The sequence below is a fragment of the Cytobacillus gottheilii genome, assembly GCF_018582665.1.
Lineage (GTDB): Bacteria > Bacillota > Bacilli > Bacillales > Cytobacillaceae > Cytobacillus > Cytobacillus gottheilii.
In genome coordinates, this window is the sequence record NZ_CP071709.1 from 693,015 (window position 1) to 750,685 (window position 57,671).

A 57,671-nucleotide genomic window follows, 5' to 3' on the forward strand; every position below is an offset into this window, starting at 1 on the left:
GATCGTGCCAAGCAGCGAACCTGCAAGGACATCTGTAGGGTAATGCAGACCTAAATAGATTCTCGAGATTCCAACTATACAAGCCAACGGAATTAGAATAATACCGATATACGGAATTAAGAGAGTAAAAGGAATAATGATAGCAAAAATAGCTGTCGTATGACCAGATGGAAAAGAGTGATCCTTCAATGGATTATCGGGACTGAATGAATCGGCCAGCGTCAGATATGGTCTTTTGCGCGGATAAAATCTTTTGGCAATATGCACCGGCAAATGGCTGATCAGCAAGGATAATGCACTTGAAAAAGCGGCTATTCTTAAAGGTGCAGCAAGCATGAGCAAGAGTGTAATAGCGATTGTGAAACGTGCTCCGCCTAGGTGTGTAATGATGCGGAAAAATGGGTTTAATATTTTGTTTTCAAAATGGCGGTTTACCGTCTGAAAAACTCTGCAATCTATTCCATATAAAGCATGTAAAATTTTCATATCTATAAGTCCTTTCTGGATATCTTTACACCTTTGCTATGGCAGATTGTGCATATGGCGATCTACCGACTGAAATATAAGTGATTGAATGACGTTCTATATCACTGAGAGAGTAACAGTTGCGCCCATCAATGATTAGAGGTGTTTTCATTAATTCCTCATATTGAACAAGCGGAAATTGGATAATTTGATCCCATTCTGTGGCAATAATGGCGAGATCGGCATCTTTTAAGGCTTCATTTATGTTTTCGGTATACTGAATTTCATTTCCGAATATGCTTTGTATATTTAAGACAGCTGCAGGGTCATATGCAATCACATCAGCATTTTCCTCAATTAGCATTTTTAAGATTGTTAGAGAAGGTGCTTCCCTAATATCATCGGTATTCGGCTTGAACGCCAGCCCCAGCAGTGCAATTCTTTTGCCTGCGAGTTCGCCGGCTGCTTCTTTGGCTTTTGCGACAGCTAATGTATGCTGGCGATTGTTGACGCCGATGACTGCTTCAAGTAATTCAAATGGATGATCAACATGACCAGCGAGCTGGACAAGTGCTTTTGTGTCTTTTGGAAAGCAGGATCCTCCATAGCCAATACCAGCTTTTAAAAACGATGAACCAATTCGTTTATCCTTGCCGATTCCATCTGCGACCTGACTGATATCAGCTCCAACCTTTTCACAAATAGCAGCAATTTCATTAATGAAGCTGATTTTGGTTGCCAGAAAAGCATTTGATGCATATTTAATCATTTCTGCACTGCGGGTATCTGTCACCATGATTTCCGTGTTAAGCGGAGCATAAAGCTCCTGCAGGACTGCAGCTGCTTTCTCGTCCTCTGTTCCGATAACGATTCGGTCTCCAAGGAAAAAGTCATTAATAGCAGATCCTTCACGCAGAAATTCAGGATTAGAAACGATGCTGACATTCAAATGAGTTGGTGTCATATCTTTAATCATTTCGGCTATTTTTTCATTTGTACCAACGGGAACAGTGCTTTTTGTACAGATGATGACATCTTTTTCAATATGTGAAGCAATCGCATAAACTGCTTCCTGAAGATATTCTAAATTTGCTGTGCCATCGGGATTTTCCGGAGTTCCAACTGCAATAAAAATGAGGTCTGTTTGTGCATAGGCAATCCTTGGATCAATGGTGAAAAAGAGTCTGCGTTCTTTTAGATTGTTCTCCAGCAGCTGCTGTAATCCGGGTTCGTAAATAACAGAGCGGCCGTTCTTCAGCTGAGCGATTCTTTTGTCATCAATATCAATATTCGTGACAGCATGGCCCATTTCACACAAACAAATACTCGTTATTAATCCGACATAACCTGTTCCTACCACAGTAATCCTCAACCTCATCCCTCCAGCCATTAAGTTCTACTATTATTGTATTAGACCACTTTGAAAAATTTCTTGAGGAAGTGTAAAGATCATGTAAAAAATATGTATGATCCATCACAGAGCTTGTCTCACCTAGTTTTGCTGCTGAATAAAAGGGGTGAATCCGCGAATCATTACACTATCAAAATGCAGCAGCATATAATTTTAAGGCGAGTAATTCTCGACAAAATTCGAGGAATTCCGGGGCGTCACAGTGACAGCCAAAAAATTCTATTGACATGTCCCCCTCAATTCTTATACATTACATAAGTATGTTTGATGAGATTGTTATTTATTGAACATGTATATGTGTGAATATATAGGAGGATTTTATGGGGATTCAGAATCAAACAGAAGTAAAGATTACAACAGCAGATCCGTCAGCATTAGGTCTGTTCGGTTTAGCGATGGTCACTTTTGTAGCCTCATCGCAGAAGCTTGAGTTAACAGAGGGGCTTTCTCTCATTTTGCCATGGGCATTTTTTCTTGGCGGATTAGCACAGTTATTTGCGGCAGTGCTAGATGCAAAGCATAATAATATTTTTGGAATGACAGCGTTTGGCGCATTTGGTTTGTTCTGGTTTGGTGTTGGAATGACCTGGCTGATTCAGCTTGGAGCTTTCGGTGAACAATTAGCTGCAGCAGCAGATCCGCATCAGCTTGGCATGGCATTTGTTGGTTATCTGATTTTTAGCCTGTTCATGACTGTCGGTGCAATGGAAACACATAAAGTATTATTCTTTATTTTTGTTCTTATAGATTTTTTATTTATTGGTCTATCATTAAGCAGCTTCGGAATCATGGAAGAAGCTACACATATGCTGGCAGCACTAGCTGAAATGGGAATTGCCTTATTATCGTTTTACGGTTCAGCAGCTGTGGTCTTAAACACGCATTTTGGCAGAGTTGTTTTGCCGGTAGGAAAAGCATTTGGGATATTCAAAAAATAATAAGCACAGCAAAGCAAGAGCGTTGTTAAATCAATGACTCTTGCTTTTTTTATTTATTCCTACATAGTGACATCAATCGACAAAACCCGGGGCGTCACAGTGACACAACAATAAAAAAGGGTATTCTTATTTATCCCAACATTCTGTAAAATAATATAAAAAAGAGGGCTGGAGAGGTTTTTATGCTGAAGGGTGATCCGGAATTAGATTTTACGGAAGGTGTTAGCTGTAATGAAGTGCTTGATTTGTTTCTTGCGAGCAGCGCAGATGGAATAGCGATCTTTGATATGCAGGATTGTTTTAGAAGGATTAATCCGACGTTTACATGTATTTTTGGATATACAGAAGAGGAAGTGCTTGGAAGAAATATTGCAGAAATGCCGAACCCTGTATCCGTTATTGATATCATTAGAGAAGTAAAAACAGGGAAGGTTTACAGCAATTTAAACACGATCCGTTATCATAAAGATGGCAGGCTATTGGATATTGCTGTCTCTTATTCACCTTTTCGCGATTCAAATGGAAAAGTAATGGGGATTATCGCGGTTTTACGGGATATCACGGAACTAAAAGAAATGGAAAGAGAATTAATCCAGATCAAAAAGCTGTACAACTTAATTACTGAAAATACTACCGATATGATTAAAATCTATACAAAGGATTATGAAGTATTGTATGCGTCCCCTTCACACCATACTGAGCTGGGCGTTTCTCCTGAAACACTGAAAGGGCAGAAGCTGGAAACGCTAATTCAGCCAATAAATGATGAACCGGTAGATGAACTGCTGCAGAGAATCGCGAAGAATGGAAAATCTGAAATCATCCAAGCAAAAACCAGAACCAAGCAAAATGAATTTATGCATATCGAATCAAATATCTCACCTATATATAACGAAGCGAATGAGATAGACCTCTTTTTAAAAATCAGCAGAAATATAGATGACCGCATTAAAAATGATGAAGTACTGCGGAATTTGGACCGCTTATCAATTATAGGACAGATGGCCGCAAGTGTTGCACATGAAATAAAAAACCCGCTTACAGCTCTTAAAGGGTTCTCGAAACTGCTTCAATATAGTGACGAAAAGGAACGGCAAGCAGAATATTTAACAATCATTATGGATGAATTAAAAAATATTGATAAAAGTGTAAACGAATTCTTAGCCTTAGCAAAACCCCAGGCCGTAGAATTAAAAAGCAGCAGTCTATTCTCCATTATCAATAGTTCGATAAAAATGCTTCGTTCTGATACTTACATACATAATGTGAAAATCATTCACTCTATCAAGGAAGACCAATACTTTCTTAAGTGCAATCCAGATCAATTGCAGCAGGCTTTTATGAATTTCTTTAAGAACGCCATAGAAGCCATGTCGGAAGGAGGTCTTATCCATTGCTGTATCAGTGAGGCAGAGGAAGACATGGTTGAAGTTCAGATTTCTGATTCGGGTATGGGAATTGAGCCGGAAATCCTGCATTATTTGGGCACTCCTTTTTATACGACAAAAGATAAGGGTATAGGTCTTGGTCTTACTGTCAGCAATAAGATTATTCAAGAACATAATGGAACCATGCAAATTGACAGCACACCAGGTCATGGAACAATCGTTACAGTTCAATTGCCAAAATCTACACAGCAATAAAGGCATGCTCGCAAATTACACCGTGTTTTTTTCCTTTGCTGCAAAAGGTTTTAAATATCAAACGCTATCAAACTAATTAAAATATCTCAGATCAGCACCTGCCATATCTCGATCGGATTCAATGATCTAATAAGAGGGAATTCTTTTTATGAGATAGAATAATCTGCGCAAATTGACAAACGCACAAGCCCTAAGCCTTAAGTCTTAGAATATAATCGGATTGTGGTCTATGGAGACTTGTTGAATTTTCGTGTATCGTAGAAGGTAAGAAAACTGCCTCACATGAAAAATTTGGTGTTTGTCTGTTGAAACCTTCAATGTTCATATTTCGTATATAAATAAAGGGTTAGGATAGGAGCGATCAATGATGAATTCGTTTTTAGCGTTTATATTAAGATCTTTAATTGCAGCTCCAACAGCTGTTTCAGTCTGGCTCGTTGCATTTTTTGCTTTTGATCAAACATTCCCGCTTTCTGGTGTAATAGGGGTCAGTGCCGGCATTATCACATTTTGGCTATCAGGTGCAGTAATGAAATCCAGATTTTTAAAGCGTCATGGTCTTTCCAGAAAGGAATATGCGTATATTGAAAAAAATCTGGATGAAGCAAAAGGAAAGCTGGCAAGGCTTCATAAAGCATTAATGTCGATTCGGCATATGCCGTCCTTAAAAGAACGGGTGCAGTTTATCCGGGTTACTCGAAAAATTTACCGCCTGACGAAAAAAGAACCAAAGCGATTTTATCTTGCTGAACGGTTTTATTTTTCACATCTTGACTCAGCTGTGGAATTAGCGGAGAAGTATGTCTTTTTATCCTCTCAGCCAAAAATGACCATGGAGCTTGAACATTCTTTAAGAGATACAAGAAAAACGTTGCAGGAATTAACTGCTTTTGTGGAGAAGGACTTATATGACGTGATTGCAGAAGATATTGATCAGCTGCACTTTGAAATAGATGTTGCAAAACATTCCATTAAAACATTGCAGGAATCCCGTAAAAATGCAGATGAAAGCAGGCGTATAAAATGAATGAACAAAATTCCCCTCTGTTAAAAAAGACAAACGATGCCAATCTGCTCGATGACTTGCTGGCAAATCCATTTGGAGAAGAAAGTCCCCAAATGCCAGCCTATGAGGACACTGGGGCAAAGAAACAGCCTCGACTCATTGATGTCATTCCAGAGGAAAATAGGGCAAAAGCATACCAGCTTGCCGAACAAATAGATCCGAAAAATCACCAGGCGATGATTTCGTATGGAACACCAGCGCAATCAAAGCTGCTTTCCTTTTCACATACCATGCTTGAACATGTACAGAAAAAGGACGTTGGTGAAATAGGCGAGATTATTGGCGATTTAATGAAAAAGTTTAATGAAGTAAATCCTGATGAGTTAAAGCCGGAAAAAGCAGGCTTCTTTTCAAGGATGTTTGGAAGACTGTCGGGATCTATTCAAGAAGTATTGTCCAAATATCAGAAAACAGGGGCTCAAATTGACCGGATCAGTGTAAAGCTTGATCGCAGCAAAAATCTTTTATTAACAGATATTGTTATGCTGGAAAAGCTTTATGAAAGCAATAAAGAGTATTTTCATGCCTTAAACGTTTATATCGCTGCTGGAGAGTTAAAGCTGGAGGAACTTCATGAGAAAACAATTCCTGCCTTAAAGCAGGAAGCCGAAAAATCTAATGATCAAATGAAGTTCCAAGAAGTAAATGATATGATTCAATTTGCAGATCGTTTAGATAAGCGGTTATATGATTTAAAACTAAGCAGAGAAATAACGATTCAAAGTGCTCCGCAAATCCGCCTTATTCAAAATACGAACCAGGCGCTTGTTGAAAAAATTCAATCGTCCATCATGACAGCTATTCCATTGTGGAAAAATCAAGTGGCGATTGCATTGACACTTATTCGCCAGCGGTCAGCTGTTGAAGCGCAAAAACAAGTTTCGAAAACAACAAATGACTTGCTCTTAAAAAATGCTGAAATGCTGAAAACGAATACGATTGAAACAGCAAAAGAAAATGAGCGTGGCTTAGTAGATATTGAAACGCTTAAGAAAACACAGGAAAATTTAATTTCTACACTAGAAGAGACATTAAGGATTCAAGAGGAAGGCAGAACAAAACGCAGACAAGCCGAGCAGGACCTTGCTAATATGGAAAATGATCTTCGCGTAAAGCTTCTTGAAATCAAAGGTGAATAATAAAAAGAAAAGCCGTTGCCTCGGAATGAGTCAACGGCTTTTTGATGAGATATTTTTCACGTATGAGCGTGAGATTCAGTTTTTTCTGGATGGAAGCTCTTCATCTGGGGAGCCTGCCGATCTTTTTTTAAAGCTAGTCCTGCTTTATACGTTAGGAAACTAACTCACCTATTAGCTCCATTTACGAGCACTTACTGGGCTGAGCGGGTCAGAGGGAGTCGAATCAAAACCTCTGTCCCTTCATTTACTTTGCTGTTAAAGGACATTGCTCCTTTATGCAGCTGTACAATTCGATAACTGACGGTTAAACCTAAGCCTGTTCCCGTTTCTTTTGATGAATAAAATGGCTGGCCAAGCTTCTTTAATGCTTCTTCAGATATGCCGATGCCAGAATCTTTTATTGACACAACTGCTTCGTTTTGCTCGATATGAAATGAAACAGTAACTTTTCCGCCGCTGATTGAGGCTTCAACCGCGTTCTTTATAATATTAATAAACAACTGCTTCAGCTGATTCGGTTCACACTCGATTTCGGCAGGGAACTTTGCTCTTTTTAAATCAATAGAGACATTAAACAAAGTAGCTTCTGTTTTCAAAAGAGACGTCACATTAAATAGGATGGTTTGAATATCAGCCTTCACAAATCTTACTTCCTGCGGTTTTGCCAGTAAAAGAAGCTCGCTCACAATGTAATTAATTCGGTCCAATTCTTCCTGCATAATGCGGTAATAAAAATGATGCTTTTCATTTTCGCGTTCCAGCAGCTGCACAAAGCCTTTAAGTGAAGTAAGTGGATTCCTGATTTCATGAGCGATACTGGCAGATAGTTCACCAACGGCTGAAAGCTTCTCGGATAAGCGAAGCTTCTCTTCTGTCATCCGCAATTTTGTTATATCTTTTCCTTGTACAATCATTCCTGCCGTTTTCCCATTAATAACAATCGGAAGGATGTTACATTCCAGCATGATCTTTTCGCCGTTTTTTGTCGTTAATTCAAGTTCACTTATCTTTGGCAGGGGATCAGCATCCATTTCATTGATTTTCTCAAGAATAGCGGAATGCTGCTCTCCTTCAATAAAACTCGAGAGGGATTTTCCATGTACTTCATTTTCAGTAAACTGAGTAGACTCTATAAACTGCGGGTTAACTTGAGTAATTAGACCTTTTAGATCTGTCATCATAATAATGCCTGTATTATATTCAAAAAGCGATTTATATTGCTGTTTCGTTTCCTCTAATAACTGCTCCACAGCAATTCGATCAGTAATATCACGCCCGATAATGACAAGCCCCTGACGGCTCCCGTTTTTATTGAATAGAGGAACTTTAATGGTGTCAAAGGTTTTTGAGCTGCCATCCCTCATTGGAATGACTTCTTCCACGCGGCTGATGGTGCCATGCTGCCAGGCAGCCTCATCTGACACTTCACAATAGATTAAGGCTTCACGATAAAACTCCGTGTACTGTGCAAGTTCAGAATCCTTTTTTCCTTTATAATCGACATGTTCTAAGTCAAAGAGCTTCAAGCCAAATTCATTTGCTTCAATCCATCTGCCTTGTCCATCTTTAAAGTTGACGAAATCAACCATGGAATTAATTAGCGTAGAAAGCCGCTGTTCCTCTTCACGTGATTTATTGAGCTCTTCTGTTTTTTTGATAAAATAATAAAACAGTAATCCTGTCAGAACAATATATAAAACCTCTTTACTGCTGGTAATAAACTGCAATAAAGGAGAAGGCTCAAATTGCTCCAGTAAATAATTCGTGCCAAATATCCAGATCAGGCCCGCTATGCAATACAAACCGATTATCTTTTTTTTATTCATGCTTTTAGCTTTGCTCCTTTTTGCGTACGTTCCGAAATATGAATGAATCTTTATAACATGTTCCTTTCAGTAACATTCAGATTAAAGTTATATTAGAAAAATGTTTAAGTCCAACCGCTTTATTGTCTTATTTTTAGTATAATATGAGTTAGTATTCAAAAGATGAATCTTTGTACCTAGTTCATTTTAAATGAAGTACCTATTTTTAGCTAGTCGCAGGAAATGGAAACGATGAATGAAGGATGGATGTAAATCATGTATTTAACCGTTAAGGAAACAGCAGAACTTTTGACATGTTCAGAATCTCAAGTGAAAAAGCTAATCCTAGGCAATAAGATTCGTGCTCTCTATGATGGACAGGAGTATTTAATTAATGAAGATCAATTTCAATCACACTTCAAGCAAGTTGAAAAGTATAAGCAATTCATTGAAGAGATTTTAAATGAACCAATTCCAGAAGATATAGATGTTAAGGATGAAGACTAAACTTGCTAGTTTAAGAGCAAGCCTTAATCTTACGTTTTCCTAATAATAACAGATTCAAACAAGACTTCGGCTAAGCAGACAATGATTTCGTTTGCTTAGCTTTTTTTATTGCAAAAACGACAATTCGAATATTGACTTCATAAAGTGATTGGAGTAAACTTCATAAGTACTTTGTTTAAAGTAGTTTGAAAAAAGCACTTTGAGAAAAGCTATTAATTAGATTTTGTATATAAAGGAGATAGAAAAATGAAATTTACTCAGTTTCTAAAAACAAAAGGGGCAATTGCAACCATCTTTATGGGTGTATTCTATGCTGTTGCTATGCTGGGAATATTTTTACCGGGTTACTCATCGATTCCGGGGAATATTGATCAATTGCCAATTGCGATCATAAATGAGGATGCTGGGGATTATGGGGCCACGATCGCAGATCAGCTGAAAGAGAATCTGCCTTTTAAGAAAATTGAAACGGACTTAACGAATAAACAAGCATTAAATGATTTAGAACATAATGATTTAGCATTAGTTGTGCATATTCCGAAGAACTTTTCTGATGATCTCCAAAAAGGAGAAGTTTCATCCAGTATTGATTTCACAATCAATGAAGCAGGTGCAACAACAGTCTCTTCTACAATGAATTCAGTGGTTACACAGATAAACAGCCAGCTGAGTGCACAGTTCTCAGAGCAAACGGCCAAGGGAGTAATCATGAATTTTAATGTGCCCGAAGAGCAAGCGGAACAGTTAGCGAATATAATTGAAACAGCTTATGTTGGCAATGTCGTCACAATCAATGAAGTTCCAGATGGGATGCATCATAATATGCTTCCGATGTTTTTAACAATGGCGGGTTATACCGGTGCCATGATTGGTGCCATGCAATTAGTAAGTGCCTATAGAGCAAGCCGGGGGAAAGCAAGTAAGAAACGGTTATTCACTTATGTGCAATTAACGGCTTTATTGGTTGCAGTTGTATCATCTTTATTTGCGTTAGGCATTACGTACCTCATTAATAAACCTAGTGGAGACCTATTCTTAGAATTATTTGGACACCAGGTCTTAAATTATATCGTTTGTTTTAACTTTACAGCTGTTTTCGTCTTTTTAGTTGGTGAAGCCGGAATGGTATTAAATTTACCGATTTTATTAATTCAAACATTAGCAAATGGTGTTACGGTTACTCGTGATATGATGTATCTGCCATATGAATGGATGAGCCACATTTCTCCAATGTATTATTCTGTTCAGGCATACTTTGCGAGCCTTTATGGAAGCATCAGCCCTGCACCATTTATTTGGTCAATGGCTGCTATTGGCGCAGCTGCATTGCTGCTGAACATTCTAATAGTTGCATTCGTTCATAAAACAGAGCCTGTTGAAAACACAGAAGATGCCCTTGAATCAGAAGGATTACAGAATACAACTGAAGTCACTGCTTAGTTTTTGCTATAATAAAGAGATCATTTTTCTTGAAGGAGCAAAAATCATGTCCGTTCAAATTTTTATTTTGAGCAAGCTAATGAAAGAAAACACCTATCCATATAAATTAAAAAAACAGCTCTCGGAACCAATTCCCCTGGATCAGCTTGGCGGACTAACAGAGAGTAAGCTATATTACCATTTTGATTCTTTAGCCAAAAAAGGTTTAATTGAGACTGTTGAGATCATCAAAGAAGAAAATCGTCCTGATAAGCATGTATTTTCCATTACAGCTAAAGGCCGTGAAGAGCTGCCTAAATTAATTTACAGTCTATTTAAAAACGCTGATGATATTAAAGGCATGACGGTAGGCTTAGTCAACTTAAAATATGTTGAGCGAGATGAAGTCGTAAACATTCTCAAAAAAAGATTAGAAAAGGTTAAAGGGCATTGGGAAGAAATTAAAGGAATTGAAGCACAGCTGCAGGTCAGCAAAGAGAATGAATGGTTCGTTGATTTTATGAGCAACTATATTTCATCTCAAAATGAGTCCAGCATCCATTGGCTTGAAAAACTGATTAACACAATAAAACGAGATGAGAATTAAAAAGGAGGCGAGCTTCATTGAAAAGTGAAGCTCGCCTTCTTTGTGTTATAAAGGGCAGTATTTCGAGACAGCGGGTAATCTTGATTTTTCTGTGAACAAATTTCTTTGAATGTCCAAAATAAAGCTTCTGGTTAAGTCTTTCAATTTTACAAAGGAAATTATTTTTAATATTCTTTAAATATAGAAGATAAGGAGGAGATACAATGTATGAAATTTTAATTGTTGGTGCTGGCCCATCTGGTGCAAGTGCTGCAATTTTTGCAGCGAAGGCAGGAAAAAAGGTACTTGTGATTGACGATGACAAAGGTGTTACAAAGCGTGCCTGGGTTGAAAATCATTACGGTGTATCTGAAATCTCCGGACCAGATCTTGTACAGCAGGGGAAGAAGCAGGCAGAAAAGTTTGGTGCGGAGTTTGTTCAGGGAACTGTTGAGTCTATTAATGGCGGAGACTCTGGATTCGTAGTTAAAACAGATCAAGCTTTATATGAGGCAAAACATATCATCCTTGCAACAGGCTTTATGGCCGATTTAGCAGAGGAAGCAGGCATCACAACAAAGGAAGGTACAGAGCCGCGCGTAAAAACCATCATTAATACAGATGAAGCTGGGAAAACAAATGTTAGAGGCATTTGGGCTGCCGGAACAGTTGCTGGTGTCAGTGTACATACCATTGTGACTGCAGGGGATGGAGCAAAAGTGGCAATTAACGTAATCAGCGAACTAAATGGTGAACGCTATGTAGATCATGATGTATTGAAGGGATAAGATATTTAGGAAAAGCAGCTGGAGAGCTGAGCATTTTAAGCGCAGCCTCCAGCTGTTTTTTGTGTGAAAATCAAGCTATATGCTTTGCTCTTGTGTGCTGTAAATCTCTTTGGACTCCTTCCACAATACTTTTTGTAAAAGAAGAGCAGCTAATCCCACAAAAGTACAAATTACTCCAATGATTAAAAAGATCGTGCCAGGTCCCCATTTCTGCACGAGCATGCCGCCAATTAACGGTGCAATCACCACGGTCATGCTTGATATGGAGTTGCTGATGCCAGATACCCGGCCAATGCTCTTTTCCGTCGTATGTTTTTGAATAATGTACTGAAACCCGATGGAGTAGAGACCTACACCGAGACCGATGAAAATTCCTAATAATACAGGCAGCCACATAGCAAAACCTTCTGTTAAGAAACCAAATCCGCCAAATCCAGCTCCGATAAATAAGATACTGCCTCCAAGAAGGGTTCCATAGGAACGGAAATGCTCGAACCGATTTAAAAACAACATCATCATCAATGCGCCAAAACCGGAAGAAGCGAAGATCCAGCCGATAAGCTCTGGCCGTTCCGGTGCGTAAACCCGGAGCCAGGTTGTAAACTGGACATCAATCATTTGGATAAAGCTTAGTCCGATAAACGATAGTAAAAAGCTGACTTTGAGAATGCGGCTTCTAAAAATAAAACCCCATCCTTCCTTCCAAGACTGCCAGAAGGAAGCCGGAAGTGCGGAAGCATCATCTGTTTCATTATGGTCTGCAGATGTATGAGTAATTTTCTTGTTTTTTACAAGTGTCATTAATATGACGCTGGAGATAAAAAAGGCAATTGCGTTTAAAAGAATACAAACCTGCGGGGAGGTAGCACCAGCCAATATTCCGCCCAGAAGTGGAGCGATGATCTTAGAAAGCTGCATAACCATCCCGTTTAAAGATACAGCTTTAATCAGCTGCTGTTCTGGGACAACATGCTTTATCAGGCTTTGCTGTGCTGGAAAGTGAACGACGTTAACCGTAGAGCGCAGGCTGATTAAAAGTAAGGCAATCCATGGACTTGCAGCCCATAACAATAAAAGGGTCAGCAATGCTGTTAATAAATCAGAAACAAGCATGAGTTTCACTTTGTTCATTTTATCCGCAAGGACACCTGTAAATTGGCTTAATATAGCTTGAGGCAAGGCAACCGCGACAGGAATAAATGCGATTACGATTGGTTCTGCCTGCCAAAGGTAGCCAAACATGATCATAAGTGCTACCGAATCAAAGTAGTTGCCCATAATGGATACGGAATAAGAAGCGAAAATTCTCATGAAAATCGAATTGCGCCATATACTGTTATTTGTTTTGTTTTTCTCTGACATCTTATCACCTTTTCTCATTGAGATTTCTATCTCAACTATAGAGGCGGTATGTCAGAGGAGTATCATCGATCTCCGATTTTCTTATCAAGAATTTCTTTTAAGACTGCAACAGCTTCTTCTGCCTGCTGCTCTGGAATAAGCATAGAACGCATAGTCAAAATTTGTATATAGAGCATCGGATCATCCACGAAATTATTAAGAAGGAATAGCGAAATATCTGTTGCATAGTAAAGATGTGAGGTGAAATGACTCTGCTTAATAATGTCAAATCCATTTTCGACTTTTAAACGGCCCTTCTCTATATGTCCAGATTTAATTAGATAGCTGCCCTCCAGAATGTTGAAAATGCCCATTTCTCTTTTATACGGCCGATCCTCAAAAAAACGCTTCAGGATAGAAATCAATCTCTTAATATCTTGTTTGTTATCTTCACAAATAGCGATCGTTAATTGCATGGTCATGAGAAAAGGAAAATACCCATGCTCTGGATCCATAATCTTTGGTTCAATCCCAGGAATTTTTTCTATATGAAGTTTGGCTGCTGTAAAGTCTTTGCTCATGATATAAGCAGTGAGCAGGCCAAGAGTTTTCGCTTCAAGCATGGTGCTGCCTGAGAACATATTTTTTTGAATAGCAGTTTTATTATAATGCAGTGTTCTTTGGTAATCATGGGATAATGTTTGAAATATATTGATAAGAAAATAAAGGTTATCGTCTATGTTTGAATGATCATCAATAAGGCTCCAAATGTCGCCCTTCATAAAAGCAATAATTTTATGAAAATGTGATGGGATGGCAATTCCCAGTTCTGATTGCTGAATGATTTTTTCAATTGCTTCTCCATGTCCGTATAAGTGATATATACTTAGCAGCCGCTGAGATAACATTTGAAAATCCTCATCATTGCTTAGAGCAAAGGTTTTTTCAGCTTTTTTACAATTGAGCTGGTAGCCAAAGCCTTTTATCGTTTCGATTTTCAGATCATTTTCCCAAGGCTTTATTTTTTTTCGCAGGCGATAGATATGATCATCCACCGTCCTGTCAGAAGGCATTTCCATCGGCCATACAGCATCGAGCAGCTGTTCTCTTGTAAAAGGCTGATTGGCATGGTCATATAAAAATTGTAATAAATAAAATTCCTTGCGCAGCAAGTGTATGTGCTGATTTTCCTTTTTAACACAATAATTTGATAACTGAAACTGTAACTGTATCATGTTAAAACTCCGTTTCTAGTATTTCTTTTACAATACCTCTATCTGTTCTGTACGGCAACGGGTTTCGATTGAAAATTAGATTGCTCAACTGGTTCTGCACTATGTTAAGATAAGAAGTAAATTTATAGGAGAGAAGGATTATAGTTGAAGAACTTGTCAACGTTTTTGTTGCTAACAGGTGTGATGGCGATATGGGGATTTAACGTTTCCATTATAAAAGTATTGGTGGGCAGCTTTTCGCCAATTACAATTACGTCATTAAGGATTTTAACAGCAGGCATTACTGTGTTTTTGATTTTGTTTCTGTTAAAAAAACTGAGAGGCCCAAGTGGAAAAGAATTGGTCTACATACTGTTTGCTGGCCTGTTAAATGTTGTTGCCCATCATGCTTTTTTATCGATCGGTTTAACAGAAACTTCTGCTACTAATGGAGGTCTTATTTTAGGAGCAGGTCCATTATTGACGGCTATATTTTCAACGGTCATATTAAAAAATCGTCCCACCTTTATCCAAGTGTGCGGATTTTTGCTTGGAGGCACTGGCGTAACATTTATTGTTCTGTCAGGCGGTGAAGGAATCTCCAGTTTATCAATCGGTGACTTCTATGTGTTTCTGTCTATTTTGGCACAGGCATTCAGTTTTATATTAATAAGCAAGGCATCAAAGACCATGGATGCCCGTCTTTTGACAGGTTATATGCTTGTGTGGGGAGCCATTATTTTATTTGTCATCAGTCTTATTGTCGAGCCAAGAGGACTTTCTGAAATTTCCTCTGCTCCAGGATATGTTTGGCTATTATTCTTTATTTCTGCCATTCTTGCTACCGGTGTTGGTCATATGGTTTATAACTCGGCGATCAGCAGGGTTGGACCAGCGGAAGCATCCATTTTCTTAAACTTAAATACTTTCTTTGCGCTTGCAGGATCTGCTTTATTTTTAGGTGAGGTGATTACAATATCTCATCTCCTGGGCCTAGTTTTAATTGTCAGCGGTGTGCTCTTTGGATCAGGGGCTTTAGAACAGATTCTTTCTAAGCGAAAGCATAAGACACAAACGATGTAGAAGCCAAAAAACGAGATACCTTATATGGGAATCTCGTTTTTTATTATCAAGATAAAATGGTTTAATACCCTTTTTTATAGTCAACTAAGTTAATAGACGGATCCTCGCCAGCAAGGTATTGCTTTAAATTTGGCAGAAAAATATCCCTGATTAGGCGCTGATCATAATGTTCCGTTGAGCCGGCTGTATGTGGTGTAATAATGACATTATCCAGCTCCCATAAGGGGCTGTTTTCGTCTAAAGGTTCCTTTTCAAATACATCCAGGCCAGCTCCAGCAATTTTCTTATCCCTTAGTGCTTCAATGAGGGCCTGTTCGTCAGCGATTTCTCCACGACCGATATTAATAAAGAAGGATGAAGGTTTCATCAGCGAGAATTGCTTAGCACCAAAAAGGTGCTTTGTCTCGTCGGTAAGAGGCAAAGTAACGGCTATGTAGTCACATTTGGGCAGAATTTCATCTATTTCTTGAGCAGTATACATTTCATCTGCATACGGATCTGATTTGCCGGAGAAACGGACACCAATGACATGCATGCCGAATGCTTTCGCAATTTTGGCTGTTTCCTTTCCGATTGCTCCAAATCCAAAAATACCAATCGTTTTGCCATGGATTTCAAGGTTAATATCAGCATGATGCCATTTTTTTTGCTGCTGATTTTTTACATACTGATCAATTTTTCGAGTGAGAGCAAGCATAAGGGCAAAAATGGTTTCAGAAATAGGATAAGCGTGCACGCCAGCAGCACTTGTCAGTTTAATATTATGGGAAGAAAGGACAGAGAGAGGCATATAATTAACGCCAGCGCTCCATGATTGGATCCACTTGAGCTTAAGATTGTCACCCTCCAGTAATTCTGCAATCCCCTTTTTCCAGCCTGCAATTATTTCGGCGTCCTGTAAATGGTCCTGCCAAATTTGAGGTTCTTTTCCAACGATTAATTCCCAGTCAGGTACAGCTTCCTGTATGTCTTGGATATATGATTCATGTATAGAATGTGTAATGATCATTTTTCTTTTCGTCATTGAAAAAACCTCCTGTGCTTTTTCTTATAATCATAGCAAACTTTCGAGATGAACAAAAATTCAAAGTTTTAAGGCAATAGGTTTAGAAGAGAAGAGCAAAAGAAAAAACGGAAAAATAATTTCCGTTTGAACGTGCACTTACTTTATTTCAAATCCTATTAATCTTGCCTGCTTATCTGCTCCTAAGGAAGCATCATTCGGAAAGGTAATGACTGAACTAACATATTCCCAGCGGATTAATAGGTTTGTTGTGCATTCCTCTTCTTTTTGCTTTTCTTTTGGTATATCTGTTCCATCTTCTTCCTTGATCTTTGTACGTTTGTAACAAGGATTTTCAACCCAAATCCCCATGCTCTCTGTTTTCACGAGTTTGACCAAGTACCATTCATCTGGTTCATAAATGCCTGTGACAGGTCCTGTTAAATAGTCAGGCAAGTTTTTAAATTTCACTTGGACCTTTTGGTTAATAAATCCATCTAAAAACATAAAGGAACCTCTCCTAACAATGATGTTTGTATTACTGTTCCTTTTTTGAATAAAGATAAACTTTTTCGTTATTAAAAAATGGCTGGACAAACTATAATAAGATTTCAAATATACAAATGTCATAGTGTTGGCTGTTTAAACAAGCCCGTTGCATTGCGCTGCGGACCCTGTTTTTTCGTGGGATCACAAGCTGGGTCTCCTCGTTGCAGGCTCCTGCGGGGCCTCACCCTTTCCTCTATTGCCCACAGGAGTCGAGGGTCCTCCGCTCCATTTCACTCAAGTTTATAAAAAAATAAAAAAACAGGATGATTAAAAAAGTCACTTTCTAATCATTCTGTTCTATGGTGTGTTGAATACTTATGATCCAACATCAAATTTATTATTCATCTACATATTTCCCATGCTCCGGAATGGCGATAGAGTCGAAGTCTTGAACGAGTTTGTGCAGGTTTTCTTCCAGTTCAGCTGCCGCCATTGGAATGCCATGACCTGTAATGGCAACATAGGGATCCAGTTTCTGCAGTGTTTGTACCGACGAGCGAGCAGCGTCCCAGTCTGTTGTTAAGTATTTTGGCGGACCGCTTATCTCCTGTTCCTGTGTCAATACTTTGTAAAGTGATTCTTGTTTAACTGTTACAAATGCATCTCCAGCGATTAAGGTATTATCATTTTCTCTAAAGAGGGAAATATGTCCTGGTGTATGTCCTGGTGTATGAATCCATTTCCATTCTGGCATTGAAGGAACAGTACCATCAGCTGGCAGTGATTGAACATGTGCGCCAAGATCTATGCCTTCATGAGGAAATAATGGAGAAATTTTTGCAATTAAACCGCCTTCTACTGATGGATCTGGTTCAGGATAATCTTTCTGTCCTGTTAAGTAGGGGATTTCCAATTCGTGTGCAAATACAGGCACATTCCATTTCTCTACAAGGTCTATAATGGCTCCTACATGATCAAAATGTCCATGTGTTAGAATAATCGCCTTTGGTTTTGCTCCTTTTCCAAAGAGCTCCTCTGCAGCTTCAATAATTTTTTCTTCTGATTTAGGCATGCCGGCATCTACTAATACCCATTCCCCTGCAGCTGTATTTGTCGCAACAAAACATACATTGACGATCTGAACGGTAAAAGCATATACACCATCTGCAGCATTTTGTATCATTCCGCTTGTTGAAGAGGTGACAGGCATATATCGTTCAGTTGAAGAATTTTCATGCATTTAACTCAGCTCCTTTGCCACATATCATTTAAGAGAGTTTACCCTCAATGCAGAAGAACTATTCATAAGAAAGAGTAGAAGCAAAAAAGGCTCTGCAAAATGCAGAGCCTCAGATAAGATAAGTCAAGTTTTTTTATAGCTGAGTCATACTATTAATTTATCGAAATTAACCTTACATGGTTCTTATGAAAGAAATTCATGCGGATTTAAGCCAAGCTCCATGCAAATTTCAGTGACTGCCTGTTTTTCATTTGGATCAAAGTGGCCGTCTGCATAGCCGATCGCAATACAGTAGCGGGCAACTAAACGGGCTATTTCCGGTTTTGAACGGACACGGCCAACCGCTTTAAATGCCTCTGCACGGCCGATAATCGGATCCATTTCAATTTTTTGCACGAACATATTGAATTGCTGAACGACCTTATTCGTTTCAAAAACTCTCAGCTCTTGGCTCTGGTGAATAAATTCCATCATCTTTTGACGCTCACTAGGATCTAAGCGGCCATCAGCCATGCCGACAAGGGCACAGGAAGCAACAACCGCATCAAGGACATCCTGACTTTTATAACGTGCAAATAAAGCTTGTGCTTTATTCTTTTGATCGTTCGCCCATTGTGCATAATCCGTTTGATTTGGAGACCAATTATTTCCGCACTGATTACAGGAGAATTTCAGCTGGTTTTTCCCGATAAAACCGCCAAGCAGACCAATTGGTCCTAATATAAGTCCGCCAATCGCTGCCTTTCCAAGGCCGAACCCTTTTTCACCAGTTCTTACATTTGTGGAGCCGCAGCGTGTACAGCTGACATTATCACCATAATTGGATGAAGGCTGAAGGTGGTGTGTCGGCTGTGTTGCTGATTCGTATCCAGGCTGTGAGTAGGACGGCTGATTGTACGAAGTGCTGCTGTTATAGTTAGGCTGACCGAAAGCTGGCTGACTTTGATTCTGGTAGGATGGCTGCTGGCTATATGTGTTTTGCTGATAGGACGGCTGCTGATAAGATGGCTGTGCTGGCGGAGCCTGGAATGAAGGCTGAAAATTACCTCCTTGTGGCTGTGCAGGTGCAGGCTCGTCGTCTACATCAATGCCGAAATTGCGGCACAGGGCAGCAAGTCCTCCTTGGAAGCCTGCTCCAGTTGCATTAAACTTCCATTCTCCATTATGACGGTATAACTCCGCCGCTACGATTGCTGTTTCCACAGTGAATTCCCGGCCAAGATCAAAGCGGAGCAATTCTTCATTTGTAAAAGCATTAAAAATGCGTACATATGCGTTTTGAATTTGTCCAAAATTTTGCCCCTTCATTTGGGCGTCATGAATCGTAATCGAAAATGAAATTTTTTCAATTGATGCCGGGACTTGATTCAAATCAATTTTAATTTGCTCATCATCCTGATGGCCGGCACCAGTCCTATTATCACCAGTGTATATAACAGAACCATTGCCTCCATTAGGATTATTATAAAAGACAAAATCGAGATCACTATGTACTTTACCGGCACCATTGGTCAGGAAGGCGGAAGCATCCAGGTCATAGTTTGCAGGACCGCCGCTTACATCCCAGCCCAGGCCTGCGACAACCACTTGTAAGCCTGGATTTGATTTCGTAAGATCTACTTTTTGCCCTTTCCTTAGACGAACACCCATTCATCATTCTCCCCTTTGTCTTCATATGTAAGTTTTGAACATTCTGACATTCTGAGATTCATATAATCTTACTATTATTATAAGGCAATTTTATAAATGATGGAAATCACAAGGGTAATGATTTTGAATTTACAAAAATATACTATTTTTTTAACACGCTCTTCACAATAACAGGATAGAATGAGCCTTGTGAATGACAAGTGAATAGACCGGTTATGAAAATGAGAAGCCATAAAAACATGGAGATGATCCCGATCCCTCCATCTGTTTTTATGGCTTTTTTTAAAAGTGTATGGTCTATCCTACCGAAACTAAATGGCTGGGAGGATTAATATGACGGATCAGCAACAGCAATTTCTGAAAAACATGAAAGAAGAGCGGGTGATCGCGGCTATTAAGGATCCAAAATCATTGGATTACTTCTTAACTCGTGATATCCATACTGCATTTTTGTTAATGGGAAACATCAGTGTTATTAAAAGGTATGTTGACTTGCTTAAATATCACAACAGACTCGTTTTTCTCCATTTAGAAAAGATACCGGGCATTAGTCAGGATAAGGAAGGCCTGCGCTTTATTTCAAAATTCATTCAACCGACTGGGATTGTAGCAACCAAACCATCACTGATTAAAATAGCCAAACAAGAAGGTTTGGTTGCCATTCAAAGATTGTTCCTCATTGATTCGGAAGCAGTTGAAAACGGTTTAAAAGTAAGTAGAGAGATCAAGCCAGATGCATTGGAACTTATGCCCGGGCTTCTTCCTGGGATTGTGAAAAGTATAAAGGAAGAAACAGATATCCCTCTTATTACAGGCGGGCTTATACATTATAGAAGCCAAATCCAAGATGCAATAGAAAGCGGGGCGATGGCAGCCTCTACAGGGAAACAGCAGTTATGGAGGGTTTATAAATCGGAGGAAAAGGTGGTGCTTTCATGAAAGCAGTGCAGCTAAAGGATATTCGAAAGTCCTATGGTCAAAATCCTGAAGTGCTGAAAGGAATCAATGCAGCAATCGAGCCTGGAGAATTTTTTGTATTAGTTGGACCTTCGGGCTGTGGGAAAAGTACAATGCTGCGTATCATTGCCGGTCTTGAAGAGGTGTCGGAAGGAGAGTTGATCATTGGTTCGGAAACAGCGAATAGACTGCGTCCAAATGAAAGAGATTTATCCATGGTCTTTCAAAACTATGCTCTATTTCCGCATTTGACAGTAGAGCAAAATATTATGTTTGGCTTACATGTAAAGAAAATAGCCAAATCAGAGCAGATCAAACGCTGTAAGGAAGCAGCAGAGATGCTTGGGATATCTGACTATTTAAAGCGCAAACCGAAGGAATTATCAGGCGGACAAAGGCAGCGTGTTGCCTTGGCAAGAGCCATTGTAACACATGCACCTATTTGTTTGATGGACGAGCCGCTTTCGAACTTAGATGCAAAGCTCCGTGCGAGAATGCGTTCAGAAATACGGCAAATTCAGCGGAAGCTAGGCATTACCATGATTTATGTTACCCATGATCAGACAGAGGCTATGACAATGGCTGATCGGATGATGATCTTAAACCATGGCGAGGTACAGCAAGTTGGAAAGCCCCTCGATATTTATAATAACCCGCAAAATACATTTGTTGCGTCTTTTATTGGCTCTCCGCCAATGAACTTAACCGCTGCACATGTGAATAAAGGCAAGCTGCAGATCGCAAACAAGTGGAACATAAAGGTCGATGGTTATCAAGATGGAGAAGTCATTATAGGTGTAAGGCCAGAAGCCATACTGCCTGCTAATGATGGGCTTCCTGCTGCAGATGTTAAAGTGGCCAATGTTGAAGTCCTTGGAACGGAGACACTAGTATCTTTTGAATTAGAAGGAAACAAACAATGGATTGCTAAGTGGCCCGGTCAATGGAGCGCTGAAATAGGGGAAATCCTCCAGGTTTCGATTGATCATAACAAAATCGAATTATTTGATGCGGTTACAGGAGAACGTTTGGAGGAAACTCACTCCAAAAAAGTGCTGGAGGTTGTATTATGAGTCTTCCGCAGGCACAGCAGGAAACACAGTCATTTGTGAAGCAGAGATGGCTGGGAAATTCGAGGAGATTTGCTTCCCTTTTAGAAGGGCTTCTCTATTTATTGCCTTCCATTTTGTTATTTACGGTGTTTTTATTTTATTCACTAATGAAGACTTTGTACTTAAGCTTTTTTTACTCAGATGCTCAGGGTGTGCCACTTTCATTTGCTGGTTTTGATCATTTTGTACAATTGTTTTCCTCATCAAGCTTTATGACAAGTATGAAAGCTACTTTATTGTTTGTTCTCTATACTGTGCCGCCAGGAATTATATTAGCGTTAGCTTTGGCTTTGTTAGCAAATGAAAAGCTGCGCGGCATTGGGTTTTTCAGGACTATTTTTTCATCGACAATGGGAATGAGTGTTGCCGCATCTTCTGTTATTTGGATGTTTATGTATAATCCAGCGATTGGGATCGCAAACCGTTTTCTTACCTGGGCTGGCTTGTCAGAAATTCAATGGCTGCTTGATCCTGGTTGGGCGTTAATTTCCGTTTCCATTGCAACAATCTGGATGAATACCGGCTTCACCTTTATGATTCTGCTGGGCGGATTGCAGAATATTGATAGCCAGCTTTATGAAAGTGCGAAAATAGCAGGTGTCAGCCGGTTTTATTCATTGAGAAAAATAACGTTGCCAATGCTTTCACCCACATTGTTTTTCGTCATTACAGTATCAATGATTAACGCCTTTCAAACGTTTGGACAGATTGATATTTTAACGAAGGGCGGACCGATGGAAACGACCAATGTTATTGTGTATGCGATTTATAAGGATGCTTTTATAAATTACAATGTTGGTTCAGCAAGTGCCCAGGCAGTTTTGCTCTTTTTCGGTATTCTGATTGTCACTCTAATCCAATTTAAGCTAGGTGAGAGGAAGGTGCATTACCAATGAGCTGGGGCCAAAAGCTTTTCACCTATGCTTTGCTTCTGATCGCTGCGGCCATTATGTTTTTCCCGATTATCTATGCCTTTTTAATCAGCTTTATGCAAGGCGGAGAAGTGCTGCAAGGGAATCTATGGCCAGAAGAATTTACATTAGCCAATTATATTAATGCATTTGAGAAAGTGCCGCTGTTAACTTACTTGTTTAATAGCCTGATTGTTTCATTTCTTATTATGCTTGGTCAGGTGATTTTTTCTAGTTTAGCAGCCTTTGCCTTCGTGTTCATTCCCTTTAAAGGGAGAAACGTTTTATTTTTTATCTTTATTTCAACCATGATGATTCCTTGGGAAGCAACGATGGTACCTAACTTCCAGACTGTTCAGATGCTCGGCTGGCTCAATAGCTACACAGGCCTGACGGTTCCATTCTTTGCAATGGCATTTGGAACATTTCTGCTGAGACAGCAGTTTAAAACGATTCCAAAAGAGCTATATGAAGCCTCGCAGGTTGCGGGGATCAGCAATTTCCGCTTCTTTCGTTCAGTTGTAATGCCTGTCTCTAAGACAAGCTTGGTGACGCTTGGGATGTATTGCTTCCTAACTGCATGGAATATGTATTTGTGGCCATTGCTCGTAACAAACGACGAGCAAGTGCGCACCGTGCAGATTGGCCTGAAGCAAATGCAATCTCAAGAAATTTCAACAGAATGGGGGGTGGTGATGGCTGGTGTAGTAATGGTAATTTTACCGACATTATTGCTTTTATTCCTAGGACAAAAAAGATTGCAGGAAGGGTTAACAAAGGGAGCTTTAAAGTGATCAGTTTTTTTATATAAAACTAATAAGATAGGAGTTTTTAACATGAAAAAAAGATGGTTATTTATGCTTTTATTGGCAATTTCTATGGTGATTTCTGCATGTTCTGGTGAATCTGCAGGGAATGAGGCAGAAGCAGAGAGTGATACGGAAACGGAAGCTGGATCTGAAGAGAAAACAGAGGTTGTATTCTGGCATGCTATGAGCGGTGAGCTTGAAGGAGCTGTTCAGAAAATAGCAGACGATTTTAATGCCTCACAAGAAGAGATTGAAGTAAAACCTGTTTTCCAAGGCACATACGAAGAAGCAATCACAAAGTTTAATACTGTTGCGGGTACAGAGGATGCACCAACTATTATGCAGACTTTTGAAGTTGGAACAAAATATATGATAGACTCTGGTAAAATACAGCCAGTACAAAAGTTCATCGATGAAGAAGGCTACGATACCTCTCAATGGGAAGAAAATATTACAAACTATTATGCAGTAGATGGCGTACAATATTCGATGCCGTTTAACTCATCAACACCAGTGTTGGTTTATAACAAAGATGCTTTTGAGGAAGCTGGACTTGACCCGGAAAAGGCTCCTGCTACATACGATGAGTTAAAGGATGCAGCAAAGAAATTAACGAATGGCGATCAGGTCGGTTTCTCTATCTTGAATTATGGCTGGTTCTTTGAAGAGCTTCTGGCTGCGCAAGGCGGTTTGTTTGTAAATGAAGATAACGGACGTGCTGGAAATGCAACAGAAGCGGTATTTAACAGTGAAGAAGGCTTAAAGGTTTTTGAATTAATCAGTGACATGTATAATGAGGGTACTTTCTACAATACAGGACAAGTTTGGGACGATATGCGTGCTGCTTTCCAATCTGGAAAAATTGCCATGTATATTGATTCTTCAGCGGGAATTAGAGCAATGGTCGATAACTCTCCATTTGAAGTTGGTGCTTCTTACTTGCCTGTACCAGACGAAGCTAACCGTCAAGGGGTTATTATTGGCGGTGCATCTCTTTGGATGACAAGCGATATTGAAGAGGAAAAACAGCAGGCTGCATGGGAGTTTATGAAATATGTAACAACTCCAGAAGTACAGGCTGAGTGGCATTTGCAGTCAGGTTACTTTGCCATTAACCCTGCGGCATATGAAGAGGACATCGTTCAAGAAGAGTGGGAAAAGTATCCGCAATTAAAAGTAACTGTTGATCAGCTGAAAGATACGAAACCATCTACAGCTACACAAGGTGCTTTAATATCAGTATTCCCAGAAGCTCGTCAAAAGGTTGTAAGTGCAATGGAGAGTTTATATCAAGGGGTGGATCCTAAGGAAGCACTTGACCGTGCTGTGGAAGAAACCAATCAGGCTTTGGAGGCTGCTGCCAAAAAAAGCGGGAATTAATAAGGCTTTAGCTAATAACATAAATACAGATGCAATAAAGAAATACAATCAGGCCGATGACAGGGAGGAAATTCATGTGACTAAGCAAGCTTCTGTTTTTGCCCATCGTGGTGTAAGTGGTGATTATCCTGAAAATACAATGGAGGCTTTTGAAGCTGCGTTGCGATCAGGGGTTGCAGGGATCGAATTGGATGTCCAGCTCACAAAAGATGGTGAGCTTGCCGTTATACATGATGAGCAGATTGATCGAACAACTGATGGAATCGGTTATATTAAAGAATTCTCATACGATCAGTTAAAAAGGTTTGATGCAGGAAGCTGGTTTTCATCAAAATTTGAAGGCTCATCCATTCCAACCTTAAAAAACGTCTTTGACTGGGCTGTTATGCCAGGGAATGATTTAACCATCAATATTGAGCTGAAAAATGATCAGCTTCCCTATGAAGGCATGGAAGAGAAGGTTCTTGATTTAATAGAGCAGTATAAATTGGAAGAGCGGATCATCATTTCTTCTTTTAATCCAGAAAGCTTAAAGAAGGTTCGCTCACTTCAGAAAACGATTGAAATAGGTTACTTAATTATAGGCATTCCAGAGAATGCGGTTGAGACGGCCAAAAAGATTGGAGCGAACGCAATCCATTGTCAGCCAGAGTTTGCACTCTCTTCATTTGGTCAGGAGGCAATAGAAAAAGGTTTTCCATTGCGGGTATATACAGTTAATGATCCGCACGAACAAAATCCGCTTCTTGAAGCTGGCGTTGAAGTCATAATGAGTGATTTTCCAGAACGTTTTATGAATAATTAATGTAGACGGGTGCGAGTAGATCGCATCCGTTTTTTAATTTAATTAATACATAAAGGCATCTTGGCGACGCAAGTGTTACGTGGTCAATATAAGGCATTTGATAGGAAAAGGAGGAAATTTGATAGGAAAACTGGAAACTTTGATAGGAAATTGAAAGAGTTTGATAGGAAACTGAAGAAGTTTGATAGGAAACTCATAAATTTTGATAGGAACTGTCAAAACTGAATGTAAAAGAAGATTCTGCACCTCTTTTATACCAATGGGCGAACCCAAATAGCTTAAATGAAGAACAAAAAAGGAATACTAAGTTAAAAAGGGTTACGAAAGGTGGATTCTATGATTGATTTTGTAAATAGTTCCACAGAAGAAGTGGCCAAGCAGCTGCTTGGCAAAAAACTAATTCATAGAATTGGAACAAAGGTTTATAGCGGTTATATTACAGAAACCGAAGCCTATGTGGGTGTTGCTGATGAGGCATGCCACACCTTCGGGGGAAGGCGTACGCCGAAAGTAACCTCTATGTACCAAATAGGCGGTAGTATCTACATATACACCATGCATACTCATCATATGTTAAACATTGTGACAAAGGAAGAAGAAGATCCCCAGGCTGTTTTAATAAGAGCCATTGAACCAGCAGAAGGAATAGAACACATGGAGAGAAATAGAAATCATACCGGAGTACAAGTCAGCAATGGCCCTGGGAAACTAACAAAAGCAATGGAGATCACAAAAGCATTAGATGGTCAGTACATAGGCAATTGCGAATTATATATTCATGAGACAGATAAAAAAACACCATTAGAAATCGCTGAGTCTCCTCGTATTGGTATTCCAAATAAGGGAATATGGACTTCGGCGCTGCTTCGATATTATGTAAAAGGCAACCCTTTTGTCTCAGGACTGCCGAAAAAGGAATGGGATAACAGGAATTATGGCTGGTCATAAGAAAACTTCATCTATTAGCAGCTGCATTGAATTTTCTCCACACTGCTTTTGAGAGCATAAAAAAGAAGGTAATCCCTCGGCAGTAGCAGAGTGTTACCTTCTTTTTAAATGCAGCGCAATTATTTTAACTTAAAAGAACTCTTCAGTGAAACAATTCTGTTAAACACAATGTTTCCTGGTGCAGTGTGTTTTGGATCAACATTGAAATAGCCATGGCGGAAGAATTGGAATTTGTCCTGTGGCTGAACATTTTCCATATTCGGTTCAATATATCCTTTAATAATTTCGATTGAATTTGGATTAATATAATCAAGGAACGTTTTATCTTCGCCTTCTTCTTCAGCTGCTTTCATCACTTCGTCGAGAACAAGCGGCTCGTACAAACGAAATTCTGCAGGGATTGCACTGTTTGCATCGACCCAGTGAATTGTTCCTTTTACTTTACGGCCAGTAAAGCCAGTTCCGCTTTTTGTTTCAGGATCGTATGTGCAATGGATTTCAACGACATTTCCCTCGTCATCTTTAATGACATCATGGCATTTAATAAAATATGCGTGCTTTAAGCGCACTTCATTGCCAGGGAAGAGACGGAAGTACTTTTTCGGAGGATCCTCCATAAAGTCATCCTGTTCGATGTATATTTCTCGTGAAAATGGAACTTGGCGCATGCCCATTTCCGGATTTTCAGGATTGATTTCAGCTTCAAGCATTTCACTTTCGCCTTCAGGGTAGTTTGTAATCACAACCTTCAATGGACGAAGGACTCCCATCGTACGAGGAGATTTTAATTTTAAATCCTCACGCACATAATGCTCTAGCATAGCCTCATCAACTGCTCCGCTGCCTTTAGATACGCCTGTTTCTTTTACAAACTCTCGAATAGCTTCAGGAGTAAAGCCCTTTCTTCTTAAGCCGGAGATCGTTGGCATACGGGGATCATCCCAGCCATCTGTGATGCCTTCATCTACAAGAAGCTTTAACTTCCGTTTACTCATGACCGTGTTGGTTAAGTTTAAACGGCCAAATTCAATTTGCTGCGGCTGGCTTTCCATTTCACATTCTTGTACCACCCAATTATACAATGGACGCTGATCCTCAAATTCTGTTGTACAAAGCGAGTGTGTGACATCTTCAATGGCATCCTCGAGCGGATGTGCAAAAGCATACATCGGATAGATGCACCATTGATCGCCTGTGTTATGATGGGTAGCATGTGAAATCCGATAAATGACAGGATCTCGCATGTTTAAGTTAGGTGAAGTCATATCAATTTTCGCGCGAAGCACTTTATCTCCATTTTGAAACTCTCCGTTTTTCATGCGCTCAAATAATGATAAGTTTTCTTCAGCCGAACGATTTCGATATGGGCTTTCTTTTCCAGGCTCTGTCAAAGTTCCGCGGTATTCGCGAATTTGCTCTTGGTTTAAGTCGTCTACATACGCTTTGCCTTTATTAATTAATAAAACGGCGCGCTGATACATTTCCTCAAAGTAGTCAGATGCATAGCGGAGGTCGTCCCACTCATAGCCAAGCCATTTGACATCTTCTTGAATAGCGTCGACATATTCCTGATCTTCTTTCAGCGGATTAGTATCATCAAAGCGCAAATTTGTTCTTCCGTTAAAGTCATCTGCCAATCCAAAATTAATAATAATTGATTTTGCATGACCGATATGCAAGTAGCCATTAGGCTCAGGAGGGAATCGGGTAATGACTTTATTGTGTTTCCCGGATTCAAGGTCTCCTTTTATAATGGTTCGAATAAAATTTGAATTATGTTCCAAACTCGGATCAGCCTTTCTATTTAAGTAGTTATCCATATTTTAATGATTATATCGCAAGAAATAAAGCATTCAGCCATTTTTATTTTCAGCTGTCATTCCAAGTTGTCTTTTTCTCTGTACAATATTATATCGAATCAGCGGTTTCGCCGTCCGAATTCCATAGGACCTTTTACTTTCCTTATTATAGACAAAGAAGCCTGGAGAAAAAAGTCCCCAGGCAATGTTTATCCGTGCTTTATGAAAAAATGCTTTTGATTGAATCAATAAGGTTCTTAAAGAAGTCAGACACAGCTTGAAGGAATCCTTTATCTCCAACTGCTTCTTCAATTTTTGATTTTACATCATTAGCTAAGTCCTCGAGCTGGCTTTTAACATTATCAAAATTAATGTTCAGTTCACGCATTCTTTCAAACAAATCGACCAGAAGCTGGCGATCTTCTTCGCTTAATGATACTTCAAGTGTCTTTAGCTGTTCGTCGATGATTTGCTGAATATCTTCTTTTGTCGCCGGGTTTTGTTCAGCGATAGCGGTTTTTATTTCAGTCAGAAGCTCAGATACTTTATCTTGATCAAGTCCTTCTTGTCCAGCCAGTTTTGTCGCCAAACTAAGCTCTTCATTTGCTACCTCAGTACGATCCTGATTAAGGGCAGTGCCATCACCTTGATCGTAAGCTTTGTAAATTCCAACTAATGCAGAATGTCCGCTTACTTTAACAGGAGAGGCGATGTCTACAACTGCATCTTCAATGCCGGCGGTTAAAAGAGCATTTGCATACATTTCATCGGAAACTTCAGTAATATTTTCTGGAGTCACCTGATTAATAACGACACCTTCGCCCGTTTCCTTGCGTGTGATTTTAGCTGAAGAATACATATTAGAGTGAGGATCTCCTTTAATATAATAAACGATGTCCTCACTTGTTACCGTTATTTCTTCCACCATTTCAGGATCATTTATATTTAGCAGGCTGCGTGTTTCTTCTTTTTGAGCTGCTGTTAAGGCTTCGCCATAAACGGCGATCGGCAGGCCAAATTTTTCATTAATACTTTCTTCTTCATTTCCGTTTGCAGCAAAAGCTGTTCCATTTATACTAAAAGCAAGAGATAGGGCTGCAGCTGCAGCCAGCCATTTTTTAAAATTTGTCATGTTAGTAAACTCCTTATTCATAATTTTGAGCTATATCATATAGACGTCTTTGTATGATAAAAGTTTCATTTATCACATATATTGTTGGGAAAAAGGTACGTAAAATCATCCGAACTGTCGTAATTCAGAACCAAAGTGGGTATGATATATATGATTTATACCGCTTCTTTGCTCCTTTCAAACGTTTTAATGAGTATAGACAGTGGTAAAGGAAAATACTATGCGTTCTTTTATATTAAAGCATTTTTTACATAACTTGCAGGGCAATAGTTGGGAATTTTAAATGAATAGAATACTTTTTCTTACTTTTCATCATATGATAATGGTATATTCCTAGAACCTGTCTTTCTAGAAGGACTGCTATCTTTAAAAGGCAAGTATAGGTTTATAGTTTGGGAAAGTGTCTAGCTGCAGGCGCCTAGCCCCTCGAGGTGTCGGGGCTGAACAAGGCGCTTCCGCTTTTCTTCATGTCTAGCTGCAGCGCCTAGCCCCTCGAGGTCTTAAGCCAATCCGTCCAGAAGGTTAAAGAACAACCTTCTTGCCATCTTGTCTTAAGCTTGTCGGGGCTGAACAAGGCGCTTCCGCTTTTCTTAATATGATTGTCTTTGAATTGATAGGGAAATGACATTTATCTTCGTATCTTCTTTGTTAGAATACAAGATATATATGATAAATGAGTCTGTGCGTAAAAAGATGCATAGCGGAGGTTGATGAACACTTGGAAAAGCAATTAATAAAAAAAGTATATTATGAAACATTTATGGATGGTCGTGACGGAGTACACCCTCTTAAAGTCCTTGGTGATATTTATATGGAAGAGCAGAGCAGTGAGGTTCCAGATTTAGCGCAAATTCGGTTTGCACAAGGTGAACTCTACTTTTTGCACAAGGATTATGAGGCAGCCATTTTTAAGTGGGAGAATATCAATAATGAGCTGGAGCCTTGGGCGAAAAAAAACATGGCAGATGCCTATTTTGAGCTTGATTTACTGTCAATGGCCGAGGATATATACAAAACGATTGAAACAGATTCCACGATTTTGAAAATGGAAGTGCTGCTGCAGCTATTTTCCTTATACATACAATGTGGAAAGCTTGAATTAGCAGTTGATACCATTAAGGAAGCTGTTGCCTTAGACCCGGATTATCCAGACGTCACGGAAATTGCCCGTATGTTTTTTGAAAAACATCAGGATTGGAGCAATGCATTGCAGCTTGCTGCAGATGAATCAATTCGCACCAGGGCTGTCAGCTGGTTTGATGTTCTGCAAAGGTATATTGAAGCTGGAAAAACGAAGCAAACTGAACCTAGTTATTATAACGAAGCAATGCTGTCACTATATGAAGTTGATCAAAATAGGTTTGAACAGCTGGCATCTGCTTTATTTCTTCATTATCAGCAAAAAGAAGAGCTTCGGTTTGCATTTTTAAAAGAAATAAATCACATGTTGCTTCATGTAAATGATGCTGATGACTATACATGGAATAGACTCTCAGAACATTATTTGGATGCCTATAAAGAGCTGATCTCTGGTAAATATTTAGTGCGTGAAATAGCTCATCTAATGCCGAATACGTTAAAAGTTTGGTTAAGCATTGCATCCTCAGCACACGCTTTATTGGCAGGTTCCGCTGTGCTGGCATGGCAAGAATTATTTCCATCAGATGTAGATGAAGAGACAATATATCAAGCTGAGAAAACATTAAGCTATACTTTACGTACACAAGATGGACTGCAGTCAGGTTTCGCCTTGTTTGAAAGCCTTATGTCCTGGGCATCTGAAAATGGTGTCTTTATGGGAGAACGGTTTAAATGGATGGTGCAGGAGCTGCTAAATTTGGATGAACAGCATTTGCTTGTTTCCGGAGCAGGAAAAAGTTCAGCAGCTGAATTTCTAGAAGCTATAACATCCTTTCCATTTGCTGGTGAACTTGAAAGCAGTGCAGTGATAATCAAGGACTCAGAAGAAAATAAACTAACAGCTATCATGGATGACAAGATGATTCCGCTGAATTCAATTGAAGAGACGCGAGAATATAGAGGCGGCCTGCAGCAGATGATTGTTGATGCAGAAATGCCAGTTCCGTTTCTTCAGCAGCATCACACGGCTATTATTCATGCAAAAGATCAGCAGCATATCATGGCTAAAAATCTGCAGCAATACTTGCATTTTGCGGATCAGCTGCTTCTTGTAATTGATGTTCGTCATTCAATTACTGAGGAAGAGATTGAGGCTGTTGAAAAAATACAGAATAAAGCTCCCAATTTGCCAGTACATTTCCTCTTACTGCAGGAGGAATTTGGAGTCCAAAATGCGGCAGAGGAAGTTGCTCAAAGAATATACACTAGTTTTCCTAGTGCATCTATCTTTTCGTATTCATTGCATTATCAAGGACAGGATCAAATGGAAGAGCTGGGAGCCTTTATCCGCCAGATGATTAGCGGAAGAAGCCTTGAAGCAGAACGGACAAAAAAAGTGCTCTACTATATAAGGAAATCAATCAATTACCTGCTTGAAAAAAGAAGTGAAAAGGAAAATACATTGGTCGAACAGATCAGCTGGAATGAAGAAATGCAGGCAAAATTAAAAGGCGCTATTCATCAGCTTGAGGACACTGAAGAGGGGAAAGTGCAATCTATAACAGCTGATTTTAACCAGCTGAAGAATGAAATGAAGGATAAAATAACATCTAAGCTCCCTGAACTATTTAGACAATGTTCAGAGCTGATTACGGAAAGCAGCAATTTTGGAAATATACATGTGGAATTAAATGAAGAGATGAACCGGAAAGCCTACCAATTTATCGAACTGGAGGTCTTGCCGGAGTTTCATAATCGTTTTACTGAATGGATCGTCAGCAGTGAAGCTGAATTAGCGGAGAGCCAGCGCTTTCTTGATGATATCGGCGAAGGCTTTAATGATATGTATAATGAAGAAAAGCTGCGGCTGCTATGTGACTTTAAAGTGCTTGAAGACTGGGCGAGAGATGCTGACAGAATGACAAGAGGAACTGTGCGTTTTGAGCATGTGAATATTCTGTTAAAGTTTTCACCTTCACAATTTATATTGAAAAGCGCAGGAAAACTCTTTGGCGGACTGCAAAATAAAACGATGCTTCATAACAGATATAAACAGTTTATAGAGCATGAAGATTATAATGAAGTTACAAATCAGATTTCAGAGCGGTTTATTCAGCCGTTTGATCTTTTCGAACAAGGATTAGAAAGAGATATAAACATATTTTTCAGGCAGCCGTTTGATGTATTAGAGGAAGCAGTAACCGAAACAAAGGACGCTATAGAAGGTGCCAGTCATGGTTTAGAACAAATGAGAAAGCAGCCAGAGCGCTATCGTGATCCATTGACTCTTTTTGATTTGAGATTAAGACAATATGAATGGATGATTTCTTCTAACCAAGAAAAAATCCCATATCAGTAAAAGGGACATGAATTTAGAGAGCGAATCATTCGCTCTCTTTTTCAGATTAAAATGGCAAAAAACATAATAAGTAATTGAATATTATGACTAATAAAATCGGTATTCCCGCTATTTACCAATGAAAAAATTGGAATATATTTATTTTAGAAGTTTTTAACTTAAAAACTCGTAACATACTGTTTTTATTGCTATATTTGTATTAGGAATAAAGTTAGAGATAGGGGGGGCATTTTTGAGCTTTAAGAGAAAGCAGTTCATCGGGTTAGGACTGACCACTCTTTTTTTATTTTTGCTCATGTTTGTCATTCTAATGATGGTAAACGTTATGAGAGAAAATATGCTGGAGATCGTTCAGGACCGATATAGCAAAGTAAATGAAGCGACAGAAATTAGACAGGAATTTTACGAAGCCGACCGTATGCTTCTAAATGTTATCTCATATGGTGAAGAACTGGATGCTCAAATATTGGCTAGTTCATTGCAGGAAAGTCACCAAACGATTGAAAGCAATTTGATTGACCTTGAACGCAGCATTAATACAGAAAGCGGCAGGGGCATCTTTACTCAATTAAGAGCAAGTTATGACTCCTATCTGGAAATGGAACAGGAAATTATCCAGTTAATGAATGAGGGAAATGAAGCGGGTGTAGCAGCTTTATATTCAAATGAACTGGAAAATCGAGATATGCTGCTGCAGCAATTGGCAGATTTTAAGGATCATCAAGAAACACTAATGAATGATTCCCTTGAAAGTGCTACAAACACATATAATCAGCTTCTTATTTTCATTATTTCGGCTGTTTCTATTGCGATTATCCTAATTATCGGAGTGACGATCTGGGTCATTCGGAGTACAAGCAGAAGCATAAATAGCATTACTAAAGGAATCAATGACATTGATTATAACGAGCTATCTAAAATTCCTCGTTTGGAAGTAGAAACACAAGATGAGATCGGCGAGATTGCGAAGGCATTTAACTATATGGCCGACTCTTTAGAGGATTACAATAAAAAAGAAAAAAGATATACGGCCGAAATCACTGAACAAAACTGGATACAATCGACTTCCGCAGACATTATCGGAGCGTATAGCAGATTTATAACAGTAGATGAACTGGCATCTTATTTTATAAAGAAACTGACACCAATTGCTGGTGCTGACCTTGGTATTTTTTATCTCAAACATGAAAATGGAGATGACATTCTTTATAAACAAGTTGCTGCAGTTGCTGGAGAAAGAAATAGTGCAGGAAGAAATGCCTTCGCACCAGGTGAAGGATTAATCGGCCAAACTGTTCTGGATAAGAAAATAACACAAGTTCGCGATATTCCAGATAATTACCGCATGATGACAACTGGCCTTGGGGAATTCCAGCCAAGAAGTATTGTTATGGCGCCAATCCTGATGAATGATGAAGTTGTCGCGGTGATTGAGCTTGCGGGGCTGCAGTATTTTACGAATGCACAAGTTAAATTGATTGAAGAAGTAACAGAAACGCTTGGAATAGCCATTACAAATATTGCCGGACGAATGGAAATTGTCCGTTTGCTTCAGGAATCGCAAGCGCAGACAGAAGAACTGCAGACCCAATCAGAAGAATTGCAGACGCAATCAGAAGAACTGCAGGCACAATCTGAAGAGATGCAGACCCAAGCAGAAGAATTGCGGATTATCAATGAACAGCTTGAGGAACGTACAAAGGATGCAGAACTGAAGTCTGAAGAACTTCTTGCTGCAAAAGAAGAGCTGGAAGAAAAAGCGAAGGAATTAACATTAAGTTCAAAATATAAATCTGAGTTCCTTGCCAATATGTCACATGAGCTGAGAACACCTTTAAACAGCATTCTATTATTATCGGAAATGCTTGAAGAGGATCCAGATCAGGTACTAACAGACGAACAGAAGGAATTCTCACGTGTAATTCATACATCAGGCCAGGATCTTCTGAACTTAATCAATGATATTCTCGATCTTTCAAAGGTAGAAGTCGGGAAGCTTGAAATTAAGTTTGAAGAAGTAAACATCGTAGACTTTGCTGATCGCATTAAGCTTCATTTTGCACAAATGGCAAAGCATAAAGGTCTGGACTTTTCTGTGAATTCAAATGATGATATACCAATGCTTATGCATACAGATGAAATGCGTCTGCAGCAAGTTGTCAAAAACCTGCTATCAAATGCATTCAAATTTACAGAAGAAGGCTCGGTAACTGTATTGCTTGAAAAAGCGAAACAAGAGGAGTATGCTCTACTGCCTATGGCGGAGCATTCATCGAATTGGCTGAAAATAATTGTTTCTGATACAGGGATCGGGATTGCACCTGATAAACAAAAAATGATCTTTGAAGCATTCCAGCAAGCTGACGGTGCAACCATGCGCAAATATGGCGGAACGGGTCTCGGTTTATCCATTACGAGAGAATTTGCTACCCTTCTTGGCGGTACATGCAAGGTAGAACGCAGTGTTGAAGGAGAAGGCAGCAGCTTTGCTCTTATCATCCCTAGCTTGCCAGGAGGAATGCCTGCCACAATGGAGGAATTAAAAGCAGAAGAGGAAGCAGCATCTGCTTTGGCTATAGAGAACAGTCTATCAAATGAGCATGTACAAGAAACAATCGATATAGAAGAACCTATTGAAAAGGCTGAACTAACAAAGGACCTAAAGGATAAAACAGTTATCGTTGTAGATGATGATAATCGTAATATCTTTGCTTTAAAAAATGCCTTAGAAAAAGAAGGAATGAATGTCATTACAGCATCGAATGGTCTTCAATGTCTTGATACCTTAATGTCCCAAGACCAAGTAGATATTGTCCTAATGGATATTATGATGCCGGTAATGGATGGCTATGAAACAATGAAAAGAATCCGCGGCCTAGAACAGCACCACGACGTTCCAATCATCGCTTTAACAGCAAAGGCTATGAAAGGCGATCGCGAAAAATGTATCGAAGCAGGAGCATCAGACTACATCAGCAAACCACTCAAGCTAGACCAGCTCCTATCAGTGATGCGTGTGTGGATTGCAAAGTAATGCGCCAGGAGGATGCAGGCTTTAACGCCTGATTAGGTGCAAAAAACATGTTACAGGAAGATGGCGGCTTATTACACAAGCCGCCATCTTTTATAGGTAAAACGTTACAATAGGTTTACTCATCTATAAATCTGGGTATTTAAGGATTGCTTTATATTCGGACGCAATGGAAATGCGTGTTTAGAAGAATGATTGAGAAAGATGAGGAATGAAAATATTCATGGATAAAGAAGAATTGGAATTAGACTTACTGCTGCATGCAGTTTATAAATTATCAGGTTATGACTTTCGAAAATATATGCGTGCATCCATTAAACGAAGAGTTGAGAATAGACTTCGGCTTGAGCGGATTGCCAATATGACCCTCTTAACAGAAAGAATTATTCATGATGAACACATGCTGACAAAAATATTAAGCGACTTCTCGATAAATGTAACAGAAATGTTCAGAGATCCGGGCTTCTTTCAAACATTTCGCAAAGAAGTAGTTCCGCTTCTTGCTGGGCTTCCTGAAATAAGAATATGGCATGCGGGCTGTTCTACCGGTGAAGAGCCATACTCAATGGCTATTCTTATGGAGGAGGAAGGTCTTGGAGCTATTACAAGCATCTATGCTACTGACATGAATGAAAAAGTTTTAAAGAAAGCAGAGAGCGGCATTATTCCACTCCATAAAATGCAAGCGTACACGAAAAACTATATGCTGGCTGGCGGAAAAAAGTCGTTTTCGGAATATTATACGGCTGATAGCGAAGCTGCTTATTTGAATAAGCATCTCTTGGATCGGATTATTTTTGCTCAGCACAATCTAGTTACAGATCGATCGTTTAATGAGTTCCATGTTATCATCTGCCGCAATGTACTCATTTACTTTAATCTGGAATTACAAGGACATGTACTAAACCTGTTTAACGCAAGTTTAACGAAAAAAGGATTTTTAGGTCTGGGCAGCAAGGAATCAATTCGTACTGAAACAGAGATGTTTGAGCCGTTTAATTTTAAAGAGAAATTTTATATTAAAAAATAATGTTAAACAATATTCAGTTAAATTAGTAGTTATAAAAAATCCGTACGAGTAAATTCGACTATTAGAATTTGACTCATACGGATTTTTATTTTTATGGTGACGGATTTATGTAAGTAGTAATTTTAATCTCTCGTATCCTGTCTGAACCTGGACACAATAAGTGATGCATTCAAGAAAGCATACTCTTTATAATTATAATACGATTAAATGCAGTGTGCTAAAATACGTACATTAGTTAACTTGAATTAAAACCGCACACATATCATCATCTGCTAATAATTGCTGTTCTTTTGAAAGAATCATATTAATTGGTTCAATTTTAGCTGCAGAGTTCCAGCGGAATGATGATGTTTCTTTTAAGTATTCACAAGGTAAGACACCAGAATCCTCTATAGTCTCAACAATACCATCGGTTACAAGCAGCAATTGCAGGGATTCAGTATATGTAAAGGTAGATTTCTTAATTTTAATATCTTCAAAAAATCCAATTGCATATGTATTGTTGGGAAGGTCTATTACTTCCTTTTCGTCGATAAGAGCAATGCCGGGAGGGTGACCCGCATTTACATATTCGACCGTTTTTTCCTCTGTATCAATGACAAGATAAATGGCTGTAAAATAATAGGGTATTTGCCCGTTATGTTTATTGAGTCCGTTCATCCATTTATTTAACTCTTGCATAACATAATCCGGATCAGGATCTGTTCTCATTAAATCACGCAGTACAGAAGAGATAAACATACAAACAAGAGAAGCTGATATTCCATGCCCCATCATATCAAGCTGAATGATGGCATAACGATTCTCTTCGATTTTTCGCCAGTAATAAAGATCACCTGCTAGCTTATTGGCCGGCAAATAAGAAGCTTTAATAAGAAGGTGGTCGAGATACAGCGGTTCACTGAGCACACTCATCTGTACTTGTGTGGCCAAATCTAATTCTGTCTTAATTTTTTCCTCCTGATCCTTGTGCCAATCCTTTTCTTCTTTTAAGCGAAGAGCAACGCGTATTCTGGCAAGAAGTTCAACTTTATTAATTGGCTTCATCACATAGTCCATCCCACCAGCATCTAACGCTTCAGCCACTTTATTGGAATCTTCGAGAGCGGTTACAAAGATGACTGGTATATCCTTTAATGTTTCGGACCCCTGAATCAGCCTGCATGCTTCAATTCCATCCATTTCAGGCATCATAATATCCATTAAAATAACATCAGCCAAGCTTTCGCCAATTACATGTGAGCTTTCTTGAAAATAATGAAACATTGCATCTGCTGAAGTAAATGTTAATAGATCAAGATACCCTGCGCGTTTTAAGATATTTTGGATGACATATAAATTTGCCTCATTGTCATCAACCACTAGTATTCTCATCGTTAACTTCCCTTCGGTTGTATAAACATATTAAATATCCTTTTTCTATACCCAATTCATTTTGTTTTAAACATCATAATTATATTTTTTATTATTAATACTTTCTAGAAAAGTGTTTCATATTCCTTTTGAGAAAATTATTTGAGTAAAACCTTTTGTTCTCTCAGCATGAACATTTGTACTCTGTGGAAAGAAAAAATCCTTGATTATTTTATTAGGTACTGTAAAATTAAGATTAAATTTTTGAAGGATTGGGAGAGGTGTTTTATGAAGGTCATCAAGTTCGGTGGGTCCTCTTTAGCTGCAGGTGAGCAAATAAAAAAGGTATTTCAAATTGTTTGTGAGGATCCGACTCGGAAAATCGTTGTTGTTTCGGCACCTGGAAAACGCAGCAATGAAGATCAGAAGGTTACAGATCTATTAATACAATGTGCAGAAAAACATTTTCGAGGAGAAAATTGTGCGGAGATCATAAAGGCGATTTTCTACCGCTATGAAACGATTTGTATCGAACTTGAACTGCCCATGTCGATTTTAGAAAGTATAAAAGAGGATTTTGCCGAACGGTTAATGGCTGGCTATAAAGATAAATTCAGCTTCTACGACCGCGTGAAAGCCTGTGGAGAAGACTATATGGCGCAGCTGGTTGCCCACTTTTTTCAAGTACAAGGGCTGCAGGCTGCATATGTTAATCCGAAAGAAGCTGGACTTATTGTATCAAGAGAACCTGGGAATGCCCAGGTATTGCCTGTATCCTATAAAAAACTATCAAATTTAAAAGAAAAGAGCGGGATTACGGTGTTTCCAGGGTTTTTTGGCTATAGCCAAGAGGGTGAAATCATGACCTTCTCCCGGAGCGGTTCAGATGTCACAGGTGCTATCCTTGCAAAAGCAGTACAGGCAGACGTTTATGAAAACTTTACAGACGTCAATGCAGTCTATTCTGTAAATCCTGCAATTGTGTCGAATCCAAAGGAGATTCGAGAACTTACCTATCGGGAAATGAGGGAACTTTCTTATGGAGGCTTCACAGTATTGCATGATGAGGCTTTAATACCTGCTTTCTCAGAAAAGATTCCAGTTCATATTCGAAATACAAATAATTCTTCTGCCCCAGGTACAAAAATTGTCAGCAGACGCGAAGAGGAAATCGGTCCAGTTGTGGGCATAGCCAGTGATCATGGCTTTTGCAGCATATATGTGAGCAAATATTTAATGAATCGTGAAATTGGATTTGGTCGCAAGTTGCTTACTATATTAGAAGAGTTTGGATTAAGCTATGAGCATTCGCCATCAGGCATTGATGATATCTCCATAATTTTACGTGAGGACCAATTAACACCTTCAGCAGAATCTAAAATTATTGAACGCATAAAGATAGAATTAACAGCAGACGAGGTAGTCATACAGCATCATTTATCCTTAATCATGGTTGTTGGTGAAGGAATGAGACACAATGTTGGGACCATGTCTCGAGCATCTAAAGCTCTTGCCGAAGCAAGGGTAAACATCGAAATGATTAATCAAGGCTCTTCAGAGGTAAGCATGATGTTTGGAGTTAAAGAAATAGATGAAAAAAGAGCAGTTGAGGCACTTTATAGAGAGTTTTTTGCTCCTGTTCCTGTATAGCGCGTGATTGTATCAACGCTCCTCTTACTTGAGGGGCGTTTAGCTTTTGGGAAGCTATCCAAAAAATTAAGACAAGTAAATGACACTATCCATAAATTTGTATATAGTTATAGAAAAGGAATAAACAGGGAGAAGCTGCAAATGAAAAAGAGAAAAGGGGTATCATTGCAAACAAAGATCATCGTTCTTATTGTGGCAATTATTATGACGATTATATTGGTGCTTACAGGATTATTCGCAAAGATGGAATATGAGCAGACTCAGAACAATATGGGGACCCTAGCACTACAGGTTGCCAATACGGTTTCATTAATGCCGTCATTAAGGGATGCTTTTAAAGAGGATGATCCTTCAGCAGTGATTCAGCCGCTCATTGAAAAAGTAAGGAAAGATGTCGGCGCTGAATTTATTGTGATTGGGAATACAGACAGTATCAGATACGCACATCCAGATGAAAAGAAAATCGGCAAAAAAATGATAGGCGAAGATAATGATCGCGCTATCCTTCATGGGGAATCCTATATATCTGAAGCAACGGGCTCTTTAGGACCATCTTTACGAGGCAAATCACCCATTTTTGATTTGAATGGCGACATTATGGGTGTAGTTTCTGTTGGTTTTTTAGTCGATGATTTAAAAGAAGCCGCTTTCAATAATATGAAAACCGTTCTAATTGTGAGTGCAGGTGCTATATTATTCGGGATCAGCTGTGGCGTTTTATTAGCCAAGAATATACGTAAAGATATCCTAGGGTTAGAGCCGTATGAGATCGCCTCACTATATCACGAAAGAAATGCAATTTTATCCTCTGTCAAAGAAGGAATTATCGCCATTGATGAAAACGGGCTAATCACAATGCTGAATCCTGCAGCCCGAAATATACTCAATATTGAAAAAGATGGTTTAAATAAAAAAATTGAAAGCGTTATTCCAGATACAGATATTTATAGAGTCCTAGAAACTGGTGAAGCAGAAAAAAATCTCGATGTCATGTTAGGTGAGAGAAGAGTGATTGTGAATCGCACTCCTATCATCGAAAACGGTCAAGTAACCGGCGTGGTTGCAAGCTTTAGAGATAAAACGGAAATTGATGAAATGGTCAATACCTTATCGGAAGTAAAGCAGTACTCCGAGGAATTGAGAGCACAAACTCATGAATTTACAAACAAACTTTATGTCTTATCGGGTCTCATGCAGCTGGGCAAATATGATGAGGCAGTGAAGATGATCCAGAACGAATCAGGGAATCATGAACATATGCAAAAAATTGTGTTTGAACAATTGGCAGATAGTAATCTGCAGGCAATCCTGCTCGGCAAAATGGCTAAAGCTTCTGAGAAAAAGATCAATTTTACGATTGATGCTGACTCAAGGACAGAATCATTCCCTGCTCATATTACAATCTCTCATTTGATTACGATGATCGGGAATATCATCGACAATGCATTTGAAGCGACAGAAGGGAAAAGTGAGCGGAATGTGAGCTTTTTTACAACTGATATTGGAAAAGATATTGTTTTTGAGGTAAGTGACAATGGCTATGGCATTTCAGATAGCGACATGGAGAAAATATTTGAGAAAGGTTTTTCAACGAAAGCAGAGCAAGGCAGAGGCTATGGACTGAGTCTAGTTTCACAAACTATACACCAATTATCTGGACATCTTGAAGTGTATCAGAAGGATGATGGAGGTTCTGTTTTTACAGTATTTCTTCCAAAGGAGGTCAAAGAATGATTAAGGTTGTTATTGCTGAGGATGATTATCGGGTTGCCCGTATTCATGAAGAATTTATTGAAAAAATTGCTGGTGCAGAAGTAACAGGGAAAGCACTAAATGCACAAGCAACACTGGAACTGCTGGAAGAAAGAAATGTAGATCTGCTAATCATGGATATTTATATGCCAGACCGCCTTGGCAGCAGTCTTCTGCCTGAGATCCGAAAAAAGTATCCTCACGTTGACGTTATAATGATCTCTGCTTCAAATGAAAAAGAACAGGTTGAACAATCATTGCGCAACGGTGTGATAGATTACATTATTAAACCAGTAAGCTTTGAACGTTTTGATATGGCCATAAAGGAATATCAGAAGAAAAAGAGCTTACTAAATCAAAAGAATGAGCTGGACCAAGACCTAATTGATCACTTTTTTAGAAGAACTGCACAAACATCAATGGATCATAAGTTTCCTAAAGGAATTGACCCTTTAACATTGTCTAAAGTAAAAGACATCCTTCAAGAAAAAAAGGCTGGCATGAATGCTGTAGAAATAGGCAGTCAAATGGGAGCATCAAGAACAACAGCCAGACGGTACCTCGAATATCTGGTATCAACTGGAGAAGCAAGTGCAGAACTTGAATACGGAATTGTCGGAAGACCGGAACGGAAATATTATATGGGGTAGAGGAAAGGGGCTGCTGACCTTTGCAGTCTCTTTTTTGCTGAATGAGAATGCGAAAAGACGTGTTTAGCAGATCAAGTTTTGTTTGATAGGAAAAACGATTAGTTTGATAGGAACCCGCCTAATTTTGATAGGAAAAGCGATTAGTTTGATAGGAACCCGCCTAAGTTTGATGGGAAAAGCGATTAATTTGATAGGAACCCGCCTAGTTTGATGGGAAAAACGATTAATTTGATAGGAACCCGCCTAGTTTGATGGGAAAAGCGATTAATTTGATAGGAACCCGCCTAAGTTTGATGGAAAAAGCGATTAATTCAATAGAAACCCGCCTAAATCTAATAAAAAAAGTCTCAGATTCATCACAAATCATCTCAGTTTTAATAAGAGACATACTTCAATCAAAAATTCCCTATTTTAGCTGGGGAATCGGCTATTTTACTTGGAAACTGAACAAGCTGAAGGATTTTCCCCAAAAATACTGATCTAAATGCTAAAAAATATACCTCTTTCTTAACAGATGTTTAAAGAATATCCCCATATTTAAATTCCGTGAACATAATGAACAAAATATATACAACGTTTTTAATGTCGTTTACTTGTTTAATAGTTACAGACTATTCTGATTTTTTCTATACTAACAAAAAGAAAACGTTTACAAGCAAATGAGGAGGAGGAGTCACAAATGAATAAGCGCTTTTGTTTATATATGATCGCTTGTGCTGTTGTTATTTTGTCTGCTTGTTCAGGTAAAGATGTTGCTGGTGTATATGGAGAGAATGGCTGGAGTCCGAATAACCCAATTGAAGTAGTTGCCGCAGCAGGTGCTGGCGGCGGATGGGATACTACTGCAAGATTGGCGACTCAAACGTTTGAGAAGGAAGGAATTATCAAAGAACGCATGCCGGTGATCAATAAGCCAGGCGGCGGCGGAGCAGTTGGCTGGGCTTATATGACGAGAAAAGAAGGCAATCCCCATAATATTTTTGTCACCTCACCGCCTATTCTGTTAGTTCCGCTGAATGGACAGTCCAAATATGGATATGAGGATTTTACCCCGCTTGCAAATGTGATTGCGGATTATGGTGCTTTTGCTGTGAGTGCTGATGCAAAATGGGATACTTTAAATGATCTTTTTGATGATATGAAGAAGGATCCAAGCAGTGTTTCAATTGTTGGAGTATCATCGCCAGGCAGTATGGATCATATCCAATTTATTAAGATTGCCAGAGCGGCAGGAGTAGATGTGACGAAAATAAAGTATGTTTCTGACCAGGATGGAGGAGCATTAACACAGCTTTTAAATGGAAGCGTTGATGTTTATTCGGCAGGCACTTCAGAAACTGTTGAACAGGTGAGGGCAGGCAAGATTAAAGTGCTTGGAATTACAGCACCTGAAAGGCTAGAAGGTGAGACGCTGGAAGACTTCCCAACAGCTGTAGAGCAAGGGATTGATGAAACATTCGTTAATTGGCGAGGTTTCTTTGGACCGGCTGGGATGGACGAACAGCAGATTCAGTATTACCAAGAAAAGTTTAAGCAGCTAAATGATTCACCTGAATGGAAAAAAATCCGTGAAAAATATGGCTGGAATGAATTATATATGGATGGCGAGGAATATGAACAATTCTTAGATGAACAAAATGAAGAAATGTATGCCATATTAGAAGAATTAAAGCTACTGAGATAAGTAGAGGAAGGAGTGCAGAAAATGCTTAAAATGATTCATCGTAAAATCGCATTAGTGCTGATTGTCTTTTCATTTTTATACCTTTTGATGAGTTATCAGCTGCCTGAATATCCTTATGCCATCATTGATGCAGACTTTGTACCGAAAATATTAGGGTTTCTGCTCCTGTTCTTATCTGTACTGCTGTTTTTATCAAAGCAAAAGGAAACAGAGGAAGAGAGAAAGAAGCGCAATATACCTAAAGCAGATATTGTAACATTACTTGTTGTATGCGCGTTTATGCTTGTTTATATATTTCTATTTGAAATGATCGGCTTTTTTATAATGACAGCATTGTTTATATTTATTTGCTCCTGGTATTTAGGCTACAAAAGACATGTTGTAAATGGAATTGTATCGCTGTCTTTTTCATTATTCATTTACTTGTTATTCAATTATATGCTGCAGATTAATTTGCCGGCAGGAATTTTGCCGTTTTAAGGGGGGATCTATATGGGCTCAATAGAAGGATTGATGTCAGGTTTTCAGGTCGCACTTAGTTTACAGGGGATATTGTTTGTTTTTATTGGTGTATTTGTTGGTACTTTCATTGGTATGATGCCAGGACTTGGACCGATCTCGGCTATTGCAATTATGATTCCAATTACGTACAGCATGGATCCTGCGATAGCACTAATGATGATGGCCGGGGTCTATTATGGAGCAGTTTTTGGCGGCTCATCTTCATCCATACTTTTGAATGCACCAGGAGTTGCGGGAACAGTTGCAACTGCATTTGACGGATATCCGATGGCTCAGCAAGGAAAAGCTGGTAAAGCACTCGCTATTGCCGCCATTGCCTCATTTATAGGCGGAACAGTCAGTGTTGTGTTATTGATGTTATTTTCACCATTGCTATCCTCGATTGCTGTTTCTTTTGGACCGGTAGAATATTTTGCCTTAATGCTGCTGGGCTTGACCGCCATTGCCAGTTTGTCGGATGGATCAACATTAAAAGCATTTATTTCTGCCACATTAGGAATTATAGTCGTTACAATTGGAATTGACGGGCAAACGGGAACAGCTCGTTTCACATTTGAGAATGCCTATCTGCTTGAAGGGATTGACTTTTTAATCATTGCTTTAGGTTTATTTGCTCTAGCAGAAGTTTGCACACTGATCTTTAACCGGAATGAAGCTGCAGATAAAGAAAAAAATGAAAAGATTGGCAGTTTGAAACTGACAAAAGAAGATGTAAAGGAAATTAAAGGACCAATTACAAGACAGTCATTTTTAGGCTTTATCATTGGTGTTCTGCCGGGAGCGGGAGCCACTATCGCCTCTTTCATTGCGTATATAACAGAGAAAAAAATTGCAAAAAAGCCTGAAGAATTTGGAAAAGGATCAGTTAAAGGACTGGCAGCTCCAGAGGCGGCAAATAATGCTGCAACGAGCGGTGCCTTTGTTCCGCTGCTAAGTTTAGGAATCCCTGGTTCAGGAACAACTGCCGTAATGCTCGGTGCCTTTCTAGTTTTGGGCATTCAGCCTGGCCCGCTTCTTGTTCAAGATAATCCAGAAGTATTCTGGGGAATTATCGCCAGTATGTATATAGGGAATGTATTTTTGCTAATCTTAAACCTGCCCCTCATTCCTTATATATCAAAAGTGTTAACGATTCCAAGACCAATGCTCATTTCTCTTGTGATCACGTTTAGTATGGTCGGTGTATATGCGTTGAGCTTCAGTACATTTGACCTTTACCTGCTGTTGATTTTTGGTATAGTTGGATTCTTAATGAGAATCTTTTCATTTCCAGCAGCTCCATTTATTTTAGCGTTTATCTTAGGTGGCATGATGGAGCAGGCTCTAAGACAAACGCTGACCATTTCAGATGGCAGTTTATCAATCTTTGTTGAACGCCCAATTGGGTTAACCTTGATGATTGTCGCAGTACTTGTTATGACTGTGCCTTTATTTAAAAAGAAATCGTGGAATCCAGCTAAGAAAAAAACGGATGCTGCTTAAATAATATCTGCCGATTGCCATTATGTGCAGTCGGTTTTTTGATTATCCTGTTTGAACAAAGAATGTTGACTAAGGTGAAGTCCCATGCTGGAGTGAAGCGGCGTGGAGACACAGTACTTTCCTATATAGCTTGGAAATCTTTCTAATATTAATAGTGAAAGAAAGTTCGGAGGCTATTAAAAGAGAATAAATATAGAAAATAAATCCAATATAAAAGAGAGGATGATAAAGGAGAGATTAAATTGAAAAAAGCTGTTAGATACGTTGTTTTGTTTATGGTTATGACGTTGTGTCTTTCAACGGTGCATGCTGCCGCTTCAAGAAAAGGCAGCAGTACCCAAGAGGATTATAAAAAGCTATGGACAGAACATTTCGTATGGTCCCAAAGCTATATTGTAAGCGAGATGGAGGACTTGGATGATCGTGATGCCGTTCTAAATAGATTGCTTAAAAACCAGGAGGATATTGGTGTATCACTTTCACCTTACCTGGGTGAAAAAGGAACGGCACAAGTAACCGCTCTCTTAAAGGATCATATTTTGCTGGCTGGAAAAATGATAAAAGCAGCAAAAAATGGTGAGAAGGAAACGATTGCTCAAGAACAGAAAAAATGGTATGAAAATGCGAACGAATTGGCAGCAGTTCTAAGTGAAGCCAATCCAAGCTGGCAGGAAAAGACTCTTCAAAATATGCTGCACATTCATTTAGAGCATATGGAAAATTATATTTCAGCTAGAATCATTCGTGATTGGGAAGCAGAGATTACAGCTGCTGATGAAAGTCTGGTTCATATGCAAAAACTCGCTGACTATCTAGCTGAGAAAAATTAGGTTGACAAAAAGTACGATCCTTAATATGATAAGAATATAATTAAATATGTTCGGATATCCCTAAAGGGGAGTAGCTTTAACAGCAAAGTCGTCATTTCGGAGCTTTTAGCTCTCGGCTTTGTTGGCAGTGTGAACACTGTTAGCAAGACCTTTACCTATTCACGGTAGAGGTCTTTATTATTTTTGTTGACCTTTACCAAAATGGTAAAGGTCTTTTTATTGCCATTTTACATATAGGACGGCCGAACATATAAACAAAACGATTAAAGGAGGAAAAAGAATGGAGTTATCATTATTATTGGAGTATGGATGGGTGTTATTAGTTCTGATTGCACTAGAAGGACTGCTGGCAGCTGATAATGCGCTCGTACTTGCGATCATGGTAAAGCATTTACCAGAAGAAGAGAGAAGAAGAGCCTTATTTTACGGATTGGCGGGAGCATTTGTTTTCCGATTTGGTTCCTTATTTGCCATTTCATTCCTGGTAGATGTATGGCAGGTTCAGGCAATCGGTGCGATCTATTTATTATTCATCGCGCTTAATCACATATACCGTAAGCTTGTTGTAAAAAAAGCAGAGTCTTCGGGGACAGAGCGTCCCAAGAAAAAATCTGGTTTTTGGATGACTGTATTTAAAGTAGAACTGGCAGATATCGCATTTGCAGTTGACTCCATCTTAGCAGCAGTAGCATTAGCAGTAGCACTCCCAGATTCAGGACTGCCGAATATCGGCGGCCTTGATGGAGGAAAGTTCTTAGTTATATTTGCTGGAGGACTAATTGGCCTTGTTATAATGCGTTTTGCAGCCAACTTCTTTGTCGGACTTCTTGAAAGAAGACCAGGGCTTGAAATTGCAGCCTTTATGATTGTCGGCTGGGTTGGGGTTAAGCTGCTTGTTTATACAATGTCACATCCAGCATTGGCATTCCTTCCAGAAGCGTTTGCAAAGTCCACTGAATGGAAATCAATTTTCTATATCGTGTTAGTTCTTATCGCAGCAGGCGGCTGGTTCCTTTCAAAAGAAAAAGCTGTGGCAAGTGGTGAAGTGAAACATTAATTCGTATTTGACCACAAAAAGAAGCTTGCCTCCCAACACATGGGTGCAAGCTTCTTTTTTAGTGTGTGATTATAATGCTTTAGCCAAATTAATTCGCTTATTTAAAGCATACATAACTGGAATTCCTGCCAATAAAACAATAAATTCCCCAACAGCTGTTGTGTAGTACGTTTCTAAAAATGGCAATCCAAACGCCAGTTTCAGTTCTAATGCAATCAGCCACATCATCAGCGTAAAGACAATCGTGTTTATTGCTAATCGTGCCCAAATATTTTTAACATATTTACAAATAAATATCGTAATCAGCAAAGATAATAAGGAATGACCGGTACCGAAAATGAGGTCATAGCCTTTCATTGGAGAAAACAATAAATTGGTTAAAAATACGCCTAATACGATGCCGTAAAGGTATTTTTTATTAAAGACAATCAGGTGGTTAAACAATTCCGATACACGGAACTGAACAGCTGTGAACCCGAATGGCTGAATAAGCATGGTAACAGCAATATAAAGGGCAGCAATAATGCCGTTAAGGACAAGGTTTTTACTATTCATTTTATTTCTCTCTCCTTAGTTTTTTATCGTGGGAGGTTCTCGAACCACGTCAGACATACTTTCAAATAATAGTCTATGAATATAGGCAAGTCAATAAGAAAAGATTTCAATTTTAGGAGAGACCAGGTAATGTAACCATGGAAAAGGGAAATGATCCAAATTAAAAAACCGCAGGCATATGTCTGCGGTGTATCGATTAGTGCCGTTTCATATAGTCAAATAACACATGGACCACTTCATAGCCTTGGTACGCAAAAATACTTCCTGCTGTAAGTGAAAATAATCCAATCATTAGAAAACGAAATAACATCATAATTCCTCCTCGAATTTTTATTAAATGCTTTAATAAAAACAAGGAGAAACAGAAATTGAATTTGCCTGATAAAAATATGGTGTCATAAAAATCTTTATTCTCGTATTCTTTGAGAAATGCAGACATATAGCTGCTGCTGCAGTTGTCATAAGTACAATGATGGCCGCAGAATCAAATAAAAGCGACGGGACCTTTTTTACTTCATCCTTTTCGCCAGCATGGTCATGTATTCCAATGGATCCAGCTGTCAGGACATCGTCAGCTCCGATGAAGGACTGTGCCATATTGTTTGGAAAACCAATGAGAAGATAAGACAAAAAGATGAACAGTAAACCGATGGATATGATTTTTTTATGTTGATTCATCTTTAATCCTCCCTCTCTAAAAAGTGTTCTTATCATAACAATATTTTTTATGTTAGTAAATAAAAAGATTTCACCAAAATGACCTATTATTTGCAGAGTAAAAGACTAATCAAATGTTTGATTAATAGGTATGTTCGTATTTTTCAGCATGTAATATAGAACTGAATGAAAAGAATAGCTGTTTTTTTATTTTGAAGAAATTCTACTTAATAACGCACTTCTTCCTTTATTTTTGTTATCATATGGTAAAGAAGGATAAAAAATGAGGTGGAGAAAATGATGACGACAGGTACCATTGCTGTCATAATGGTGTTTTCAATTCCGATTATTGCGATTTTGGCAGACCACTTCCAAAAACAAACAAAGCTAAAGCATAAAGTCGTAAAAGACCAATTGGAACTGGAAAAGCTTAAACATGAAAACTTCATGCTGGAAACGGAAAAAATGAGGCAAGAGCTCGAGATACAACTAAAACTGGATGAAATAAAAAACAAAAAAGAAATTTTATAATAGTGCATGTAGAAAAGTTTGGCATAAATTCCAAGCTTTTTTATTTTTATTCAAAGAAACAAAGCTGCCAAATAACACGGCAGCTTTCTTTAGAAAACATTATAAAGTTATCTCTTTGTTAATTGTCACTTCAATATAATGAATCTGATGACCTTCTATTTCAGTAACCGTAAAGACAAAGCCTTCATATTCCACTTTACTGCCTACTTCAGCGTCAAAGTTTTGAGTAAGAAACCAGCCGCCTAATGTATCGACGTCTTCATCATCCAGTTCAATTTCTAGAAGATTATTGACATCATCAATAAGAAGCTTTGCATCTAGAAGATAATGATTTTCTTTTATCTTGCGAATTTCAGGCAATTCGTCTTCGTCAAATTCATCACGGATTTCTCCAACAATTTCTTCGATGATATCTTCTACAGTAACCAGTCCAGAAGTACCGCCATATTCGTCCATTAAAATAGCAATATGTGTGCGTTCTTTCTGCATTTTGATTAAAAGGTCGTTGATTGGAACGGTCTCAATTACGCGAATCACTGGGTTGATGAATCGTTCTAGTGTTAAATCCTTTGTATCTTCACGCTGCAGATTAGCAGTTAAAAATTCTTTTACATTAATAAATCCAAGGATGTTATCTTTATCTCCATCCACAACGGGGTAACGTGTATATCGTTCTGTTTTAATAGTGTTCATGACATCCGTAAAGGAGTCATCAGCGGAGAATGCAACCATTTCTGTCCGCGGTACCATGATCTCTTTTGCAATTCTTTCATCAAACTCAAAAATGTTGTTCATATATTTTAGTTCATTTTTATTAATTTCACCGCTTTTATAACTTTCAGATAAAAGGATGCGTAATTCTTCCTCAGAGTGAGCTAATTCATGCTCGGATGCAGGCTTTAAACCGAAAAGTCCAACAAGAAGCCGAGCTGATCCATTTAAGAACCAGATAAATGGGAATAAAATGCGATAGAACCAAATAATTGGTCGCGCAAAAGCAAGTGTAACTGCTTCTGCCTTTTGAATAGCGATGGTTTTAGGTGCTAACTCACCAACCACTACATGCAAAAATGTAGCAATAGCAAAAGCAATTCCAATCGTTAGAATATGAGACATTGAGTCATTTACTTGAAAGTATTCAAACAGGGGATGAAGAAGGACTTCAAATGTAGATTCCCCAACAAATCCTATTCCTAAAGCTGTGACCGTGATCCCAAGCTGACAGGCAGATAAGTATTCATCTAAATGTGTGATGACTTTTTTGGCTGCAAGTGAGCCAGCTCGACCTTCCGCAATGAGTTGATCTATTTTTGAGGAGCGTATTTTTACAATTGCAAATTCAGTTGCCACAAAAAAAGCGGTTAAAGCGATTAATATAGCAAATAAAGTTAAATTAAGGGTTGTCAATGGCAGTCTTACAATACTATGTAAGACTTACACCTCCTGTGAAAAATTTTAATTTACATTAATTAAGTAATAATAACAAAGCTTGAATAAGTGACATGCTCTCGCTTGAAACTTGCTTCTTTACATATTCATGATTATTTTCATCCTTTTTATCAAGCTGAGCCAGTACATCTGATACTTCTTCTTGTAATCCTTTAATTTTTAGCCGCAGCTCAAGAACATCAATTTCTTCTGCTTCTTCTAAATCCTTTTTATGCAGCAGCTGTTTGATTTCTGAAAGCGGCATGCCATTCTTCTTATGATTTTCAATAAATTCAAGACGTGAAACAGCCGATATATCGTAATAGCGATAATTTGATGGTGAACGCTCGGCATGCAGAAGGCCCAAGTTTGTATAATGATCAATTGTTCTTTTTGTCACTTGAGCTCTCTCAGCAAGCTCACCAATTTTTAATTTCTCGTTCCCAATGCAATCCCTCCGAACTGTAACGTTATAGTTATAAGAAGCATTATAAATTTCTTGCTCCATTTACGCAACTAAAAGTTATTATAGAGAATGATATTGCGGGAATGATACAATATTTTTTTCCTGCAATAAATTGAAGTGTAAGGTATAAATGACTCAGTCAAATGCTGTACCCGAACGCAGCAGATATTTTTATCTGTCTAATGGTTCGGTTTTTTGCTGTTTTTGATAGTAATACATTTTTGTTGTTTTTTTGCCTGTGTCTTTTTATATATGACACCGTGTCATAAATCGATTGACAGATGACACGGTGTCATATAAGATAGTAATATGATCATGACAACATGTCACATTGAGGTGTAATGATGAAAAATAGTAAAGTAGCAGCACTCGTTAAAAAACTGCAATTACAAGGAATTAACGCAGTATTATGTAAACGTCCAGTACTAGTAAAGAATTAAGAGGAGACTTCCATGAAAACGATTTTTGACTTGGATAAAATGAAAACACTTAAGACAGATCTTGTACGATTTATGATGACATACAAATTTGCTTTAGATGAAATGAATACAAAGATTGATATTTTAAAGCAGGAATTTCAATATATACATGACTATAATCCAATTGAACACGTGAAATCGCGTTTGAAATCACCTGAAAGTATCCTGCAGAAGATGCAGAGAAAAGGCTATGACCTTTCTTTACCAGCAATTAAAGAGAATATACATGACATTGCAGGTATTCGGATTACCTGTTCATTCATTTCTGATATTTATGAAATAAGCAATATGCTCCAAAAGCAAAAGGATATTAAAGTGATCGAATGTAAGGATTATATTAAAAATCCTAAGGGAAATGGCTATCAGAGCCTGCATTTAATTCTGCAGATCCCTGTATTTATGTCCGACCGTGAGGATCTCGTTAATGTTGAAATTCAAATTCGTACAATTGCGATGGATTTCTGGGCGAGCCTCGAACATAAAATTTATTACAAATACAATAAGGAAGTACCCAGCAATATAAATGAGGAGCTTAAAGAAGCGGCTGAATCAGCTGCTGAGCTTGATAGGAAAATGGAGAAAATCCATAAAGAAATGAAACAAATAAAAGAGCTGAATAAAGAGGAAAACCTAGAGGGATTGATATTCAACAATCGCCACTTCCGTTTTCCATATGATCTGTTAACAGGGAATCAACAGAACTAAGGAGGAAGAAGTATGTTTCAAAGAACAGCAGAAATGCCAGCATTTATAAAGAAGGAGCTAGAGAAATTAGAAGAAAAGATACAGCCAGTTATGAAAAAGGCATCCAAATATGTACTCTTTTCATATCCGCTTATCTTTATCTCCATTATGAATCTGTTTCTCGTGCTGTTTGGCATGACAACTACTGAGAATGCGGCTTTAACCATTATGATATACGCTGTGATCGGGGCGGTTGGGATGGCTCTTTCAAAAGAAGGGAAATTACTAAGAAAAGATATCCTGAAAAGAACAGCAGAATATATTATTGAACGTATCAATAAGAGTGAGGATGCAAGTGAGAGTTTAAAAAATAAATACATCATGCTTGTTAAAGGACAGCCTTTTTTACTGATACAGCATTTTATCGAGTTCTTAAAAGAGGAAAAACGCGACAGATTATATAGCTAGTCTGATAGAGAATCAGGAGTGAGACCATTGCCGAAAATCACATTTTTTAATTTGCCTGAAGATAAAAAAACAATATTAATTAAAGCGGCAAGAGAAGAGTTTTCAAGGGTGCCCCTATCACAGGCATCTATTACAAATATTATAAAAGCTGCTGGAATTCCAAGAGGAAGCTTTTACCAGTATTTCGAGGATAAAGAAGATGCCTTTTTCTTCTTGCTGAATGAGCATGTAAAAGAAAACAAACAGCGTTTTGCTTCTATCTTAATCAAACATAATGGTGACTTATTTTCGGCTATGCTGGATTTTTATGAGTCGATTATAAGTGAGGAAGAGGAAAACCTGCATTTTTTAAAAAATATTTTTCTGAATATGACTCATCAAATAGAAAGTACCTATGCAAGAAGTTTTCATGATAATCAGGATCGAAACAGCGACTATAATATGTTTGCCGGTCTTGTGGATCAAAAGAAATTAAATATTACGAATGAACAAGAACTGGCATGTATGGGGCAGATTATTATAGCAGTAACGATTAGGAGTTTCATTGAAAAATTTGCACGGGAGCTTCCGAATGAGGAAGCTCTTGAGCATTATAAAATAGAAATGGAGCTTCTGAAAAGAGGACTTGCCAAATAAAGTGAAATACGAATTACAGACTTCCTCGCCGAAATTGGCGAGGTTTTTTTATACTCTAAATTCTTAATAAAAGTTCATATGTTCTTTTTTAGCTTTATAGTAGTACATTCGATCCTCAAGTGTCCCTGTATGGAACTCAAACTTATGACCATCCGGATCAGTGAAATAGATGGATTTCCTGTCTAATTCATCTCTGGGGCGACCAGGCAGAATATGAACGTGAAGTTCCTGCAGTTTTTTTAAAGCAGCATCAAAATCTTCTTCATTAATAGAGAAAGCAATATGCGTGTACGACATGTTTATCTCACTTCTAGGAATATCCTTTTCTTCATTCAGCGCCAGCCAAAGTCCGTTTAAATCAAAATAGGCGGTTGAACGTCCTTTTACAAGCAGCTTAGCATTGAATACAGATTTGTAAAACTGAATTGATGTTTCTAAGTTGGATACAGAAAATAGTAAATGGTTAATGCCTTGTATATTCAAGATATCATTTCTCCAATCAATCATTTTATTAACTTCTTAGTACTTTCCACTAGAAAGGAAGGGGTTCCCGTGTGGTATCTCCTTATTAGACGGAATGATTTTGCTTTAAGTTTCAAAAAAGAATAATAATTAACTATTGATTTTGATAATCATTATCAATTAAAATAAAGTAAATGATAATCATTCTCAAAGAGAGGTGCGTAAAAATGACATTAAAAGAGCAAGAAATTATGTACATATTAAATTGTTTTGACTGCGGCTACTTTGAAAATGGAAAAGTGTATTATGATGCCTGTCCGTGCTGCGGGGAAGGTAGTTTATTTGAAGATCATGCATTAAGCTATTTAAATGAACTGCCTCTCAACTCTTGCAGGGTTAAAGGATCATAAATGAAACAGCACCATATTTAATCAATCGAGGTGTAAAATGAGCAATATTCTCTTAATATTTGCAAGTAAGTCAAGAGATACAGAAGAAATGGCTGATTGGAGCTGCCATTAAAGAAACGGGCGCTTATTAATAATAAGGTAGAGATCATCCTATGTGGAAGAAACTGCATGGGTGTGGTCTCTTTTTTCTTTGTGTTTACCAAAGGAAATGGGAAAGATTTGTCGAAAGGAGTAAGATGGGAGTTCAAAATCAATGACCTTTTAAAAGGAGATATACATCGATGTACACTGTTTTTTCAACATTTGACGTACCAGAACATAAGGCTGATGAAGTCGTTTCAATCTATAGAAATCGATCTAAAATGGTTGATACCGCGCCGGGATTTATTGACTTTATGCTGCTCCAAAACGATAAACGCAAGGGAGAGCTGACGGTACAGCTTATTTTTGATTCAAAGGAAAATTATTTAAATTGGGTAAGAAGCGAAGATTTTAAAAAGATACATGATCTGGAGAAAAAATATCCTGATCGAGAGCTTGCTGCTATTGTTCCGAAAGTAACGCAATATAAAATCGTTGCACGGTAAGATGGATAGACTGCAGGATCAAGAGAATAAGCAGTTCACCTCATACAGAAATGATTGTATGTTACACTATTCTTAAACAGCAGCAAAGGGTGTGATCAAGTGAGTAAAGAAGTTGAATTTGCTTCCATCCTTCTTTTGGGAGACACCGATAAAGCAATAGAATACATTCAAAAAGAGAAGAAGCAAGATCACTTCTCTATTTATAATGAAGTTATGACACCCGCGATGCGATATATTGGAGTGCTCTGGGAACAAAATAAAATTACAGTCGCTGAAGAGCATCTGGCAACAGCCACATGTGACTTTGTTCTTTCAAAACTTATGTATAAAAACAAACGTGAAGAAAACAAAACAAAAAGAGCTATGTTCTTTTGCATAGAAGGCGAACAGCATTATCTTGGGTTAAAAATGGTAGACAGTCTTTTCCAGGAACATGGGTGGGAAACGAAGTATTATGGACCAAACCTGCCCCTGGATGTTGCTCTGCAGGATAGTTTGAAATGGCAGGCAAAAGTGATCTGCCTATCCGTTTCACTAGCTACAAACCTGCCTAAACTTAAAGAATATACGAAAGCATTTGAAGGGCTTCCACAGAAACCTGCTATTTTAGTAGGCGGCAGACTCGCATCCATGTATGATCTTAATCATTTTACCTCATCTCAGTCGATTGTTTTAAAAGATTTAAATTCAGTAACAGACTGGCTAAAGGATTGGAGCACAAGGACGGAGGATTCCACATATGCAAGCAATTGATGAAAATCTGCCGCTTCCTTTTGTGAAAATTAAACAAGACGGTACCATCCTTTCTTTTTCCAAGACAGCCTATAAGGAATTCAATTTATTAAAGGGAAATCTCTATTCACTTGTAGATGGAGAAAGTATGGCTAAGCTCCAAAGAGCGATTCATACAGAAGAGTCAGCCACAGGTGTAGAAATACATGTTAAGTCCTCAAGATCAGATTTATCTTTATACGAGGTGTTTATATCTATAGATGAGAATGAACATGCGAATCTGCTGTTCCGGTGCAAAGATAATGACACCAGCATATTAATGGAGAGACTGCTCAGTCTGCAAACGAGATTAAATGATACTGACTTTGAATTACTTGAAAAAAAGGAACAACTGGAGCGTGCCTTAAGAAGATTAGATGTCCTGTCAGGACCATTTATTCCATTGAGCGAAAAAATAGGCTATATTCCGATCTTTGGGGATATCGCTGAAGAGAAGTTGCGGGTGATCTCGGAAAGTAGTCTTCAAAATATATCTGAAGGTGATTTTGAAACGATTTTAGTAGACTTAACAGCATCTGGATCGATAGAAGAAACTGGGGTGCGGAGGCTGATCGATTTCCTAAAAACGATTGAGATTATCACAGGGGAAAAAGCCAGATTAATCGGTGTAAAACCTAATGCTGCTGAGGCATTGAGCAGGAATGGAATACAGGATTATGTACTGACAGCTTCATCTTTAAAAAAGATTCTTTGGCAATATTTTTATGAGCATTCGTTATCATGAGATTTTCAGTAAAGCAGGCGGAACATTGTTTATACAGTTCCTGCCTGCTTTTGTTTATTTAGTCATTCTTTTAAGGACAGTTTATCTCTGGTGGGAAAAAGGCCTAGTTTTCCTATGCGATCTACTGCTTCCTGAATCCGTTCCTCATCTACAAGCAGTCCGACACGGATATAGCCTTCTCCATATGTTCCAAATCCATTACCAGGTGCTACAGCAACATCAGCATGTTCAAGCAGATAATCGGAAAATTCTTCACTTGAATATCCATCTGGGACGGGGAGCCATGCGAAAAATGAACCTGATGGTGCTGAAACGTCCCAGCCAATTTTTTGACATGAGGAAATAAGTGTATTGCGGCGTCTTTCATAGCGTGCAACAAGGTCTCGTACACATTGCTGATCGCCAGAAAGAGCTGCAGCTGCAGCTTTTTGAACAGCAGGAAAAAGACTGACGTACAGGTGATCTTGAATTAAATTTAAAGCTTCAATAATGACGGGATTTCCGACAGCAAACCCAACGCGCCAGCCAGCCATATTATATGTTTTAGATAAGGTATACATCTCTATACCAACATCTTTTGCACCTTCAATTTCAAGAAAACTTACTGGTTTCTGATGATCAAAACCGATCGCTCCATAGGCAAAGTCATGTAAAATGGCGATATTATGCTTC

53 protein-coding genes and 1 riboswitch (2 of these 54 cut by a window edge) are annotated in these 57,671 nt (G+C 38.6%); of the genes, 35 read left to right on the top strand and 18 right to left on the bottom strand.

Translation table 11 applies throughout. The features are described from left to right. Nucleotides 1-486, bottom strand: the 5' portion of a protein-coding gene (locus J1899_RS03355) for a phosphatase PAP2 family protein (protein ID WP_214477591.1). It extends 36 nt beyond the left edge of the window; only the first 486 of its 522 coding nucleotides appear in the window; its start codon is at nucleotides 484-486; its stop codon lies off the left edge, out of view. A gap of 25 nt (nucleotides 487-511) precedes the next feature. Next, nucleotides 512-1,837, bottom strand: coding sequence for a UDP-glucose dehydrogenase family protein (locus tag J1899_RS03360; RefSeq protein WP_214477593.1), 1,326 nt, complete (start codon nucleotides 1,835-1,837; stop codon nucleotides 512-514). A 365-nt stretch (nucleotides 1,838-2,202) separates the two neighbouring features. Here J1899_RS03360 and J1899_RS03365 point away from each other — a divergent pair, with 365 nt between their 5' ends. The 4 genes from J1899_RS03365 to J1899_RS03380 all read left to right on the top strand — a co-directional run bounded on the left by J1899_RS03365 (nucleotide 2,203) and on the right by J1899_RS03380 (nucleotide 6,662). Continuing rightward, a complete protein-coding gene (locus J1899_RS03365) occupies nucleotides 2,203-2,814 on the top strand; it encodes an acetate uptake transporter (protein ID WP_066451775.1) in 612 nt (203 codons plus the stop codon). Between the two features lie 182 nt (nucleotides 2,815-2,996). Beyond that, complete coding sequence (locus J1899_RS03370; RefSeq protein ID WP_214477595.1) at nucleotides 2,997-4,457, top strand: PAS domain S-box protein; 1,461 nt, start codon at nucleotides 2,997-2,999, stop codon at nucleotides 4,455-4,457. A gap of 364 nt (nucleotides 4,458-4,821) precedes the next feature. Then, nucleotides 4,822-5,484: a 5-bromo-4-chloroindolyl phosphate hydrolysis family protein gene (locus tag J1899_RS03375; protein ID WP_306806933.1), complete on the top strand. Its 663-nt coding sequence runs from the start codon at nucleotides 4,822-4,824 to the stop codon at nucleotides 5,482-5,484. Beyond that, nucleotides 5,481-6,662, top strand: coding sequence for a toxic anion resistance protein (locus J1899_RS03380; RefSeq protein WP_066450045.1), 1,182 nt, complete (start codon nucleotides 5,481-5,483; stop codon nucleotides 6,660-6,662). Before J1899_RS03375 ends, J1899_RS03380 begins: the two co-directional genes overlap by 4 nt. A 191-nt stretch (nucleotides 6,663-6,853) precedes the next feature. Here J1899_RS03380 and J1899_RS03385 read toward each other — a convergent pair whose 3' ends face one another. Beyond that, entirely contained in the window at nucleotides 6,854-8,488 is a 1,635-nt protein-coding gene (locus J1899_RS03385) for a PAS domain S-box protein (protein WP_066450041.1), read from the bottom strand. A gap of 255 nt (nucleotides 8,489-8,743) precedes the next feature. On the opposite strand from J1899_RS03385, the gene J1899_RS03390 reads away from it, so the two are divergent. From J1899_RS03390 to J1899_RS03405, 4 genes are all read left to right on the top strand, one after another. Continuing rightward, nucleotides 8,744-8,974, top strand: a complete 231-nt coding sequence (locus J1899_RS03390; protein WP_066450039.1) for an excisionase family DNA-binding protein — start codon at nucleotides 8,744-8,746, stop codon at nucleotides 8,972-8,974. A 246-nt stretch (nucleotides 8,975-9,220) separates the two neighbouring features. Beyond that, on the top strand, nucleotides 9,221-10,414 hold the full coding sequence (locus J1899_RS03395) for a YhgE/Pip domain-containing protein (protein ID WP_214477597.1): 1,194 nt from the start codon (nucleotides 9,221-9,223) through the stop codon (nucleotides 10,412-10,414). Between the two features lie 46 nt (nucleotides 10,415-10,460). Beyond that, entirely contained in the window at nucleotides 10,461-11,000 is a 540-nt protein-coding gene (locus tag J1899_RS03400; protein ID WP_214477599.1) for a PadR family transcriptional regulator, read from the top strand. 203 nt (nucleotides 11,001-11,203) lie between these two features. Then, nucleotides 11,204-11,767: an FAD-dependent oxidoreductase gene (locus tag J1899_RS03405; RefSeq protein WP_214477602.1), complete on the top strand. Its 564-nt coding sequence runs from the start codon at nucleotides 11,204-11,206 to the stop codon at nucleotides 11,765-11,767. 75 nt (nucleotides 11,768-11,842) lie between these two features. Here the strand turns inward: J1899_RS03405 and J1899_RS03410 are convergent, their stop codons facing one another. Continuing rightward, nucleotides 11,843-13,129 (bottom strand): MFS transporter, encoded by a 1,287-nt coding sequence (locus J1899_RS03410; RefSeq protein ID WP_214477604.1) that lies wholly within the window; start codon nucleotides 13,127-13,129, stop codon nucleotides 11,843-11,845. Between the two features lie 62 nt (nucleotides 13,130-13,191). Continuing rightward, complete coding sequence (locus tag J1899_RS03415) at nucleotides 13,192-14,343, bottom strand: winged helix-turn-helix domain-containing protein (protein WP_214477606.1); 1,152 nt, start codon at nucleotides 14,341-14,343, stop codon at nucleotides 13,192-13,194. 144 nt (nucleotides 14,344-14,487) lie between these two features. Between J1899_RS03415 and J1899_RS03420 the strand changes: the two genes are divergently transcribed. Further along, nucleotides 14,488-15,405, top strand: a complete 918-nt coding sequence (locus tag J1899_RS03420) for a DMT family transporter (protein ID WP_246586572.1) — start codon at nucleotides 14,488-14,490, stop codon at nucleotides 15,403-15,405. Nucleotides 15,406-15,466: 61 nt separating this feature from the next. Here the strand turns inward: J1899_RS03420 and J1899_RS03425 are convergent, their stop codons facing one another. The 4 genes from J1899_RS03425 to J1899_RS22695 all read right to left on the bottom strand — a co-directional run bounded on the left by J1899_RS03425 (nucleotide 15,467) and on the right by J1899_RS22695 (nucleotide 19,787). Continuing rightward, nucleotides 15,467-16,429 carry a D-2-hydroxyacid dehydrogenase gene (locus tag J1899_RS03425; RefSeq protein ID WP_214477608.1) on the bottom strand — a complete coding sequence of 321 codons (963 nt, stop codon included), beginning with the start codon at nucleotides 16,427-16,429 and terminating at the stop codon, nucleotides 15,467-15,469. Nucleotides 16,430-16,567: 138 nt separating this feature from the next. After that, a complete protein-coding gene (locus tag J1899_RS03430) occupies nucleotides 16,568-16,915 on the bottom strand; it encodes a hypothetical protein (protein ID WP_066450021.1) in 348 nt (115 codons plus the stop codon). Nucleotides 16,916-17,294: 379 nt separating this feature from the next. Further along, on the bottom strand, nucleotides 17,295-18,137 hold the full coding sequence (locus tag J1899_RS03435; protein ID WP_214477611.1) for an MBL fold metallo-hydrolase: 843 nt from the start codon (nucleotides 18,135-18,137) through the stop codon (nucleotides 17,295-17,297). Between the two features lie 183 nt (nucleotides 18,138-18,320). Further along, complete coding sequence (locus J1899_RS22695) at nucleotides 18,321-19,787, bottom strand: TerD family protein (RefSeq protein WP_066450016.1); 1,467 nt, start codon at nucleotides 19,785-19,787, stop codon at nucleotides 18,321-18,323. Nucleotides 19,788-20,120: 333 nt separating this feature from the next. Between J1899_RS22695 and J1899_RS03445 the strand changes: the two genes are divergently transcribed. The 7 genes from J1899_RS03445 (at nucleotide 20,121) to J1899_RS03475 (ending at nucleotide 26,709) form a co-directional block, all read left to right on the top strand. Further along, nucleotides 20,121-20,726 (top strand): glycerol-3-phosphate responsive antiterminator, encoded by a 606-nt coding sequence (locus tag J1899_RS03445; protein ID WP_214477613.1) that lies wholly within the window; start codon nucleotides 20,121-20,123, stop codon nucleotides 20,724-20,726. Then, nucleotides 20,723-21,817 carry an ABC transporter ATP-binding protein gene (locus J1899_RS03450; RefSeq protein WP_214477616.1) on the top strand — a complete coding sequence of 365 codons (1,095 nt, stop codon included), beginning with the start codon at nucleotides 20,723-20,725 and terminating at the stop codon, nucleotides 21,815-21,817. The genes J1899_RS03445 and J1899_RS03450 overlap by 4 nt, the downstream gene beginning before the upstream one ends. Continuing rightward, nucleotides 21,814-22,752: a carbohydrate ABC transporter permease gene (locus tag J1899_RS03455; protein ID WP_214477617.1), complete on the top strand. Its 939-nt coding sequence runs from the start codon at nucleotides 21,814-21,816 to the stop codon at nucleotides 22,750-22,752. Before J1899_RS03450 ends, J1899_RS03455 begins: the two co-directional genes overlap by 4 nt. Next, nucleotides 22,749-23,561, top strand: a complete 813-nt coding sequence (locus J1899_RS03460) for a carbohydrate ABC transporter permease (protein ID WP_066450010.1) — start codon at nucleotides 22,749-22,751, stop codon at nucleotides 23,559-23,561. The genes J1899_RS03455 and J1899_RS03460 overlap by 4 nt, the downstream gene beginning before the upstream one ends. Nucleotides 23,562-23,603: 42 nt before the next feature. Continuing rightward, entirely contained in the window at nucleotides 23,604-24,956 is a 1,353-nt protein-coding gene (locus J1899_RS03465; protein ID WP_066450009.1) for an ABC transporter substrate-binding protein, read from the top strand. A gap of 76 nt (nucleotides 24,957-25,032) precedes the next feature. After that, nucleotides 25,033-25,761 carry a glycerophosphodiester phosphodiesterase gene (locus tag J1899_RS03470; RefSeq protein WP_214477620.1) on the top strand — a complete coding sequence of 243 codons (729 nt, stop codon included), beginning with the start codon at nucleotides 25,033-25,035 and terminating at the stop codon, nucleotides 25,759-25,761. Between the two features lie 339 nt (nucleotides 25,762-26,100). Continuing rightward, nucleotides 26,101-26,709, top strand: a complete 609-nt coding sequence (locus J1899_RS03475) for a DNA-3-methyladenine glycosylase (protein ID WP_214478739.1) — start codon at nucleotides 26,101-26,103, stop codon at nucleotides 26,707-26,709. 119 nt (nucleotides 26,710-26,828) lie between these two features. On the opposite strand, the gene J1899_RS03480 is transcribed toward J1899_RS03475, so the two are convergent. Together J1899_RS03480 and J1899_RS03485 are read right to left on the bottom strand one after the other, a co-directional pair. Continuing rightward, nucleotides 26,829-28,493 (bottom strand): glutamine--tRNA ligase/YqeY domain fusion protein, encoded by a 1,665-nt coding sequence (locus J1899_RS03480; RefSeq protein ID WP_214477621.1) that lies wholly within the window; start codon nucleotides 28,491-28,493, stop codon nucleotides 26,829-26,831. 235 nt (nucleotides 28,494-28,728) lie between these two features. After that, entirely contained in the window at nucleotides 28,729-29,640 is a 912-nt protein-coding gene (locus J1899_RS03485; RefSeq protein ID WP_214477622.1) for a DUF1002 domain-containing protein, read from the bottom strand. A 718-nt stretch (nucleotides 29,641-30,358) separates the two neighbouring features. Between J1899_RS03485 and J1899_RS03490 the strand changes: the two genes are divergently transcribed. From J1899_RS03490 to J1899_RS03500, 3 genes are all read left to right on the top strand, one after another. Further along, on the top strand, nucleotides 30,359-33,079 hold the full coding sequence (locus J1899_RS03490; RefSeq protein WP_246586573.1) for a tetratricopeptide repeat protein: 2,721 nt from the start codon (nucleotides 30,359-30,361) through the stop codon (nucleotides 33,077-33,079). Between the two features lie 232 nt (nucleotides 33,080-33,311). Then, complete coding sequence (locus J1899_RS03495) at nucleotides 33,312-36,113, top strand: response regulator (protein ID WP_214477628.1); 2,802 nt, start codon at nucleotides 33,312-33,314, stop codon at nucleotides 36,111-36,113. Nucleotides 36,114-36,321: 208 nt separating this feature from the next. Beyond that, nucleotides 36,322-37,140: a CheR family methyltransferase gene (locus J1899_RS03500; protein ID WP_246586574.1), complete on the top strand. Its 819-nt coding sequence runs from the start codon at nucleotides 36,322-36,324 to the stop codon at nucleotides 37,138-37,140. A 231-nt stretch (nucleotides 37,141-37,371) separates the two neighbouring features. Here J1899_RS03500 and J1899_RS03505 read toward each other — a convergent pair whose 3' ends face one another. Continuing rightward, the gene (locus tag J1899_RS03505; RefSeq protein WP_214477631.1) at nucleotides 37,372-38,514 is read right to left on the bottom strand and encodes a SpoIIE family protein phosphatase; all 1,143 of its coding nucleotides are present in this window, start codon (nucleotides 38,512-38,514) and stop codon (nucleotides 37,372-37,374) included. A 267-nt stretch (nucleotides 38,515-38,781) separates the two neighbouring features. On the opposite strand from J1899_RS03505, the gene J1899_RS03510 reads away from it, so the two are divergent. The 8 genes from J1899_RS03510 to J1899_RS03545 all read left to right on the top strand — a co-directional run bounded on the left by J1899_RS03510 (nucleotide 38,782) and on the right by J1899_RS03545 (nucleotide 48,120). After that, entirely contained in the window at nucleotides 38,782-40,143 is a 1,362-nt protein-coding gene (locus tag J1899_RS03510) for an aspartate kinase (RefSeq protein WP_214477632.1), read from the top strand. A 141-nt stretch (nucleotides 40,144-40,284) separates the two neighbouring features. After that, nucleotides 40,285-41,877, top strand: a complete 1,593-nt coding sequence (locus J1899_RS03515; RefSeq protein WP_214477634.1) for an ATP-binding protein — start codon at nucleotides 40,285-40,287, stop codon at nucleotides 41,875-41,877. Beyond that, nucleotides 41,874-42,545, top strand: coding sequence for a response regulator (locus J1899_RS03520; RefSeq protein ID WP_214477635.1), 672 nt, complete (start codon nucleotides 41,874-41,876; stop codon nucleotides 42,543-42,545). Before J1899_RS03515 ends, J1899_RS03520 begins: the two co-directional genes overlap by 4 nt. 679 nt (nucleotides 42,546-43,224) lie before the next feature. After that, nucleotides 43,225-44,229 (top strand): tripartite tricarboxylate transporter substrate binding protein, encoded by a 1,005-nt coding sequence (locus tag J1899_RS03525; RefSeq protein WP_214477638.1) that lies wholly within the window; start codon nucleotides 43,225-43,227, stop codon nucleotides 44,227-44,229. Between the two features lie 21 nt (nucleotides 44,230-44,250). After that, on the top strand, nucleotides 44,251-44,709 hold the full coding sequence (locus tag J1899_RS03530) for a tripartite tricarboxylate transporter TctB family protein (protein ID WP_066449973.1): 459 nt from the start codon (nucleotides 44,251-44,253) through the stop codon (nucleotides 44,707-44,709). Between the two features lie 12 nt (nucleotides 44,710-44,721). Continuing rightward, a complete protein-coding gene (locus J1899_RS03535) occupies nucleotides 44,722-46,233 on the top strand; it encodes a tripartite tricarboxylate transporter permease (protein ID WP_066449969.1) in 1,512 nt (503 codons plus the stop codon). A 242-nt stretch (nucleotides 46,234-46,475) separates the two neighbouring features. Continuing rightward, on the top strand, nucleotides 46,476-47,063 hold the full coding sequence (locus tag J1899_RS03540; RefSeq protein ID WP_214477640.1) for a glycosyltransferase: 588 nt from the start codon (nucleotides 46,476-46,478) through the stop codon (nucleotides 47,061-47,063). A gap of 280 nt (nucleotides 47,064-47,343) precedes the next feature. Then, on the top strand, nucleotides 47,344-48,120 hold the full coding sequence (locus tag J1899_RS03545; protein WP_066449968.1) for a TerC family protein: 777 nt from the start codon (nucleotides 47,344-47,346) through the stop codon (nucleotides 48,118-48,120). Between the two features lie 69 nt (nucleotides 48,121-48,189). Here J1899_RS03545 and J1899_RS03550 read toward each other — a convergent pair whose 3' ends face one another. After that, nucleotides 48,190-48,675 (bottom strand): QueT transporter family protein, encoded by a 486-nt coding sequence (locus J1899_RS03550; RefSeq protein ID WP_066449965.1) that lies wholly within the window; start codon nucleotides 48,673-48,675, stop codon nucleotides 48,190-48,192. Between the two features lie 9 nt (nucleotides 48,676-48,684). Beyond that, nucleotides 48,685-48,729: riboswitch (PreQ1 riboswitch) on the bottom strand. Nucleotides 48,730-49,017: 288 nt separating this feature from the next. Beyond that, nucleotides 49,018-49,353: a hypothetical protein gene (locus J1899_RS03555; RefSeq protein WP_066449962.1), complete on the bottom strand. Its 336-nt coding sequence runs from the start codon at nucleotides 49,351-49,353 to the stop codon at nucleotides 49,018-49,020. A gap of 279 nt (nucleotides 49,354-49,632) precedes the next feature. Here J1899_RS03555 and J1899_RS03560 point away from each other — a divergent pair, with 279 nt between their 5' ends. Beyond that, nucleotides 49,633-49,863, top strand: a complete 231-nt coding sequence (locus J1899_RS03560) for a hypothetical protein (RefSeq protein ID WP_066449958.1) — start codon at nucleotides 49,633-49,635, stop codon at nucleotides 49,861-49,863. A 99-nt stretch (nucleotides 49,864-49,962) separates the two neighbouring features. Here the strand turns inward: J1899_RS03560 and J1899_RS03565 are convergent, their stop codons facing one another. Continuing rightward, a complete protein-coding gene (locus tag J1899_RS03565) occupies nucleotides 49,963-51,270 on the bottom strand; it encodes a hemolysin family protein (protein WP_214477643.1) in 1,308 nt (435 codons plus the stop codon). 58 nt (nucleotides 51,271-51,328) lie between these two features. Then, the gene (locus J1899_RS03570) at nucleotides 51,329-51,799 is read right to left on the bottom strand and encodes a MerR family transcriptional regulator (protein WP_214477646.1); all 471 of its coding nucleotides are present in this window, start codon (nucleotides 51,797-51,799) and stop codon (nucleotides 51,329-51,331) included. A 410-nt stretch (nucleotides 51,800-52,209) separates the two neighbouring features. Between J1899_RS03570 and J1899_RS03575 the strand changes: the two genes are divergently transcribed. Genes J1899_RS03575 through J1899_RS03585 form a run of 3 tightly spaced genes read left to right on the top strand, consistent with a single transcriptional unit; the run spans nucleotide 52,210 to nucleotide 54,024 of the window. Next, nucleotides 52,210-52,941: a GTP pyrophosphokinase gene (locus J1899_RS03575; protein ID WP_066449950.1), complete on the top strand. Its 732-nt coding sequence runs from the start codon at nucleotides 52,210-52,212 to the stop codon at nucleotides 52,939-52,941. 12 nt (nucleotides 52,942-52,953) lie between these two features. Further along, nucleotides 52,954-53,388, top strand: a complete 435-nt coding sequence (locus J1899_RS03580; protein WP_214477650.1) for a DUF5392 family protein — start codon at nucleotides 52,954-52,956, stop codon at nucleotides 53,386-53,388. A gap of 18 nt (nucleotides 53,389-53,406) precedes the next feature. Then, on the top strand, nucleotides 53,407-54,024 hold the full coding sequence (locus J1899_RS03585) for a TetR/AcrR family transcriptional regulator (RefSeq protein WP_246586576.1): 618 nt from the start codon (nucleotides 53,407-53,409) through the stop codon (nucleotides 54,022-54,024). A gap of 63 nt (nucleotides 54,025-54,087) precedes the next feature. Here the strand turns inward: J1899_RS03585 and fosB are convergent, their stop codons facing one another. After that, nucleotides 54,088-54,531: a metallothiol transferase FosB gene (gene fosB / locus J1899_RS03590; RefSeq protein ID WP_425514993.1), complete on the bottom strand. Its 444-nt coding sequence runs from the start codon at nucleotides 54,529-54,531 to the stop codon at nucleotides 54,088-54,090. A gap of 182 nt (nucleotides 54,532-54,713) precedes the next feature. Between fosB and J1899_RS03595 the strand changes: the two genes are divergently transcribed. The 4 genes from J1899_RS03595 to J1899_RS03610 all read left to right on the top strand — a co-directional run bounded on the left by J1899_RS03595 (nucleotide 54,714) and on the right by J1899_RS03610 (nucleotide 56,999). Next, nucleotides 54,714-54,896 (top strand): hypothetical protein, encoded by a 183-nt coding sequence (locus J1899_RS03595; protein WP_214477653.1) that lies wholly within the window; start codon nucleotides 54,714-54,716, stop codon nucleotides 54,894-54,896. 281 nt (nucleotides 54,897-55,177) lie between these two features. Next, a complete protein-coding gene (locus J1899_RS03600) occupies nucleotides 55,178-55,483 on the top strand; it encodes an antibiotic biosynthesis monooxygenase family protein (RefSeq protein ID WP_214477656.1) in 306 nt (101 codons plus the stop codon). Nucleotides 55,484-55,582: 99 nt separating this feature from the next. Next, nucleotides 55,583-56,236: a cobalamin B12-binding domain-containing protein gene (locus tag J1899_RS03605; RefSeq protein WP_214477659.1), complete on the top strand. Its 654-nt coding sequence runs from the start codon at nucleotides 55,583-55,585 to the stop codon at nucleotides 56,234-56,236. Beyond that, nucleotides 56,223-56,999, top strand: a complete 777-nt coding sequence (locus J1899_RS03610; RefSeq protein WP_214477661.1) for an STAS domain-containing protein — start codon at nucleotides 56,223-56,225, stop codon at nucleotides 56,997-56,999. Before J1899_RS03605 ends, J1899_RS03610 begins: the two co-directional genes overlap by 14 nt. A gap of 62 nt (nucleotides 57,000-57,061) precedes the next feature. On the opposite strand, the gene J1899_RS03615 is transcribed toward J1899_RS03610, so the two are convergent. Further along, on the bottom strand, nucleotides 57,062-57,671 hold the 3' portion of the coding sequence (locus J1899_RS03615) for a pyridoxal phosphate-dependent aminotransferase (protein ID WP_214477663.1). The gene runs 584 nt beyond the window's last position; 610 of the gene's 1,194 nt are visible here — the last part of the coding sequence; its start codon lies beyond the right edge, outside the window; it ends in the stop codon at nucleotides 57,062-57,064.

What these genes read in the sequence shown, in the direction of transcription:
- J1899_RS03370 (WP_214477595.1), top strand. Translation starts at nt 2,997, where the DNA reads ATGCTGAAGGGTGATCCGGAATTAGATTTTACGGAAGGTGTTAGCTGT.
- J1899_RS03375 (WP_306806933.1), top strand. Translation starts at nt 4,822, where the DNA reads ATGATGAATTCGTTTTTAGCGTTTATATTAAGATCTTTAATTGCAGCT.
- J1899_RS03380 (WP_066450045.1), top strand. Translation starts at nt 5,481, where the DNA reads ATGAATGAACAAAATTCCCCTCTGTTAAAAAAGACAAACGATGCCAAT.
- J1899_RS03385 (WP_066450041.1), bottom strand. Translation starts at nt 8,488, where the DNA reads ATGAATAAAAAAAAGATAATCGGTTTGTATTGCATAGCGGGCCTGATC.
- J1899_RS03390 (WP_066450039.1), top strand. Translation starts at nt 8,744, where the DNA reads ATGTATTTAACCGTTAAGGAAACAGCAGAACTTTTGACATGTTCAGAA.
- J1899_RS03395 (WP_214477597.1), top strand. Translation starts at nt 9,221, where the DNA reads ATGAAATTTACTCAGTTTCTAAAAACAAAAGGGGCAATTGCAACCATC.
- J1899_RS03400 (WP_214477599.1), top strand. Translation starts at nt 10,461, where the DNA reads ATGTCCGTTCAAATTTTTATTTTGAGCAAGCTAATGAAAGAAAACACC.
- J1899_RS03405 (WP_214477602.1), top strand. Translation starts at nt 11,204, where the DNA reads ATGTATGAAATTTTAATTGTTGGTGCTGGCCCATCTGGTGCAAGTGCT.
- J1899_RS03410 (WP_214477604.1), bottom strand. Translation starts at nt 13,129, where the DNA reads ATGTCAGAGAAAAACAAAACAAATAACAGTATATGGCGCAATTCGATT.
- J1899_RS03415 (WP_214477606.1), bottom strand. Translation starts at nt 14,343, where the DNA reads ATGATACAGTTACAGTTTCAGTTATCAAATTATTGTGTTAAAAAGGAA.
- J1899_RS03425 (WP_214477608.1), bottom strand. Translation starts at nt 16,429, where the DNA reads ATGACGAAAAGAAAAATGATCATTACACATTCTATACATGAATCATAT.
- J1899_RS03430 (WP_066450021.1), bottom strand. Translation starts at nt 16,915, where the DNA reads ATGTTTTTAGATGGATTTATTAACCAAAAGGTCCAAGTGAAATTTAAA.
- J1899_RS03435 (WP_214477611.1), bottom strand. Translation starts at nt 18,137, where the DNA reads ATGCATGAAAATTCTTCAACTGAACGATATATGCCTGTCACCTCTTCA.
- J1899_RS22695 (WP_066450016.1), bottom strand. Translation starts at nt 19,787, where the DNA reads ATGGGTGTTCGTCTAAGGAAAGGGCAAAAAGTAGATCTTACGAAATCA.
- J1899_RS03445 (WP_214477613.1), top strand. Translation starts at nt 20,121, where the DNA reads ATGACGGATCAGCAACAGCAATTTCTGAAAAACATGAAAGAAGAGCGG.
- J1899_RS03450 (WP_214477616.1), top strand. Translation starts at nt 20,723, where the DNA reads ATGAAAGCAGTGCAGCTAAAGGATATTCGAAAGTCCTATGGTCAAAAT.
- J1899_RS03455 (WP_214477617.1), top strand. Translation starts at nt 21,814, where the DNA reads ATGAGTCTTCCGCAGGCACAGCAGGAAACACAGTCATTTGTGAAGCAG.
- J1899_RS03460 (WP_066450010.1), top strand. Translation starts at nt 22,749, where the DNA reads ATGAGCTGGGGCCAAAAGCTTTTCACCTATGCTTTGCTTCTGATCGCT.
- J1899_RS03465 (WP_066450009.1), top strand. Translation starts at nt 23,604, where the DNA reads ATGAAAAAAAGATGGTTATTTATGCTTTTATTGGCAATTTCTATGGTG.
- J1899_RS03485 (WP_214477622.1), bottom strand. Translation starts at nt 29,640, where the DNA reads ATGACAAATTTTAAAAAATGGCTGGCTGCAGCTGCAGCCCTATCTCTT.
- J1899_RS03500 (WP_246586574.1), top strand. Translation starts at nt 36,322, where the DNA reads ATGAAAATATTCATGGATAAAGAAGAATTGGAATTAGACTTACTGCTG.
- J1899_RS03505 (WP_214477631.1), bottom strand. Translation starts at nt 38,514, where the DNA reads ATGAGAATACTAGTGGTTGATGACAATGAGGCAAATTTATATGTCATC.
- J1899_RS03510 (WP_214477632.1), top strand. Translation starts at nt 38,782, where the DNA reads ATGAAGGTCATCAAGTTCGGTGGGTCCTCTTTAGCTGCAGGTGAGCAA.
- J1899_RS03515 (WP_214477634.1), top strand. Translation starts at nt 40,285, where the DNA reads ATGAAAAAGAGAAAAGGGGTATCATTGCAAACAAAGATCATCGTTCTT.
- J1899_RS03520 (WP_214477635.1), top strand. Translation starts at nt 41,874, where the DNA reads ATGATTAAGGTTGTTATTGCTGAGGATGATTATCGGGTTGCCCGTATT.
- J1899_RS03525 (WP_214477638.1), top strand. Translation starts at nt 43,225, where the DNA reads ATGAATAAGCGCTTTTGTTTATATATGATCGCTTGTGCTGTTGTTATT.
- J1899_RS03530 (WP_066449973.1), top strand. Translation starts at nt 44,251, where the DNA reads ATGCTTAAAATGATTCATCGTAAAATCGCATTAGTGCTGATTGTCTTT.
- J1899_RS03535 (WP_066449969.1), top strand. Translation starts at nt 44,722, where the DNA reads ATGGGCTCAATAGAAGGATTGATGTCAGGTTTTCAGGTCGCACTTAGT.
- J1899_RS03545 (WP_066449968.1), top strand. Translation starts at nt 47,344, where the DNA reads ATGGAGTTATCATTATTATTGGAGTATGGATGGGTGTTATTAGTTCTG.
- J1899_RS03550 (WP_066449965.1), bottom strand. Translation starts at nt 48,675, where the DNA reads ATGAATAGTAAAAACCTTGTCCTTAACGGCATTATTGCTGCCCTTTAT.
- J1899_RS03555 (WP_066449962.1), bottom strand. Translation starts at nt 49,353, where the DNA reads ATGAATCAACATAAAAAAATCATATCCATCGGTTTACTGTTCATCTTT.
- J1899_RS03560 (WP_066449958.1), top strand. Translation starts at nt 49,633, where the DNA reads ATGACGACAGGTACCATTGCTGTCATAATGGTGTTTTCAATTCCGATT.
- J1899_RS03570 (WP_214477646.1), bottom strand. Translation starts at nt 51,799, where the DNA reads ATGGAGCAAGAAATTTATAATGCTTCTTATAACTATAACGTTACAGTT.
- J1899_RS03575 (WP_066449950.1), top strand. Translation starts at nt 52,210, where the DNA reads ATGAAAACGATTTTTGACTTGGATAAAATGAAAACACTTAAGACAGAT.
- J1899_RS03580 (WP_214477650.1), top strand. Translation starts at nt 52,954, where the DNA reads ATGTTTCAAAGAACAGCAGAAATGCCAGCATTTATAAAGAAGGAGCTA.
- fosB (WP_425514993.1), bottom strand. Translation starts at nt 54,531, where the DNA reads ATGATTGATTGGAGAAATGATATCTTGAATATACAAGGCATTAACCAT.
- J1899_RS03595 (WP_214477653.1), top strand. Translation starts at nt 54,714, where the DNA reads ATGACATTAAAAGAGCAAGAAATTATGTACATATTAAATTGTTTTGAC.
- J1899_RS03600 (WP_214477656.1), top strand. Translation starts at nt 55,178, where the DNA reads ATGTACACTGTTTTTTCAACATTTGACGTACCAGAACATAAGGCTGAT.
- J1899_RS03610 (WP_214477661.1), top strand. Translation starts at nt 56,223, where the DNA reads ATGCAAGCAATTGATGAAAATCTGCCGCTTCCTTTTGTGAAAATTAAA.